The following is a 57,671-nucleotide window of genomic DNA, read 5'->3' on the forward strand; positions in this document are numbered from 1 at the left end:
GTGACGTCGCGCAGCACGGTCGACGAGGCCGGGCCCAGCACCGGCGAGTCGACGTCGACCCCGGCCCGGGAACGGACATCGTCGATGCGGTCGAGCTGACGCTCGAGTTGGCGACGACGGGTGCCGGACAGGTCCGAAAAGCTCCGACTCAGCGTGTCGATGTGCTTTTCGACCTTGTCGATCTGTCCCGAGAACTTCTGCCACTGCTCGCCGAAGCCGGCCAGACACTCGAGGATCTCCTCGGTGGCCTGCTCCACCGCGAAGGTGTCCATCGCCTGGCGGATCACCGCGAGCACGGCGAACAGCGTGGTGGGCGAGCACAACACCACCTTCTGACCGAGCGCGTCGTCGAGCAGGGTCATGTCGTTCTCGTGGATGAAGCCGTAGACGCTCTCGTTGGGGATGAAGAGCAACAGGTAGCCCACCGTGGTGTCGGTGGCCGCATAGCCACGCCCGCTCAGCTCCTTGACCCGGTCGCGTACGTCCTTGAGGAAACGTTCGCGCAGCGCCGTGGCCTCGGCATCGCTCGGTGCCTCGAGGTAGCGCAGGTAGTTGGTGACCGGGAACTTCACGTCCATGTGGAGCTGACGGTCGTCGGGCAACAGGAAGGTGAAGTCGGGCTTGGTGCCACCGTCGATCATGCGCTGCTTGCGATAGTTGAGGCCCTCGCGCATGCCGGCCGCTCGCAACACGTCCTCGGCCATGCGCTCGCCCCACTGTCCACGGGCCTGCGGGCTCGCCAATGCCTCGCGGAGGTGCTGGGTGGTCTCGGTGAGCACCTTCTGCTGGCGGGTGGCCGCCTCGAGGCTCTCGACGAACTGCCCGTGTTGCTGGGCCCGCTCCTTCTGCAACTGCGCCACCAACGTGCGCACCTGCTGGAGTTCGCCACCCATGGCGGTGACCTGATGGCCGAGGTTCTTCGACATCCCACCGACCCGGGCATCCACGGTGTCGGACAGTCCGCCGACACGCTCGGCGACGATCTTGTCGACCTCGTCGACCTTTGCCTGCAACGACGCCACCACGGCGCCCAGCTGCTCGTCGATGCGCTGCGTGGTGCCGTTCAGGCCCAGATCGATGGCCTCTCGGCGATGGTCGAGTTCGGCCGCACCGGTCTGCAGACGACTGTCGAACGTGGCGCCGGCGACGGCGACCACCCGCTCGACGACGTCGGCGACGCTCGAATCCTGTTGCGCACCCAGCTCGGCGGCGAGCCGGGCAAAGGCATCCTGCTGGGCACCCTGACGGGTCTTCACGAGGTGCAGGCCGACGGCGAGGCCGAGGGCGGCGGCGATGAAGAGGGCGGCGACGAGGGAGATCACGAGCAGTGGTTCCATGAACCGAATGCTACGAAGGGGGTGTGACACCGCCGGGGATGCCGAGGGCCAACTGGTAGGCGCGACGACGTCCGACACCGAGCATCGCGGCCACCGAATCCGCAGCATCACGCCGAGATCCGCCGTCGGCCAGCTCCGCGCCGAGGGCGGACAGGATTTCTTCGTCGGTCGCCTCGGCCGGTGCCGCGGCCCCATCGATCACCACCACGATCTCGCCCTTCGGCGTGGTCGCCGCCCACTCCCCCAGCTCGGTCAGCGTGCCCCGAACGAACTCCTCGTGGAGTTTCGTGAGTTCGCGGGCGACGACCGCCCGGCGATCCCCACCACACACCTCGGCCAACGCGGTCAGCGCGGTCGCGACCCGGTTGGGCGACTCGTAGAGCACGACGGTGCGCCGTTCCGCGGCGATCGACGCCAGCCGTTCGCGTCGTTCGCGACCCTTGCGGGGCAGGAAGCCCTCGAACACGAACCGGTCGGTCGGCAGCCCGCTCGCGACCAGGGCGGCCACCGCGGCGACGGGGCCGGGCACGACCGAGACCTCGTGGCCGGCGTCGAGCACGGCATCGACGAGCCGGGCCCCCGGATCGGAGATTCCCGGCGTGCCGGCATCGGAGACGAGGGCGACCCGGGCACCACTCGCCAACAGCGCGATGACCTCGGCCGATGCCTGCATCTCGGTGTGGTCGTCGACGCGCCGGAGCCGAGCACCGCCGATACCGGCGTGGACCAGGAGACGACCGGTGCGCCTCGTGTCCTCACAGCAGACCAGGGCCGCGGCATCCAACTCCTCGACCGCCCGCGGTGAGAGGTCGCCGAGGTTGCCGATCGGGGTGGCCACGAGCACGAGCGTGCCGGTCACGAACGCACCTCGACCGTCACGCCGGGTTCGATTCCCCATCGTCGCAAGGAGCCCGCCTCGGCCTCGATCACATGACGGGCCCGGCAGCGCCAGCGGCCGACCCGGCCCGGCGCCATCGTGACGACGGAGAGCACGGTCATGTCGGCGTCGACGTGGGCGACATCGATCGGGAACCGCATGCCGATGGTGTGCACCGAGCGGGCCGGTGAGAGCCAGAGCGCACCCTCGATGCCGTCACGGCCGAGCAGGCCCCGCCGCCGGGTGGCCCGCGTGTCGGCGAGTTCGAGCGACGCGACCACGTGATCCTCTGCGACAAGCCACGGCATGCCCGGAATCTAAACCGTCGCGACGGCCACGGGACGTCCCCCGGACCTCGACACGACAGCCGAGCTCCGTTTCAGACGCGGGCGGGTTCGCGTTCGGCGGCGCGTTCGTCGCGACGAGCCGCGATGCGCGCACCGACCTTGCCGACCCGGGCGATGTACTTCACCAGTCGCGCCCGGGACTCTTCGGCTTCCGCCGACAGCCCTTCGATCGACTCGAGCGCCCAGTCCCGCATGATGACGGGCTGGAGGATCTGATCGTGGTGGATCGCGAGGTCATAGATACCGGCGTCGGCGATGGCCTTGGCGTGGGCGTTGAACCCGGGGATGCCGAGACCCGGCATGGCGAAGTCGGTCGTCTGTCGCTCCATGGCCATCACGGCCGCCGACGGGTCGACCTCGATGACCGCCGACAGGGCGTCGCGATAGAAGAGGAAGTGGAGGTTCTCGTCGGAGGCCACACGGCGCATCACCTGACGACCGACCGGGTCCTCGAGCATCGTGCCCGTGTTGAAGTGTGAGATGCGGGTGGCCAGCTCCTGGAGGGCGACATAGGCGAGGCCGTCGGCCGCAGAGGGGGGCTCAGGCACCTGGCCGGCCTGGACCTGGACCATACGGGCCCGTTCGAGCTCGACCGGGTCGAGCGCCCGGGTGGCCTGGAGGTAGGTGTTGATCACCATGCCGTGGCGGCCCTCTTCGGCCGTCCAGCGGCGGACCCACTCGCCCCAGGCACCGTCGCGGCCGAACATGCGCTCGATGTCGCGGAAGTAGTAGGGCAGGTTGTCCTCGGTGAGCACGTTGACGAACAGCGCACTCCGTACTGCCGGCGGGATCGTGGCGTCGTCGGGTTCCCACTCGTAGTCGGGCTCGTAGTCCGTGGCCTGGGTCCACGGGACGAGGGCGTGGGGGAACCACTCCTTGGTGGTACCGAGGTGGCGCTCGAGCAGCTTTTCGGCGGTGGACTCGAGGGCCTCGACGAGGGGCAGATCAGCAGGATTCACCATGATGACCTCCAGCCTACCTGCCGGTAGGCAGGCTGGGGGACACGGGCGGGAGTTTCAGAAGAAAGATGACACACGGAGTTCTGACCCGCGCCAGGCCTCTGGGTTACGCCCGGCGAGAACACCGACAACCGTGCGCGGCTCCGGCTACGCCCGGCTCAGACATCGCCTGCCTACACATTGAAGCGGAACTCCATGACGTCGCCGTCCTGGGCGATGTAGTCCTTGCCCTCGGATCGGACCTTGCCGACGTCGCGGGCGGCGGACCACGACCCGGCCGCGATGAGTTCGTCCCACTGGATGGTCTCGGCCCGGATGAACCCGCGCTGGAAGTCGGTGTGGATGACGCCGGCGCATTCGGGGGCGCTGGAACCGGCCCGGAACGTCCAGGCCCGGCTCTCCTTCTCGCCGGTGGTGAGAAAAGTCCGCAGTCCGAGCATGTGGTAGGCGGACGTGAGGAACCGGGGCACGGCGCCTTCGCCGAGACCGAGCGCCTCGAGCATCTCCTGGCGTTCGTCGACGTCCATCAGCGCGGCCTCGGCCTCGAGTTGCACGCTCAACGGCACGACCTCGGCGCCGTCGAGTTCGGCCCGGACGGGCGCAGCGAGCTCGTCTTCCTGGCCGATCTGGTCCTCGCCGATGTTGAGCACCGCCATGACGGGCTTGTTGGTGAGGAAGAAGTGTTCCTTGAGTTCGGCCCGGTCGTCGGCCGAGAGCTTCGCGCGATAGAGCGGCGTGCCGTCGGAGAGATGGTCGACGCAGGTCTGCAACAGCGCGACGGTGGGCCTGAGCGAGCTGTCGCCCTTGAGCATGCGCGAGGTCTTGTCCAGGGCCTTCTCGGCGCTGGCGAGGTCGGCCAGCGCCAGCTCGATCTCGACCACCCGCAGGTGCTCCAGCGGGTCGGAGGGACCGGGGACGTCGGAGTCGGGGAACGCCCGCAGCACGAAGACGATCGCGTCGACCTCACGGATGTGGGAGAGGAAGGCGTTGCCGAGTCCTTCGCCGTGGCTCGCACCCTCGACCAGGCCGCCGATGTCGGTGAACTGCACCGCGGCATGGACGACGTTCTTGCTCGCGCTCATCACCGCGAGTTGATCGAGGCGGTGGTCGGGCACCTTCGCAACACCGATGTTGGGGTCGGTCGTCGCGAACGCGTAGGGGGCGGCGTGGGCGCCGCCGCCCGCGAGTGCGTTGTAGAGGGAGCTCTTTCCCGCGTTGGGGAGCCCGACGAATCCGAAACGTTCCATACCCGGCCGAGGCTATCGACGGGGGGTCGGCTACCGTTGGGCCTCGTGACCGATGTGAGCGCGGCGCCGTCCGTTCCGAGCACCATCTCCAACGACGAGGTCGCCGCCGAGCGAGCCTTCTCGAAGTCGATCGCCGTATCGGCGATTCGCTGCACGCTCACCTACGTCCTGATCCCGTTCGTCTTCCCCGTCATCGGGTTCGGCTCGGGTGTGGGTCCGTGGATCGGGGTGCCCATCGGTCTCGCCGCGATCGTCGCCAACATCGTGAGCATCCGCCGGTTCCATCTCGCCGACCACAAGTGGAAATGGCCGATGACGGCGATCAACACGAGCATCATCGGCCTCCTGGTCGTCCTCGTCGTCAACGATCTCACCAACCTCTGACCGTTGCATTAGGGGTCAGACCCCCGTTGCAATGGGCGGTAGCCTGGTTCCATGGAACCGGTGCTCGCGTTGCAACAGGCGATCCACTATCTCGATCGTGAGCTCGCTCCCGGCCAGAAGATCCGCGCCTTCCAGACGGCCATCGACGTGGTCGTCGAGGCCGGTCCCGACGAGATCGCCGCTCGGGCCGCCGCGGGAACCCTGACGGACCTCGACGGCATCGGGAAGTCCACGGCCGAGGTGATCATCGACGCGATCGACGACACCGCCGACGGCTACCTGGCCCGCCTCGACGAGCGCAGTCGCATTCCCGTCGGCGACGGCGCCGCCGTGCTGGCCGCCATCCGTGGCGACTGCCACGCCCACACGACCTGGTCCGACGGCGGTGCGCCGCTGCGGGCGATGGTCGAGACCGCCGTCGGCCTCGGCCACGAGTGGATGGTGATCACCGACCATTCGGCCCGCCTCACGATCGCCCACGGTCTCAACGAGGAACGCCTGGTCTGGCAGCTCGACGAGATCGAGAAGCTCAACGAGGAACTGGCCCCCTTCCGGGTGTTCACCGGGATGGAAGTCGACATCTTCGAGGACGGCACGCTCGACCTCGCCGACGAGATGCTGTCGCGTCTCGACCTCGTGGTCGCCAGCGTGCACTCCAAGCTGAAGCTCCCCCGCGACGAGATGACCCGGCGCATGGTGATGGCCGTGGCGAACCCCCACGCCGACGTGCTCGGCCACTGCACCAACCGCAAGCTCGTCGGTCGGGGTCGGCCGCCATCGGAGTTCGATCCCGAGATCGTGTTCGCGGCATGTGCCCAGTTCGACACGGCGGTCGAGATCAACTGCCGGCCCGAACGTCAGGATCCACCCGAGGAACTCCTCGAGCTCGCGGTGGAGTGGGGGTGCAAGGTGGCGATCAACACCGACGCCCATGCCACCGGCCAGCTCGAGTGGCAGCCCTATGGTGCCGACAAGGCCGTCCGCTGCGGCGTGCCCGTCGGCGACATCGTCAACACGTGGTCGGCCGACGAGGTCCTCGCCTGGACGGCGTCGCACGACGTCTGACGGCGACGCAGGACGGAAACCGAAACCGCAACCGCTACCCTCACGGGCATGTCGAAGCGCACCAAGAAGAAGAAGGCGAAGGTCCGCCGCAGCAAGGCCAACCACGGGCGCAAGCCCAATCTCGGCCGCAACAGCTGATCTTTCGGTTCCGGGCTGCATCAGGCCTGCAACTGAATCGTGTGCACCGCCGGTCGCGCCGGCGGTGTTCTTCGTTTTCGCTGCGAGACTGTACGCATGCTCGTGTTCGATGGCGATTGTGGGTTCTGCACTTCCTCGGCCCGGTGGATCGAGACGCGTCTGCCCGACCAGATCGCGGTCGTGCCGTGGCAATCGTGTGACCTCGTCGAGCTCGGCCTCACCGAGTCCGACGTCACCACCGCCGCCTACTGGATCGACGAGTCCGGCACCGCCCACCGCGGACACCGGGCGGTCGGGCTCTCGCTGACGACCGCCGGCGGCGTCTGGGCGGTCGTCGGTCGGGCGATCATCACCCCACCGATCTCGTGGCTCGCCGCGCCGGTCTACGCGCTCGTCGCGAGGAACCGGCACCGACTCCCGGGTGCCACCGACGCCTGCCGTCTCCCCGACTGAGTCACGGCGGGCACGAGCTCAGTCCCGGGGCCAGACCGGATCACGCTTCTCGACGAAGGCGGTCATGCCCTCTCGCATCTCGGGGTTCATGATCGAACGCTGGAACACCCGGAAGTCGTGGGGACGGAGCTGTCGGTTGATGTCGTCCTTGATGACACCGCGGCTGGCCGGCGCACCCTTGGTCACGGACTCGACGAGGCGAGCGACTGCGGCCTCGAACTCGTCGTCGGGCACGACCTCCTGCACCAGACCCATCTGCATCGCCCGCTCCGCGCCGAAGGCCTCCATGGCGAACATGATCCACTTCGCGTTGCCGAGGCCGACCCAGTCGGCCAGCCGGGTGGCCATGAAGACATCCGGCGCGCCACGAAGCAGTTCGGGCGCCCGGAAGCGGGCCGACTGGGTGGCGATCGAGAAGTCGCAGTGCAGGGCGAGGTCGAGTCCGCCGGCATAGCAGAGGCCGTTGATCGCCGCGATCACCGCCGCCGAGCAACGCTCGAGATGTCGGAACGGGAAGTGGTCGGTGGGGTCCAACTCGGCGGCGAGCGTCGGGTCGTCGATCGCGTGACCCGCCATGTCGCCCCCGACGCAGAAGACGTCGTCGGTGCCGGTGACCACCAGCACGTCGATGTCGGCCTCGCGATCCGCGATGATCGCGGCGCGCTTCACCCCGCGGTACATGTCCTGGGTCATCGAGTTCCGCCGCGCCACGCGGTCGATCTGCACCCGCATGACATGGTCGGCGTAGCCGGCCTTCACACAGGGAGAACCCAGGTCGATCGTCTCTCCGTTGTCCATCCGGCGACCCTAACGGTCGGCGAAACCGGTGACCGACTCCTCGATGACGGGAATCAACTGCTCGGCGAGTCGTTCGCCGACGGCGGCGTCGGCCTCCAACGCGAGGTAGGCGCCGTACCCATCGTCCAGATCGAGCCACGCGACCGTGCCGTAGGCGCCGGGCGCGGTGAGGCGCCCGCTCTCGCGGTCCACATACCAGCCCAGCCCGTAGCCGGTGTCGGGACCGTCGGCGTCGCCGCTGTACACACTGCCGATGCGGTCGCCGTGGGCCAGGGCGAGCGCCTCGGGTGAGAGCACCTGATCGCCGCCGCACCTCCCGTCGCGCAGATGCATGAGGAGCAGCGTCCCGTAGTCCGCCGAGGTGATGTAGGCGCCGCCTTCGATGTTCGGGTTCGTGACATCGGTGCCGGGAGACGGGCCTCCGTTCGACACGGCCGCATGAGTCGACCCGCCGAGAAAGACCTCCTCGAATGGACTCCCGAACACCAGCGAGTCGGCACCGCACGGCGCCACGTAGATCTCGTCGATCAGCTCCCTCCATGTCCGGCCGGACGCAACCTCGGCGACCGCCCCCGCGACCTGCCATTGCGCCCCGCCGTAGCGGAACTCGGTGTCGGGAGGAATCACGTCCGGGTCGTCGTCGGCCGTGGTGAAGATCGCCTCGGCGCACGACTGGAGTGCCTCGTCCAACCTGAACTGGCAGTAGTAGGGCGAGGGGATGCCGAACGCCAGCCCGATGAGTCCCGAACTGTTGGACACGAGCTGGGCCGGCGTGATGTCCGGGTTGGCCGATCCCCAGCTGACGACGTCGGCCACCGGTGCGTCCATGTCGAGCAGGCCGTCGTCGGCCAGGTGGAGGAGCACACCGGCGCTGATCATCTTCGACGACGACGCCACGAGCGACACGCGATCTCTGTCGAAGCCTCCCCAGTGTTCGTGACGGATCACGCAATCGTCACCCTGCACGACGATCAGGCCGGCGCCGCTCAGCGCGTTCTCGTCGACGAACTCCTGCACCAACGAGGTGACCGCGGCGAAGTCGTACGCGGTCGCCGGCGCCCGGACCGTGGTCTCGTCACCGCAACCGGCACGTACGACCTGGCGCCAGGTGCGAGCGACGAACGCCGCCATCTGCTCCCGCGTGACGAACGCACCCGGCTCGAACGTCGTCGGCGACGTCCCCGTGGTGATCCCCAACCCGCGAAGACACGCAATGTCAGCCACCGCGAACGACGACGCATCCACATCCGCGAAACCCTGCACCTCCGCGAACGCCTGCGTCGAACCACCACAGGTCTCGCCGACGGCCCGCCAGAGCCTGGCCAGAAACGCCGCCATCTGCTCGCGCGTGACGAACGCACCCGGCTCGAACGTCGTCGGCGACGTCCCCGTGGTGATCCCCAACCCACGAAGACACGCAATGTCAGCCACCGCGAACGACGACGCATCCACATCCGCGAAACCCTGCACCTCCGCGAACGCCTGCGTCGGCCCGGTGCCGCGGGCGGTCACGACCCGGCCGCAACCGCCGTCGGCCGCGGCCGCGCGGTCCGTCGCGGCCGCGCCGCTCACCAGCGATGCGGCCACGGTGGCCGCGAGCACGACGCCAATGACCCGACCCACCGACCCTCCTCCCGAGCGAACCTCCGGATCCTATGGAACGAGCTCGGCCGTCGCGGTATCGGATCGGACCGCCACCCGGCCCCGCGCGGGGCCGGGTGGCGGTCGTGGTAGACCGAACGCCGTGACCACCACACTCTCCGAGGCCGAGTCCCGTCGGGTCGTCGCCCGCCACGGCGTCCCGGTGTCCCCGTTCGTGACCGGCGCGACCACCGACGAGGTGTTCGCCGCCATCGAGGCCGATCCGACCATCGAGTTCCCCGTCGTCGCCAAGCTCTGCGGTCGAGCGATCGCCCACAAGACCGAGCGGGGCCTCGTGCGACTCCGGCTGACCGACCACGAGGCCCTGCGGGCGGCCTGCGACGAACTCCTCGCCGCCGCCCGAGCCGACGACGGCCCGGTCGAGCTCCTGGTGTCGAGCATGATCGCCGGCAACCGCGAACTCATCGCCGGGCTCAACGACGACCCCCAGTTCGGCCTCACCGTCATGCTGGGCGTGGGCGGCATCCTCGCCGAGGCGATCCGAGACGTCGTGTTCCGCCTCGTCCCGATCACCGAGATCGATGCAGCCGAGATGATCGACGACCTCGCCACCCAGCGGCTGCTCGGCGAGTTTCGGGCCGAACCCGCCGTCGACCGGGCTGCCCTCGTCGACGCGATCGTGGCGCTGGCCCGGGTGGGCGAACTCGAACCCGGCGTTCGTTCGGCCGACCTGAACCCGCTGATCCTCGTCGACGGCCGCCCCGTCGCCGTCGACGCGCTGCTCGAGATCGACCCGACCGACGATGCCGAGGCCGCACGATGAGCCACGACCTGTCGGCGCTGTTCGATCCCCGGGGCATCATCATCACCGGGGTCTCGAACCATCCCGGCAAGTTCGGCTTCGTCACCCTCCACAATCTGCTCGTGTCGGGTTACGAGGGCGGGATCTTCCCGGTCGGTCGCGAGCCCGGAGAGGTGCTCGGCCGGGAGGTCCACGGCTCGATCGACGACGTCCCCGCCGGCGCCGCCGACATGATCTTCATCTGCACCCCGCAGGCGATCAACGAGGAGCTCCTCCGAGCCGCCGCGGCAAAGGGCGTCACCGCGGCCTTCGTCGCCGCCGCCGGCTATCGCGAAGCCGGTCCGGACGGCGTCGAGGCCGAACGGCGCCTGGTCGCCCTCGCCGACGAACTCGGCATCGCGGTCGCCGGGCCCAACGGCCAGGGCGTCGTCTCGACGCCGTCGAAGATGTGTGCCCAGATCGTGGCGCCCTACGCGCCCGCCGGTCGCATCGCCGTCGCCAGCCAGTCGGGCAACTTCGTCTCGTCGTTCCTCAACCTCGCCCGTCACACCGGCGTCGGCATCAGTCGCGCCGTGGCCGCCGGCAACGCTGCGGTCCTGGGCATCGCCGACTACGTGGAGTGGTTCGCCGACGACCCCGAGACGAGCGTGTGCCTCGTCTACATGGAGTCGGTCGACGACGGTCGCGCCATGTTCGACCGGCTCAGGGCCGTCGCCGCTCGCAAGCCGGTCGTGGTGGTCAAGGGCGGGGCGTCCGACGACGGTGCGCGCGCCGCGGCATCACACACCGGCGCTCTGGCATCCGACGATGCGGTATTCGATGGAATGTGTCGCCAGGCCGGTCTCATCCGGGCCCGCGATGTCGAAGAGGCGTTCGAGGCCGCCGCCACCCTCGCCACCCAGCCGCTGCCCGGCGGCGACCGTGTCGTCGTCGTCACCACGGTGGGCGGCTGGGGCGTCGCCGCCGTCGACGCCATGAGCGACACCCGCCTCACCGCCACCCCCCTGCCCGACGATCTCTACGCAGCGATCGACGAGAAGCTGCCGCCCCGATGGAGCAAGAACAACCCGATCGACATGGCCGGCGGTGAGACGCGCGACACCGTGCCGGAGATCCTCGAGGTCGCGGCGGCCCATCCCGATGTCGATGCGGTGCTGTTCCTCGGTCTCGGCATCCAGTCGAACACCGCGGCCATGATGCGTGAGGGCGAGTTCTACCCGGACCACGGGCTCGAACGCATCGTCGACTTCCACGAACGCCAGGACGCGCGCTATGCCGAGGCCGCAGCCGAGATCTCCGAACGCACCGGCACCCCGGTGCTGCTCGCCACCGAACTCGCCACCGCCCGACCCGACAACGCTGGACCGGCCGCCGCCCGCGCCGCCGGGCGGTTGTGCCACTCGTCGGCCGGGCGGGCGATCCGGTCACTGGCACTGATGGGCCGTTATGCGCAATGGCGTCGAGCACGCGGCCTCTGAGACCTACGGTTCGCCCATGACGATCTTCGACGACATCCGCAACGCGTGCGCGACGGTGGCCGAGGGCGCCGAACACGTCCGGATCGATCCCGAGCGTGTGGCCGCGTTCGCGGCCGCCCTCGATCTCGACCGACCTCGCAACGACCCCGGACAGATCCGCATGGGCTCCGAGGAGACCGCCACGGCCTTCGTCCTCGCCCTCGACTCGATCAACTTCGGCAGCGGCTACTTCCCCTCGTTGCGCAAACGCCCCCGGATGTCCGGCTATCACACCATCGCCAACTCGCTACGCGACCATGTCGCCGACACCGGCGGACTCACGACGGCCCGGCTCGCGGAGTGGACGGTGGACGATGCGGCGGCGACGTTCGGCCAGGTCCTCGACGGCGGACCCGCCCACGAGCTCATGGAACTCTTCACCGAGGCCTGGCACGACCTCGCCGACTTCGTCGAGCGGGTCGGCGGCGGCTCCTTCAAGGCCACGGTCGACGCAGCCGACGGCTCCGCCGCCCGCCTGGTCGAGATGCTGGCCGAGATGCCGTTCTTCCGCGACGTCCACTCCCACCCGGCGGCGCCCGAGGTGCCGCTCTACAAACGGGCCCAGATCGTCGTGCAGGACCTCCACGTCGCGTTCGCCGGCCAGGGACCCGGCCACTTCGAGGACCGGCGGGAACTCACCATGTTCGCCGACAACCTCGTGCCCCACGTGCTGCGCGTCGAAGGCGTGCTCGAGTTCGACACGCAGCTCCTGGCCCGCATCGATGCAGTCGACGACATCGCCGTCGGTTCGCCCGAGGAGGTCGAGATACGCGCCTGTGGGCTGCACGGCGTCGAACTCCTGCGAGCCGCGCTGGCCGAGCGCGGCGACCGGATCAGCTCCGGCGATCTCGACAACGTGCTGTGGAATCTCGGCGCCGAGAAGCGCTACAAGGACATCCCGCGCCATCGGACCCGCTGCGTCTACTACTGACCGCTCTGCTCGTCGATCGATGAGCGGAATCTTGCGTCATGCCCCCTGTGCGCGCGGTCCGGCACCGCAGAGGATACGGTCTTGCCACCACCGGGCCGGAGCACTGCGCGCTTCGCCCGTTCGAACATCACCGCCACGAGCGGTCCTTTGGAGGGAACAATGCGCAAACGACTGCTATTGCTGCTCAGCATCCTGCTGTCTTTCTCGCTTCTCGCTGCCGCGTGCGGCGACGATGACGACGAGGGCACCGATGCCGAGGACACGTCCGACGAGGGCACCGATGCCGAGGACGACGGCGACACGACCGACGACGAGGGCGACATGGCCGAGGGCGACGGCACCGCCGTCAAGGCATGCCTCGTGACCGACCTCGCCGGCATCGACGACAAGAGCTTCAACGCCACCGCGTGGAAGGGCGTCACCGACGCCATCGAGAACGGCGACGCGCTGCCCGAAGGCCCCGACGGTTCGTTCTACCTCGAGTCCGACACCGAAGCCGACTGGCAGCCCAACATCGACCAGATGGTCTCGCAGGGCTGCGAGCACATCGTCACCGTGGGCTTCGCCCTCGACGGTGTCACCCAGGCCAACGCTCCTTCGAACCCCGACATCGACTGGACCATCGTCGACGTCGACTTCGTCGAGTTCGACGAAGAGGGCAACTTCGTGGGCGACATCGCCTACGACAACGTGCGTGAGCTCACATACCAGACCGACGAGGCCGCCTTCCTCGCCGGCTATGTCGCCGCTTCGGTGACGCAGTCCGGCGTCGTGGGCACCTTCGGTGGTGCGAACTTCCCGACCGTGTCGATCTTCATGGACGGCTTCTACTGGGGCGTCGAGCACTACAACGAGACCAAGGGCACCGACGTCCAGGTCCTCGGCTGGGATCCGGCCAACCCCGACACCGGTCTCTTCACCGGTGACTTCGTCGACCTCGACATCGCCCGGAACACCGCGCAGAGCCTCCTCGACGAGGGCGCCGACGTGATCATGCCCGTCGGCGGCCAGATCAACCTCGGCGCGGCCGCCGCAATGGAAGACCTCGGTATGGGTGCCAGCGGCGACACCTTCGGTGCGCTGATCGGCGTCGACACCGATGCGTTCTTCTCCGCCCCCGAGCAGGCCGACCTGTGGTTGACCTCGGTCGAGAAGGCGATGGACCTCACGGTCGCCGAGTCGATCGCGGCCTCCGCGGCCGGTGAATTCGAGAGTGGCGTCGTCCGTGGCTTCCTGAGCAACGGTGGCGTGGGCATCTCGCCGTACCACGAGTTCGAAGACATCGTCACCGACGAGACGAAGGCCGAAGTCGAACAGCTCGAACAGGACATCATCGACGGCACGTTGGTCGTCGGCGGCTGACCCTGCTCCCGTCCTCACGGACAACAGAATTCAAGGGGGCCCCTGCATCAGGCAGGGGCCCTCTGCATTTTGTAGGTTGTGGCATCCCCGGGCGACCCAGAGGCTCTTGCGTTGCGACTCGAACTACGAAACATCACGAAGCGATTCCCTGGTGTGCTCGCGAACGATGCGGTCAACCTGACCGTCGACGAGGGCGAAGTGGTGGCGCTGCTCGGCGAGAACGGGGCCGGCAAGTCGACCCTGATGAACGTGCTGTTCGGCCTGTACCACGCCGACGAGGGCGAGATCCTGATCGACGACGAGCCGCTGCGACTCGCGTCGCCCAACGACTCGATCGCGGCCGGCATCGGCATGGTGCACCAACACTTCATGCTCGTCCCGGTTTTCACCGTTGCCGAGAACGTCATCCTCGGCAACGAGACCACCGGCCCACTCGGCGTCATCAAGTCCCGCGACGCCGAAGCCTCGGTGCGGGAGATCTCCGAGCAGTACGGTCTCCAGGTCGATCCGACGGCGATCGTGGAGACCCTGCCGATCGGGATCCAGCAGCGCGTCGAGATCATCAAGGTGCTCGCTCGCGACGCTCGGTTCCTCGTCCTCGACGAACCCACGGCAGTCCTCACTCCGAACGAGGTCGAGGAGCTCTTCGAGATCGTCGACGCGCTGCGAGCCGATGGCAAGGGCATCGTTTTCATCAGTCACAAGCTGAAGGAAGTGCTCGCCATCGCCGACCGCATCGTCGTGATGCGCCAGGGTCGCACCGTCGCGGAAGCCGATCCGGCCACCACCGACGAGAACGAACTGGCGAGCCTGATGGTCGGCCGCGACGTCGACCTCGTAGTGAAGAAGGAGCCGGCCCGGCCCGGCGATCCCGTGCTGAAGGTCTCCGGCCTCACGGTCCTCGACGACCGCGGCCGCGTCGCGGTCGACTCGGTCGACTTCGAGATCCGATCCGGGGAGATCATCGGCGTCGCAGGCGTGCAGGGCAACGGGCAGACCGAGCTGGTCGAGGCGCTCACCGGTCTTCGTGACCCTCTCGCCGGCCACATCGAGCTCAGGGGCGAGGACATCACGACCGCCACCCCGCGCGAGATCTTCGAAGCCGGGGTGGCGCACGTTCCCGAGGATCGTCAGCGAAGTGGTCTGGTGCTTCCGTTCACCGTCACCGAGAACGTCGTCCTCAACCGCTACTACAAGGCGCCGTTCTCCAACGGCGTGTCGCTCGATTGGTCCAAGGCCGAGGAGGAGGCAACGCGCCTGGTCGACGAGTACGACGTGCGCACCCCGTCGATCGACACCCCGTTGTCGTCCTTGAGTGGCGGCAACCAACAAAAGGTCATCGCCGCCCGGGAGTTCGACCGCGACATCGATCTCGTCATCGCCTCGCAGCCCACTCGCGGCATCGACGTCGGATCGATCGAGTACATCCACAGCCGCATCGTCGCCGAGCGAGACGCGGGCGCTGCGGTACTCATCGTCAGCTCCGAGCTCGACGAGGTCACTGCCCTGGCCGACCGCTTGATGGTGATGTTCGAGGGCCGCATCGTGGCGACGCTCGACCCCACGAAGGTCTCCAACACCGAGATCGGGCTCTACATGACCGGCTCCGGAAACCCCGGTTCCCCAAGCCCCGAGGCAGCGACAGAGGTGGCACCGTGACCGGCAGTGACCCCGTCCACAATGATCCTGGCAACAGCGACTCCGCCAACGGCGATCCCGGCAAGAGTGAGACGTTCTTCGCCGATCTCACCGGCGTCGGCACCCGGGTGCGCACGGCGTTGCTCACGCCGACGCTGGCGCTGGTCACCGCGCTACTCATCGGTGGTGTCGTCATCGCCGTGACCGACGTCGACACACTGCGGCTCTGGGGCGACGACCCCGGCGAGGCCTTCTCCGAGACGATCGGCAACGTGACAGGTGCCTACGAGGCGCTCTTCGTCGGCGCCTTCGGCTCGGGCCAGGCGCTGTCGGAGACCTTGTTCGCGGCCACTCCCCTCATCCTCGCGGGGCTCGCAGTGGCGATGGGCTTCCAGGCCGGTCTCTTCAACATCGGAGTCGAGGGACAGATGCTCATCGGCGGGATGACCGCGCTCTACGTGGGCATCACGGTCGATCTTCCCGGACCGGTGCTCATCCCGCTCGTGCTCATGGGCGCGATCATCGGCGGCGGCGTGTGGGCCGGGTTCGCCGGCTGGCTCCGGGCCAACAGCGGGGCCCATGAGGTCATCACCACCATCATGTTGAACTTCATCGCCGGCTTCCTGGTCCAATGGCTCCTCAAGACGTCGATGTTCCAGGACCCGGGCCGGACCGACCCGATCTCGAAGCCGCTGGACCCGGCCGCGCGGCTCGGAAGGATCTTCGGTGGCGACTATCGCGTCACCATCGGCCTGCTGATCGCCCTCGCCGCCGCCGGCTTCATGGGATGGCTCATGTACCGCACCACCATCGGCTTCCAGTTCCGCACCGTCGGTGCCAACGCCGACGCCGCCAAGTACGCCGGGATGAACGTCACCGTGCTCACGGTCGGGGTCATGGCCACGTCCGGCGCCCTCGCCGGGCTGGCCGGCGCCAACCAGCTCATGGCCCTGCCGCCTCATCAGGCCCAGGTCGGCTTCTCGGGCGGTATCGGGTTCGACGCGATCGCGTTGGCTCTCGTGGGCCGTTCACGACCGGCCGGCGTCATCTGGGCCGGACTGCTCTTCGGTGCCCTCACTGCGGGTGGACGTGAGATGCAGGGAGCCGAGCGCATTCCCGTCGATCTCGTGGAGGTCATCCAGGGCCTGATCATCGTGTTCATCGCGGCGCCCGCGCTCATCAAGGCGATCTGGCGGGTGAAGGCCGACGCCGACGATCAATCCGAGCGCATCACGACCGGGTGGTCGACATGACCGGCGTGAACATGGCTCCCACTCCGGATCCGAGAGAGCTGGGCGAGATGATCCGGGCCACGCCCGAACAGCGCCGGGCCCGCATCCTGGGCCTGGTCGAGCTCGCGATGGCGATGTTCGTGCTGTTCATCTTCGCCCTCGGCGAGGGCAGCGATGCCGATGCCACCTTCAAGCTCGCGCTCCCCTCCGATCGTTTCCAGCCGCTCGACTGGACCGTCAACCCGCAGATCGTCGGCATCGCGGCCGCCACAGTGCTCGCCGTCCTGGCCGGCGTGCAGCTCACGAAGGGGTTCGGTACTCGGGCCAACATGATCCTCGGAGGCGCAATGGTGCTCTTCGTCTTCGCGTTCCTCGCCTGGGCCGCCGCCGGACAGTCGTTCAGCCTCATCGGCATGCTCACCTCCACCGTCGTGCTGTCGGTGCCCGTCACCCTCGGCGGCCTGGCCGGCCTCATGTGCGAGCGGGTCGCCGTGATCAACATCGGGATCGAGGGCCAGCTCCTCACCTCGGCGTTCGTCGGCACCATCGTCGGGTCGACCTGGGGCTCGTGGCCCGCAGTCCTCGCGGCCGCCCTCGCCGGTGCACTTCTCGGCTGGGTGCTCGCGGTCCTGTCCATCAAGTACGTGGTGGATCAGATCGTGGTCGGCGTGGCGATCAACATCTTCGCCCTCGGCCTCACGTCGTTCCTCAGCGGTCGGATCCTCAGCGAGAATCCGCAGTTCAACTCGGTCGACCGATTCCGCACCGTGGGCATCCCCTGGCTCGAGGACATCCCGGTGCTGGGCAACCTGTTCTTCAAGCAGAACCTCTTCCTCTACGGCACGATCCTGCTCGTCGTCGTGATCCACTTCGCGCTGTTCCACACGCGGTGGGGCCTGCGTTCACGAGCCGTGGGCGAGCATCCGAAGGCGGCCGACACCGTCGGCATCGACGTCCTGCGCGTCCGCTACCGCAACGTGATCCTCGGGGGTGCCATCGCCGGTTTCGGCGGCGCCGCCCTCACCCTCGGCTCGACGGGCCGGTTCGAGGAGAACATGACGGCCGGCGTCGGCTTCATCGGCCTGGCCGCCATGATCTTCGGCCGCTGGCGACCGCTGGGGGTGCTCGGCGCCGCGCTGGTGTTCGGGTTCGCGCGGGCCATGCAGCAAAAGCTCGGCATTCTCGGCACCAACATCCCGTCGGAGTTCCTGTCGATGGCGCCCTACATCGTCACGATCGTCGTGGTCGCCGGTCTGATCGGCCACGCCCGGCCGCCGGCGGCCGACGGCCAGCCCTACATCAGGGACTGACCGCCCCGATGACCGCCGGCCCCTCGGTCGACCTCACCCTCGATGCCGTCATCGTCGCGGTCACGGGCGGCGAACCGCGGGTGCTCGTCGTCGACGAGGAGCACCCACCCGGCCTCCCGGCCGGACCGCTCGACGCCGCGTCCGACAAGACGCTCGATCTCGCCATGCGCCGCCGCATCCGTGAACAGACCGGACTCGAGGTCGGCTATGCCGAGCAGCTGTACACGTTCGGCAATCGGGACCGCCGGCGCAGCGCCGGACCGGGCCGCTCCATCAGCGTGGCCTACCTCGCATTGGTCGAGGAGTCTGCGCCCACGCCCGGGGCGAAATGGCTCGGCGCCTACGACCTCCTGCCGTGGGAGGACCATCGCGCCGGCACGCCGCCGATTCTCACCGACGTGCTCCTCCCCGCGCTCGAGAACTGGGCAGAGGCATCTCCCTCCGAGGACGCACGAGAGCGAGTGGAGGTGGCGTTCGGGCCACTGTGGGACGGCATTCGTGTCATCGAGCGCTACGAGCTCCTCTATCAGGCCGGACTCGTCCAGGAACGGGCCACCGACGACGGCGGCGATGCCTCGGGTCGCGATCTGCCCCGTACGGTTCCCCTCACTCCTCCCGTCGCCGCGGGAGAAGCACTCCGGCTCGATCACCGCCGCATCGTCACCGTGGCCCTCAGTCGTCTCCGGGGGAAGCTCACCTACCGGCCGGTCGTGTTCGAGCTTCTCCCCGAGCGCTTCACCCTGCTCGAACTGCAGAGAACGGTCGAGGCGTTGGCCGGGGTCCCGCTCCACAAGCAGAACTTCCGGCGACTGATCGAACGCTCGGGTCTCGTCGAGGGCACCGGCGAACGCACCTCGGCCGGCGCCGGTCGGCCGGCCGAGCTGTTCCGCTACCGGCCCACCGTGATCCGCGAGCGTCCCCGCCCGGGCGTGGGCCAGCCCTACCGCTGAACCGGGCGACCACGCGGTGTGTGCGTTGTCACTCCCCCGTTGTCGCGCCCGTTCCGGCCTGCTATCTTTGGCGTAGTAATACTCAACATGAGCATTAATCGGAGCAGGCCCATGCCGACCACACAGGTGACCAACCAGGTGACCAACCAGGTGACCAACGCCGACCGACATCCTCTCGAAGGGATCGTCCCCGAGATCGAACGGGCCATTCTCGATCCGATCATCGCCGACATCAACCGCCTGAAGGTCGAACGCAATGCGGTCGTGATCGCCCACAACTACATGACCCCCGACATCTTCTTCGGTGTCGCCGATCTGCGAGGCGACTCGCTCCAGTTGGCTCGCATGGCGGCCGAGACCGACGCCGAGGTCATCGTGATGGCCGGCGTGCACTTCATGGCCGAGACCTCGAAGATCCTGAGCCCCGAGAAGACCGTGCTGATCCCCGACCCGCGGGCCGGATGCTCGTTGGCCGAGTCGATCACCCCCGACGACATCGCCCAGCTCCGCCTCGAACATCCCGGGGCACCTGTGTGTGTCTACGTGAACACCTCGGCCGCCGTGAAGGCGGCGGCCGACATCACCTGCACGTCGTCCAACGCGGTCGACGTGGTCAACTCGCTCGGCGCCGAGAAGGTGCTCTTCCTCCCCGACCAGTACCTCGCCGACTGGGTCGCCTCGCAGACCGACGTCGAGATCGTCACCTGGGCCGGCGCCTGCGAGGTGCACGAACGTTTCACCGGGCCCGAGCTCGCGAAGTTCCGTGTGAGCAGCCCGGGAGTGCAGATCATCGCCCATCCCGAGTGCCCGCCGGACGTGTTGGCCGAGGCCGACTTCGTCGGGTCGACGTCGGCCATGACGCAGTGGGTCACCGACCGCCAGCCCGAGCAGGTCGTGATGGTCACCGAATGCTCCATGGCCGACAATGTCGCCGAGTCCGCTCCCAACACCGAATTCCTGCGACCGTGCAACATGTGCCCGCACATGAAGCGGATCACGATCCACAACATCCGTACGGCCCTCGAGGAGATGCAGTACGAGGTCCACGTCGACCCCGACGTCGCGGCCGGCGCCCGCGCCGCCCTCGAGGCCATGCTCGCTGTCGGACCACCCCGATCATGAACGGCGTGTCAATCAACAGTGAGGTTGCGATTCGCCGCGTCGGGTGCATCGTGGTCGGATCCGGCATCGCCGGTCTCAGCGCTGCGCTGGCCCATGGCGACTGTGTCGTGATCTCCAAGACGGCCACCGGCGACGGTTCGAGCCGATGGGCCCAGGGCGGAATCGCCGCAGCCGTCGGCGACGACGACCATCCGGGCCGCCACGCAGCCGACACCCAAGAGGTGAGCGGCGGCCTCGGCCGAGCCGAGATCGCCGAACTCGTCACCATGGCTGCGCCCGACCGCATCGCGTGGCTGATCTCTCTCGGCGCCGAGTTCGACACGGCCGACGATGGCACCCTCACGCTCGGCCGCGAGGCCGGCCACGACCGGCGGCGCATCGTCCACGCCAACGGCGACGCGACCGGTGCCGAAGTCATGCGCACACTGGTCGCCGCCACCGTTGCCCGCAACGACATCGAACGTCTCGACGACACCCTGGTCCTCGACCTGTTGCGTGACGGCGAGCGCATCGTGGGCGTGCTCACCGTCGATGCCGACCGGCGTCTGGTGGCCATCGTTGCGCCCAGCGTCGTCCTGGCCACCGGCGGCATCGGCCGCCTCTACCTGCACACGACGAATCCCGGCGAGGTGACCGGCGACGGAATGGCCATGGCGGCTCGAGCCGGCGCGGCGATCGGCGACCCCGAGTTCGTGCAGTTCCATCCCACGGCCCTCCATACCGCCCTCGATCCCATGCCGCTGCTCACCGAAGCGCTGCGCGGCGAAGGCGCCATCCTCGTCGATGCCCACGGGCACCGGTACATGCGTGACGTTCACCCCGATGCAGAACTCGCCCCACGCGATGTCGTCGCCCGCGAGAACTGGCAGCAACGCCAGCGTGGCCCGATCTACCTGGATGCCCGGTCCATCGGCCCCGACTTTCCCGAGCGGTTCCCCACCGTGTGGGCCATCGCCCGACGGGCCGGACTCGACCCCCGTGTCGATCTCCTGCCGGTCTCACCGGCCGAGCACTACCACATGGGCGGTATCGCCACCGACGACGACGGCCGCAGCTCGCTGCCTGGCCTCTTCGCGTGCGGCGAAGCCGCCTCGACCGGCCTCCACGGTGCCAACCGGCTGGCCAGCAACTCGCTCCTCGAAGGCCTGGTCTTCGGCGCCCGGGTCGCCGAGCAGATGCGCCTGGACGCCACCGATTGGATCGCCCCGACCAGGGTCTCCGTGCCCGACACCGCGCTCCGGGTCGACCTCGATCACCGCGGCGACGCCGACATCGAAGCCCTGCGCCGGACCATGTGGGACGACGTCGGCGTGGTCCGCGACGCCACCGGAATGACCCGGGCCGCTCGCATCATCGCCGAGCTCGAGCCCCGGCTCGCCACCCACCCGATCGGCCGCAACCTCGTCGAGAGCGCCCGATTGCTGACCGATGCCGCCCTCGCCCGCACCGAGTCGCGCGGCAGCCATCATCGGCGGGACTTCCCCGGCGCCGATGACCGCGGCGTCCACACGACCGTCCACCCCGACCCGGCACCGTCGACGACCATCATCGTCGATCGCGAGCCGTCACGAGCAGGCGCATGACCGGCTCGTCGGAGCACAACCTGATGCCGCCGCCGGCCCACGAGGTCGAGAACGTCCTGCGACGCGCGCTCGTCGAGGACCTCGCACAGGGCGGTGATCTCACCAGTGCCGCCCTCGTACCGCCCTCGGCAACGACCCGGGGCCGCGTGGTCGCCCGGGCCGCCGGCACGATCGCCGGCCTCCACATCGGTCTCGCGGTGTTCGACCTCGTCGACGGGGACGTCTCGATCACCGCGCTTGCGAGCGACGGCGATCGTGTCGAAGCAGGCACCACGCTGGCCACGCTCGACGGCTCGAGTCGCGCCATTCTCACCGGCGAACGCACCTGCCTGAACATCCTCGGTCACCTCAGCGGCATCGCCACCAGCACCCGCTCGGTGGTGGACGCGGTGTCCGACACCCGAACCCGCATCGCCGACACCCGCAAGACCACCCCCGGGCTCCGTGCCCTCGAGAAGTACGCGGTGCGATGCGGTGGCGGCATGAACCATCGCTTCGGGCTGCACGACGCAGTGATGATCAAGGACAACCACCTCGTTGTCGCTGCGTCGCCGGCCGACGCCGTGCGCAGAGTCCGCTCGACCGTGGGCCACACCGTGTCGATCACCATCGAGGTCGATCGGCTCGACCAGATCGAGAGTGCAGTCGACGGCGGTGCCGACATCATCCTGCTCGACAACCTCCGTGGCGACGACCTCCGGCGTGCGGTCGAGCTCGTGGGTGGACGCGCCGTCACCGAGGCATCCGGCAACATCACCCTCGAGACCGCGGCGGCCGTTGCGGCATCCGGCGTGGACGTGATCTCGCTGGGATGGATCACCCACTCCGCACCGCGTCTCGACGTCGCCCTCGATCTCTGATCGGACCGGTGGCCTAGAGTCGTCGACATGGCGACCCCGACGAGAGAGCCCACCCCGAACGACGGCAGCCGTCACGCCACACCCGCCGACACGGACCAGCTGATCGACACGTTGGTCGAGGCCTTCCTCACCGACCCGTTCTGGGTCCACTTCATGCCCGACCCCGAACGAGATGGGTTCGCCTCGCCGGTCGGCCTTCGCGACGTCATGATCGCCGAGGTCGGGTCATATCTCATCCACGGCCACACGCACATGATCGACGGGCGGGCAGCCGCATTGTGGACGCCGCCGGGCATTCGCTCCGACGACGACGCGCTGGCCGAGGCGTTCGGCCGACACGTGGCCGCGGCGTTGCTCGAGGCGGCCATGCCCCACTTCATCGAGATGGAGGAGCACCGGCCGACCGAGCCGCACTTCTATCTCCACCTCGTGGGTGCCCGGGATCAGGCCCGGGGCCAGGGCCTCGGCACGGTGCTCCTCGAGCGCGTCACCTCGATCTGCGACGCCGAGGGTCACGCGGCGTACCTCGAGGCATCGACGGCCCGCAGCGCCGGGCTCTACGCCCGCCACGGCTTCGTGGAGATGGCCCAGATCGACTTTGCGCCAGGCGTCACGTTGCGCCCGATGATTCGTCACCCGGCATAGCCTGAGATATGCCCAGTACAACTACGGGAATCATCGATGTCGGACCTCCGACGCTCGACCGCATTCGTCGGGCGCCCAAGGTGGTCCTCCACGATCATCTCGACGGCGGTCTCCGGCCCGAGACGATCATCGAGATCGCCGACCAGATCGGCTACCGCGAGCTGCCGGCCACCGATGCCGACGCGCTCACCACGTGGATGCAACGCGGCGCGAACCGCAAGGACCTCACGCTGTACCTGGAGACGTTCGCCCACACCGTGGCCGTCATGCAGACCAGCGACAGCATCGAGCGAGTGGCCCGGGAGTGCGCCGAAGATCTCGCCGCCGACAACGTCGTCTACGCAGAGATCCGTTTCGCGCCGGAGCTGCACACCGCACAGGGCCTGAGCCTCGACGCGGTGATCGAGGCCGTCGTCGCCGGTTTTGCCGCAGGGTCCGCCGGTACGGAGCTGACCATCAGGACGATCTGCTCGGCGATGCGTCACCAGCAGAACTCCCTCGAGGTCGCCCAGGCCGCGATTCGTTGGCGGGATCAGGGCGTGGTCGGGTTCGACATTGCGGGTCCCGAAGACGGCTTTCCCCCCGACGACCACCTGCTGGCATTCCAGTACTGCCATCGCGAGAACTTCCACATCACGATCCACGCCGGCGAGGCCTACGGTCCGCCGTCGATCTGGAAGGCGTTGCAGTACTGCGGGGCCGAGCGCCTCGGTCACGGCATACGGATCATCGAGGACCTCACCCGGGACGACAACGGCGAGCGTCAGCTCGGCCACCTCGCCCACTACATCCGCGACCGGCGCATCCCGCTCGAGATCTGCCCCACGAGCAACGTCAACACCGGCGTGGTCGACGAGATCGCCGATCACCCCATCGCCGAGCTGATAGAACTCCGCTTCCGGGTCACCCTCAACACCGACAACCGGCTCATGTCGGGCGTCTCGATGTCATCGGAGATGGCGGCACTCGTCGAGGCGTTCGACTACGGCTGGGATCGACTCCGTTGGCTCACGGTCAACGGCATGAAGTCCAGCTTCCTCCCGTTTCGCGAGCGACTCCAGATCATCGAGCAGATCATCAAGCCTCGCTACGCGCCGCTCGAGGCATGGGCCCTCGAACCCCGGTTCTGACAGTCCATGCGGACCCCCAGCCTTCGCTTCGTCTCCGTCGCGCTCGCTGCCACCCTCGTGGCCGCCGCCTGTGCGGACAGCCCCGAGGCTGATGAACTCGTCGACGGGGTGTCCGGCGACACGCCCTCGTCCGTCACCACGACGCTCGACGACGGGGCCGGCCCGGCATCCGACGACCCCACTGGCACCCTGACTCCGCCGGCGACGCCGCCGGAACCCGACCCCACCCCACTGCCGATCGACGAGGACTATCGCATCGGCACGCTCGACAACGGGCTCACCTATCTGCTGCGAAGCAACGACACCCCCGGCGCGAGCCTCGACCTCCGCCTGGTCGTGAACGCCGGATCGCTGCAGCAGGACACCCCCGACGACGGCAGCGCCCATTTCCTCGAGCACATGTTGTTCAACGGCACCGAGGCCTTCCCCGGCAACGAGTTGACCACCCAGCTCCAGCGGTTGGGCATCAGTTTCGGCGCCGACGTCAACGCCTACACGAGCTACGACGAGACGGTCTACCTCCTCGCCGCCACGACGACCGAGCCGACGGCACCCGACATCGCCTTCGACGTCCTGGCGGAATGGGCGAGCAACGCAACGATCGATCCAGCCGACGTCGAGTCCGAGATCGGCATCGTCCGCGACGAGCTCCGCCAGGGCCGCGAGACCGTGGAGGGGTTCACATTCACCCGCTTCGAGGAGATCTACACCGAGGGCACGCCCTACGAGGGGCGCATCGTGGTCGGTGACGCGGCCCTCGTGGAGGCCACCGATGCCGCGACGCTGCGGGCCTTCTACGAGACGTGGTACCGACCCGACAACATGGCTGTCGTGGTCGTGGGCGACCTCCCGCTCGACGAGATGGAGCGCGAGGTCACCAGCCGACTCTCGGGTCTCACCAACCCGCCGACGCCGCTCGAACGCATCGACGTCGACATCCCGCTCGACCCTGAGCCCATCGCCAACATCATCGTTCATCCCGACAACGGTGCGGACAATCTCTCACTCGACATCCCGCTGCCGGTGTGGGACACCGGCACCGTCGGCGGCGAACGGATGACACTGATCGAGTCGGCCGTGGCGATCATGCTGAGCACTCGTCTGCAAGAGGCATTCCAGCGCGGGGACCTCGACCTCGACCGCGAGCCCTCCATCAGCGCGTTCTCGGTCAATCGGGGGCTGCGGTACTACGGCACCAATCTCCAGGCGCCCGAACTCGACGTCGCGCTCGATTCGTATCTGAGCCATCTCCTGCTCGCCGCCCAGACGGGCTTCAGCGACGAGGACGTCGAGCGGGTCAAGCAGCTGCTCCTCTCCGACCTCGACGACGAGCTGGCCTCGCTGAACTCCACCCAGGACTGGCAGTACGCCGGTGAACTCAGCGCCCACTTCCTCGAGGGCGCCGCGGCCGATGACGCCGAGCGACGCATCTCACGCCAGCGTGCCGTCGTCGAGTCATTCGGGAGTGAAGAGCTCACGAACCACTGGCGGTGGATCCTCGAGGAGAGTGGACCCATCGTGATCGCCGTCGGTGACGACGAGACCGATCTCCCCACCCCCGAACGACTCCTCGACGTACTCGACAGTGTCATCCCCGCCGGCGCGACCGAGGCGGCCCAAGTCATCGACCAGCTGATGCTCGCCCCCGAGAGGGCGCCCCTGCAGAGCGAGAGCAGCCGGGACACCTTCAATGGTCCGGTCGCCGAGTGGACGTTCGCCAACGGCGTCGTGGTCTCACACCAGGAGTCGAAGATCTCCGAAGGGAACGTCTTCGTCGCCATGGCGTCCACCGGCGGATGGAGCGCCCTGGCCGAGCCGGATGCGTCACTGGCCACGGCGGCGGTCGATGCGGTGCTCGGTAGCGGCGTCGGCCCCCATGACCCGGCCACCCTCGAGCGCTACCTCGAGAGCCGCTCGACCAGCCTCGTCGCGACGATCGACGAGTGGAGCGAGACGATCGGCGGATCCTCGTCATCGGCCGATGTCGAGGATCTGTTCGCGCTCATCAATCTCACGATCACGGAGCCCAGGGTCGACGAGATCTCCTTGCGGTCCGTGAGTCGTGCGGCGACGACCACGCTCGAGCTCGCGGAGACCAATCCCGACATCCGCGCCGGCGAGGTGCTGAGCAATCTCCTCTACCCCGACGACGACCGCTACCAGTTCCTCCACACGGCCGAGGAGATCGCCGAACTCGACGCCGACGAGCTGCTCGGCGTGTTCGACGATCGATTCGGGGAGGCCGACGACCTCCATGTCGCCATCGTCGGGGACATCGGCGCCGACGAGGCGTTCGAGCTCGCGGCCCGCTATCTCGGCACGCTGCCCGTCGGCGAGGCCGACACGTGGGTGGACCTCGGGGTGCGTCTTCCCACCACGGCGGTCAGCGGCGACGTCGTCCTGACTGCGGGAACCGCCGATGGGGGCCTGCAGCGGGTCGATTGGGTCATCGGTCAACCGAGCGCCCGAGACGAGGTGACCGGCGCGCTGCTCGCGACCATCGCGACCAGCCGCACGCTCGAGACCATCCGGGAAGCGCTCGGCGCCTCCTACGGCGCGTCCGTGTCGGTGACCGCCGACCGGGAAGGCCCCGGTGCCCTCACCTCGTTCGCCACCGTCAGCGGCGATCCCGCCCGACGCGACGAGATCGAGATCGCATTCCAGGAGATCCTCACCGATCTCTCCGAGACCGGGCCGACGGCCGACGAGTTCGACCGAGCCGTCGCCGTGGCCGCCACCGACTACGAGTTCGTCAACAACGGCATCTTCCTCGACGGCAACCTGGCTGCCACCCGTTTCCCTGACGTCGACGTGCTCCAATCGGACCAACGCTTCGCCATCCTCGAGTCGCTCTCGCCCGACGACATCCGGACCATGGCGGCCGCGCTCTACGGTGACGCCGCATCGGTCACCGTATCGAAGGTGCTTCCCTGAGCCGATCGGTGCCGGCACCCATCGGACGTGGCATAGTCGCTCGGTGCATGTCCATGTCGTCGATCACCCCCTCGCCGCCGTCGCCCTGACGCGTCTGCGAGACGAGACCACCACTCGGCCGGCGTTCCGGGCCGAACTGCGAACCCTGAGTCGACACCTCGTCTACGAGGCCTCACGCGACATCACCACGGCTCAGGTCGACATCGTCACCCCGATGGGCCCGACCACCGGCACGAAACTCGGGCCCGACACGATGCTGCCGCTCCTCGTCCCGGTCCTGCGGGCCGGGCTGGGAATGCTCGATGCTGCCCTCGCCGTGCTCCCCGAGGCCCGCACCGGGTTCCTCGGCCTCAAGCGCAACGAGGAGACGCTCCAGCCGGATGTCTATCTCGACACCGTACCCGCCGACCTCGCCGGACAGCCGGTGATGGTCCTCGACCCGATGCTCGCCACCGCCGGTTCGGCCATCCACGCGTGCCAGAGCCTCCGCCGCGCCAACGCGGGTGCGATCACCGTCGTCTGTGTCCTCTCGGCCCCCGAAGGTGTCGCAGCCCTGCGCACGTCGGGCACCGCCGACGCCCACGTGACCGCCTCGATCGACAGCCACCTCAACGAGATCGGCTACATCGTGCCCGGGCTCGGCGACGCCGGCGATCGCCAGTTCGGGGTCGACTGATGGCCGGGGGCGGCCGGATCGCGGTCGAGCCGCGGAGCCGCCCCGAGATGCATGCCGTGCTCGTCGCCGCGGTCGAGCGCGCCGGCGCCACGGTGGTCGATCCGGCCGTTGCCGACGCGATCATCTGGGCCGACCCGGCCGCCGTCGACGAGTTCGCCACCATCATCGAGCGCGCCCCCGATGCTCGATGGATCCAGCTCCCCTACGCCGGTATCGAGACCGTCGTCCATCTGCTCGACGACGACCACCTCTGGACCTGCGGCAAGGGTGTCTACGCCGACGATTGCGCCGAGTGGATCATGGCGGCGCTGCTCACCGCGTTCCGCGCCATGCCCACCTTCGTCCGGGCATCGTCGTGGAGCCGCCAGGAGGGCCGCAACCTGCTCGGGGCGAAACTCACCGTGCTCGGCGGCGGCGGTCTCGCCGAGAGCTTCCTGCGGCTGATCGAGCCCTGGGGGTGTGACGTCACCTGTGTCCGCCGCTCCCCTACGCCGGTCCCCGGCGCCGCTCGTACGGTCGCCACCGCCGACCGCCTCGACGCCGTCAGCAACGCCGACGCGGTCATCGTCTGTCTGGCGCTCACACCCGAGACGACCGGCATCGTCGACGAGCACCTCCTCGCCGCGATGCCCGACGATGCGTGGCTCGTCAATGTCGGACGAGGCAAGCACGTGGTCAATGACGACCTTCTCGCCGCCCTGGCGGCCGGGACCATCGCCGGCGCGGTGCTCGACGTGACCGACCCCGAGCCGTTGCCCGACGGCCACGCTCTCTGGGGCTACGACAACGTGCTCATCACGCCCCACGTGGGCAACACCGCCGAGATGGGACTACCCCGCCTCGCCGAGCGGGTCGAGGAGAACGTCGGGCGATGGCTCCGGGGCGACGAGCTCCTCGGGCCCGTCGATGTGGCTGCCGGGTACTAGCCTCGTCGGTTCATGCTCGACCACGTATTCACCGACGCCATCGGCGCACTGCGGGACGCGTTCGAGAATTCCCGGCTCGAACGTCAGGCGTTCGAGGAGCGCTTCCAGGTCGACGTCATGCTCGGCGACATGTCGTGGCAGACCAGCTACGGCCTTCCCGGTGAGGGCCGTCCACCCCGGGTGCAGGCCGATGTCAGCTGCGTGTGGCCCACCTGGTCGCAGACCGCGTACCGGAGCTGGTACGTCGACGAGGAATTCACCGAACCCCCACGGATCGAGATCGAGATCACGCTTCGGGTGCAGCGGTTGATCGAGCCACCCGAGCCACATGCCGTGCTCCAGGTGCTTCCGGTGAGCAGCGCCGCGCTCGGTCGCGAACGGCTGACCCGCAGCGGTCCCACCGTCGAGTCGGTCTACGGCGCCGACGGCGATCAGGCCGAGTTCGCGATCGAGGTGAGCTACGAGGGGGTCTACGAGCTCGACGAGTCGGCCCTGGTCGACGGATCCACGCTCGACAGCCACTTCAACGCCCTCGGCGGCTGGGTCGCGTCGACCCTCGTGCAGCTCGGCGATCTCTCGCTGGCCTTCGGACCTCCGCTCGAGAGCTAGAGGCCGCGCCGGATGGCGCCGAGATCCTCGAACACCGGATCACGGCCCTCGGCCTTCGCCGCGAATGTCTCGAGCATGTCGCCCGGCTGGAACATGCCGGTCTGCCAGGCGGCGATGTACTTCAGCGCGTCGTCGACCGCGTGGTCGCGGCTGTAGAGGATGGTCTCCTTGGTGCCGTGGACCGCCAGGGGCGACTTCGACGCGATCTCGGCTGCGATGTCGTGGACACCGTTGAGCATCGCGGCCTGATCGGCGTAGACCTGGTTGACCAGCCCGTAGTCGAGCGCCTGCGCGGCCGGCATCCGCCGACCGGTGTAGGCGAGCTCGCGCACGACGCCCTCGGGAATGAGCTTGGGAAGGCGCTGGAGCGTGCCCACGTCAGCGGTCATGCCGATGTTGATCTCCTGGATGCAGAAGAAGGCGTCGGCGGTGGCGTAGCGACAGTCGGCCGCCGTCACCATGTCGACCGCGCCTCCGATGCACCCGCCCTGGATCGCCGCGAGCACCGGCATGCGGGCTCGCTCGAGAATCGAGAACGAGTCCTGCAGGTGCAGCACGTTGTAGCGCAACGCGGCCCGTTGACGACCCCGCTCCTCGATACGCCCGGCGCCGTCCGCGAGCGCGTCGTCGGTACCGCCACCGAAGACGGCGAGGTCCATGCCCGCACTGAAGTGCTTGCCGGTCGACGAGAGGACCACCGCACGAACGCGTCCCGAGTCGGACAGTTCGCCGATGATCTCCGGGAGCTCCGACCAGAAGGCCGGAATCATCGAGTTCAGCGCGTCGGGCCTCGACAGGCGGACATGGGCCACGCCCTCGGTCTCTTCGACCTCGAAGCAGGTGTACCCCATCAGACGGCGGCGGCCGTGGCCTCGCCGCCGATGTTGCCGTCCTCGAGGTCGTAGTTCGTGAACTCCGAGCCGGTGTCCTCGAAGTGCTCGAACTCGATCACGCCGATCTCGGTGAACCGGTCACGCAACCAGCCGTCGCCGGCATCGAGCAGGCCCAGCTTGCGACAGTTCGGGACGATCTTCGAGAAGAGCATCCGCTGGAAGACCTTGGACTCCTCGGGCGCGTTGAGCAGCAGCTCCACCATCTTGCGGGTGTCGACGCCCATGTGCTCCCAGACCTCCTGCTGGAGGAAGCGATCACGCATGCGCATCGCGGCCTCGAAGGCGAACTCCTGGCGTTCGCGGATGTCGGCGGCGTCCATCTCCGCGTAGACCTCCTGCAGTGAGAGCACGCCGAACGCCACGTGGCGCGCTTCGTCGCTCATGACGTAGCGGAGCAGCTTCTTGAGCAACGGCTCGGTGGTGACATCGTGCATGAAGCCGAAGGCGGCGAGGGCGAGCCCCTCGACCATGATCTGCATGCCGAGATAGGTCATGTCCCAGCGGCTGTCGTTGATGATGTCGTCGAGCAGCAGGCCGAGATGCGGGTTGACGGGATAGCCGCCGTCGAGCTTCTCGTCGAGATAGCGGGCGAACACCTCGACGTGGCGGGCCTCGTCGACGACCTGCGTCGCGGCGTAGTACTTCGCGTCGATCCACGGCACCGTCTCGACGATCTTGGCCGTGCAGAGAAGCGCACCCTGCTCGCCGTGCATGAACTGGCTCAGCCGCCACTTGATCGACTGGAGGCCGAATTCCTCCCACTCCTTGTCGCCCCATTTGGCGACCGGGCTGTCGGGGTCCTGCTCGAAGCCGCCCATGAGCGCCCGCTCGAGGTTGAGGTCGAGCGCGGTGTAGGGATCGACCTCGGTCGACCAGTCGAGATCGGTGGACGCGTTCCACTGCGACGTCTTCGCCTTCTCGTACAACTTGTCGAGCTTGGCCCGCTCGCCCTTGTCGTAACCCCAGGTGAAGATCGCCTCGGCGTTGTCCTTCACGGCATGAATCAGCTCGTCGGGGTTGGTGTTCGCCTGGGCGATGTCCATGATCCGGTCGACGTCATTCGCGTCAGTGCTGTTTGCATCGGTGACAGCCATCTATGGCTCCTCGTTCTCGTCGGGATGGTTCTCTACGGGATGGGCTTCGGGTGGTACTGCGGAGATCGGTCGTGCGGCGATGATCAGCCGTTGGATCACGGCATTCCAGCCGTCGGCGACCGGGAGCTCGCGATCGATGGATCCGAGCATCGCGAATCCGAGGCTGATCGCGTGACACAGCGCGACGATCGCCTCGGTCGGCAGGGTCGGGTCGAGCAGGCCGTCGGTCTTGCCGTCGTCGATCAGCCGAGCGAGCTTGGTTTCCTGCTCGGCCATTCGGCGGGTGAGCATCGTCTGGAACTCGGCATCTCGTCGGGCGATGACCAGCGCTTCGGCGATGAGCGCGTCGGCCGACGGTGATCGGACGAGCAGCTCCGCACCCAGCGCCCCGAGGATGTCGGTGACGTCGCCGCCGTCGGCCGAGAGGAGACGCTCCAGCTGGTCGGTCATGACCAGATCGAGGGCGTCGAGCATCATCTCCTGCTTGCCGCTCCAGCGTGCGTAGATCGCCCCCGTGGTCACCCCGGCGGCGCGGGCGATGGCCGCGACACCCGCCTTCTCGAACCCGTTCTCGGTGAACACGTCGACCGCAGCGGCCAGCAGCCGATCCGTCAACGGATCATGGGCATCGACAGTCGACGAGACGAGTGGGGCGGTGGGCACGACCCCGATGATAACGGTTATTATCCACCTGTCAAGGGCAACGCTTCGCGTTGCTGCAGTTCGGCTGCGCCGAACTCCCCGGCAACGCACCCATCCGCGGTTCAGATGAGGGTGGTGAGGGGCACCTGGGAGCGGGCACCGATGTGGGAGATGACCTCTCCCGCAGCGATGCCGCCGAGCTCGGCACAGCGGGCGAGGTCGGCTCCGTTGGCCAGTCCGTGCAGGAATCCGGACGCGTAGAGATCGCCGGCCCCGGTGGCGTCGACCACCTTCGCCACCGGGGCGGCGGGCACGACGATGCGTTCGCCGTTGGCGACGATCACCGACCCCGCGGCCGAGCGGGTGAGCGCGGAGACCTCGACCATGCCCTCGATCTGCGAGGCCGCACGGTCGAAGTCGTCGGTTTCGAACAGTGCACAGATCTCCGACTCGTTGGCGAAGACGAGATCGACCTTGTCACTGATCAGCTCGAGCCATTCGGCCCGGTGACGGTCCACGCAGAACGCGTCGGAGAGGGTCAGCGAGACGGTGCGGCCGGCATCGGAAGCCACGGCCATCGCACCCCGGATCGCCTCCTTGGCGATGTCCATGTCCCAGAGGTAGCCCTCGCAGTACGTGATCGCGGCCGACGCCACGATCGCCTCGTCGATGTCCTCGGGGCTCAGGAACGCCGAGATGCCGAGAAAGGTGTTCATCGTGCGCTCGGCATCCGGGGTGACCTGGATCAGGCAACGTGCCGTCGGCGGGCCCTCCGGCGCTCCGGGCACGTCGAAACCCACGCCCGCGGCACGAAGGTCGTGAATGAAGACCTCGCCCAGCTGATCCTCGCGCACCTTGCCCAGATAGGCCGACCGGCTACCGAGGCTCGCCAGGCCGGCCATGGTGTTGGCCGCCGATCCGCCCGACGCCTCGATCCCGGGTGGCATCGCGGCGTAGAGCGACGTGGCCCGATCGGCGTCGATCAATGTCATCGCGCCCTTGTTGAGGTCGTGGGCGGCGATGAAATCGTCGTCGACGGTCGAGATGACGTCGACGATGGCGTTACCGACGCCGACGACGTCGAGTGAGGCTTCCACGGTGGACTCCAGGGGCAGCGATCCGGAACCAGTGGAGGGTACCCCCTCTCACCGGGGGCGCCGCCTGAGGAATCAGGCCCAAATCGCGCTACGCCGCGAGTTCCTCGTCCCGGCCGTTGGCGATCGCTTCCGCGAACGCCTGGTCGTCGACACCCAGCTCGGCATCGGGCCATTCGATGGAATCGAACGACTCGTCGTGCTCCTCTTGATGATTTCGGTTCCGCACACCGATACCTCCTGTTGGATGACCCGTACATCCATCAAAGCGGAGAAAGGTATTACAAGGGTGTGTTTCCGTTTACGGTCCCGTGAAGCTTCTAGATTCAGGGGATGACCGACGTCGACCCCCGTCTTCCCTCGCATGTCGTGCCGCACCGCTACGAACTCGTGCTCGAGCCCGACATCCCCACGTCCACGTTTCGGGGTGCCGCGACCATCGACGTGGAGATCCTCGAGAAGACCGACGAGATCGTGTGCAACGCCATCGAACTCGAGATCGAGAGCGCGCTGATCATCGTCGGCGAGGGCGCGGCGGCGATCGAGCACGCACCCGACATCCGGCTCGACGAGGCGTCGGAACGGCTGCACCTCACCTTGCCGGCCGACCTGTCACCCGGCCCCGCCCGAGTCCAACTCTCGTTCCGCGGCATTCTCAACGATCAGCTCCGAGGCTTCTACCGCTCGACCTACGAGGACGACGCCGGCGAGGTCCACACGATCGCCACGACCCAATGCCAGTCCACCGACGCGCGGCGGGTGTTCCCATGTTGGGACGAACCCGCCTACAAGGCCACCTTCGCCACCACGCTGGTGGTGGACCCCAACCACCTCGCCGTGGCGAACAGCGCCGAGGTGGCCGACACGATCGACCCCGATGGGCGCCGCCGGGTCACCTTCGCGGAGACCATGCGGATGTCCACCTACCTCGTCGCCTTCGTCGTCGGACCCCTGGAGATCACCGACCCCGTCGACGCCGATGGCGTGCCGGTGCGGGTCGTCCACCGTCCCGGCAAGGGCGACCTCACCCCGTTCGCACTCGATGTCGCCGTCCACGCGCTGCGATGGTTCACCGAGTACTACGACATCCCCTACCCCGGCGACAAGGTCGACCTGTTGGCCATCCCCGACTTCGCGTTCGGCGCCATGGAGAACCTGGGCTGCGTCACGTTCCGCGAGGTACTCCTGCTCGTCGACCCCGACCGGGCCAGTCAGCCCGAACTGCAGGTGGTCGCCGACGTCATCAACCACGAGCTCGCCCACATGTGGTTCGGCGACCTCGTCACCATGAAGTGGTGGGAAGGCATCTGGCTCAACGAGGCCTTCGCCACCTTCATGGAGACGTCGTGCAGCCACGCCTACCGACCCGACTGGATGGTGTGGACCACATTCGGTCGCTCGCGGGCCGTCGCGTTCGACACCGATGCGCTGGCCACCACGCGCCCCATCGAGTTCCCGGTCGTCACACCGCAGGAAGCGGAGGGCATGTTCGACGTCCTCACGTACGAGAAGGGTGCCTCGGTGGTCCGCATGCTCGAACAGCACCTCGGCGCAGAGCGATTCCGCGACGGCGTTCGCCACTACCTCGAGACACACGCCTACGCGAACACCGAGACCAGCGACCTCTGGGATGCCCTCGAGCAGGTGAGCGGCGAGCCGGTTCGGGCGATGATGGACGGCTGGATCCACCAGGGCGGCCACCCCGTGATCGAGGTGGAGCAGATGCCCGACGGCCTACGACTCACACAACGCCACTTCACCCTCGACCCCGCAGCCGCCGAAGCGAAGCGCTGGGCGGTGCCGCTCGGCATCCGGCTCGATGACGACGGCGAGATCACCGACCATCGGGTGACGCTCGACATCGAGTCGACCACCCTCGAGACCTCCGGCACGCTCGTGACCGCCAACGCCGACGCAGCCGGCTTCTACCGCGTCGCCCACGGACCGGTGCTCGGTGCATCCATCGAAGCGTCGGGTCCGGGCGCCCGCACCGCGTCCGAACGTCACGGCCTGATCGACGACGCATGGGCGCTCGCCATCGCCGGTGAACTGACCGGCGATGCGTGGCTGAGACTCGCCCGCACCATGATCGACGAGACCGACCTGACCGTGTGGCAGGCACTCGCCGCCGGGTTCGCCGGGCTCGAGCGCGTGGCGAACGACGAAGCCAAGGCCCGCCTCGTCGAACATGTCGTCGAGCTGGCCGCACCCGCACTCGAACGCCTCGGTCTCGAAACGGCCACCGACGACGACGACCGCACCCGGGAGTTGCGCGCCACACTCGTGCGTCTCCTCGGCATCGTCGCCGGCGATGCCGGGGTGATCGACGCGTGCCGAGCGATGCTCGGCCACGCCGATCCCACCCTCGCGGCAGCCGCCCTGGCCGTGATCGCCCACACCGACCCCAGCGCAGGACCGGCCATCCGTTCGACCTGGCAATCCGCCGATGACCCCCAGACCGAACAGCGACACCTGCGAGCGCTGGCCGATCTCCCGATCCCCGAACTGCCGGTCCTCGACGACATCCTCGCCGGAGAGGTTCGCACCCAGGACGCGCCGTATGTGATCCGCCGGGCGCTCACGAACCCGATCGCCGGTCCACGGGTGTGGGAGTTCACCAAGTCGAACTGGGAACTGATCGGCGAACGCTTCCCGAGCAACTCCGTGGCCCGCCTCCTCGAAGGCATCAGCCAGCTCGACACCGACGCACTGGTCGCCGACGTTTCCGCCTTCCTCGGCGACCATCCCGTCCCACAGGGCGCCAAACAGGTCGCCCAGCATCTCGAACGACAACGGGTCAACGCAGCCTTCAGGCGCCGGGAAACGACCGGTTTCACCGGCGGGAGCTGAGCGAGGAGCCGTGCCCGCTCAGATTCCCGGCTCCGACTGCCGATAGTCGAACGTGGCCCCGACATTCCCCTTCACGCGGCTCGAGCCGGTCGAGGTCTTCGCTGTCGAGGACTGCGTCGCGCAGCTCACCTGGCGAGACCTCCCCTCCGGCGAGGTCGCCGTCGTCGTCGACGGGACGACGCAGGCGCTCGGATCGAGCGGCCGCCGGGGTGCTGCCGACATCTCCGGCCTGCGCCCGGCGACGACCCACTCGATTGCCGTGCAGGTCGACGGGCGAACGGTCGCCGAGTTCGCCGTACCGACCACCGAGTCACTAGGCGGGCCCGCCCGGACGAAGATCGCCACGATCAGCGACCTCCACCTCGGCGAGACCGGCTTCGGTCTCCTGAAGGAGATGACCGAGCCCGACCACCGCGAGCGCGACTACCCGCTGCGCTGTGCGCAGGCGGCGGTGGCCGAAGCCACTGCCTGGGGCGCCGACCTGCTCGTCATCAAGGGCGACATCACCGATTACGGCATGCCGGAGCACTGGGAATTGTTCGACGAGTTGCTCGACACCATCCGGATCCCGGTCGTGGCGATCCCGGGCAACCACGACACCTTTGCGAAGCCGGGGTCGCTCGACGCCCATGAGCAACTGCGGCAACGGGCACTGTGCCCGACCGATGTGCAGACCGTGGACATCCCAGGCATTCGCGTCATCGCCGCCGACACGACCACTCCCGGGCACTCGTGGGGACGCATCCACCATCTCGAGAACCGTCTCATCGAGGCGGTCGACACCCACGGCCCGGCGCTGGTCTTCTTCCACCATCACCTCGAACCTCACCGCACCCCCCGGATCTGGCCGATCGGCACCCCACGTCGCCAGGCCGCGCCGTTGCTGGCTCGTCTGCTCGAGGCGAACCCGGACCTCGTCATCTCGTCGGGCCACACCCATCGCAACCGGGCGCGCACACACGGGAGTGCCACCATCACCGAGGTGGGGGCAACCAAGGACTTTCCCGGCGTCTGGGCCGGCTATGTCGTGCACGACAACGGCATCCGCCAGGTGGTTCGCCGGGTGGCCGAGCCCAGTTGCATCGAGTGGAACGACCGCACCCACGCGGCCGTGGGCGGTGTGTGGGGCCGCTGGTCGCCAGGGCGGATGGCCGACCGGTCGTTCGTCCGAAACTGGCGCCGGGCGGCGGCGCCTGCCGCTCAGCCGTCGGAGGCGTCGTCGGCGAGCGTATGACCCATGCGGTCGCGCTTGGTCCGGAGGTAGCGCACGTTCTCCGGATTGGTCTCGATCTCGATCGGGACCCGCTCCGTGATCTCGAGGTCGTAGCCCTCCAGCCCGCCGAGCTTGGTGGGGTTGTTGGTCATCAGGCGCATGGCGGTGACGCCCAGGTCGGCGAGGATGTTCGCCCCGACGCCGTACTCCCGTGAGTCGATCGGCAGCCCTTGCGCCTCGTTGGCCTCGATGGTGTCCATGCCGCCGTCCTGCAGCGCATAGGCCCGTAGCTTGTGACCGATGCCGATGCCGCGGCCCTCGTGGCCTCGCAGGTACACCAGCACACCTCGACCCTCGTCGGCGATGTTCTGCAGTGCGGTGTGCAGCTGCGGCCCGCAGTCGCAACGGATCGACGCGAGGATGTCGCCGGTGAGGCACTCGCTGTGCACCCGCACGAGCGGAGGCTTGCCACCCTCGACATCACCCATCACGTAGGCCACGTGTTCCTCGCCGTCGAGCAAGGAGCGGTAGGCGTGGGCCATGAAGTCGCCGTAGGTGGTGGGCACGCGGGCTGCGGCGAAGTGCTCGACCAGTTTCTCGCGCCGGCGGCGATGACGAATGAGGTCGGCGATGGAGATGAGGCGCAGGCCCCAGCGGTCGGCGAATTCGCGACAGTCGTCGAGCCGCAGCATCGTGCCGTCGTCGTTGGTCATCTCGCAGATGGCGGCGACCTCGACGCGACCGGACATGCGGCAGAGATCGACGGCGGCCTCGGTGTGACCGGCCCGCTTCAACACGCCACCGTTGCGGGCCCGCAAGGGGAAGATGTGCCCCGGCCGGCTGAACTCTCGGGGCGAGCGGTGGGGGTCGGCGAGGGCCGCCACCGTGCGGGCCCGATCGCCGGCGGAGATGCCGGTGGTGTTGCCGACCACCAGATCGATCGTGACGGTGAAGGCCGTGCGGTGGGCCTCGGTGTTCTCGGTGACCATCAGGGGCAGCTGGAGTCGGTCGGCGTGCTGCTCCGTCATCGGCGCGCAGATCACACCGCTGGTGTGGCGCACCATCCACGCCATCTTCTCCTCGGTGATCGCGTCGGCCGCGATGATGAGGTCACCCTCGTTCTCACGATCCTCGTCGTCGACGACGACCAGGAACTCGCCTCGCCGGAAGGCCTCGATGGCCTCGTCGATGCTGTCGAGCTGAGTCATTCATGTCTCCGGATCAGAGCGAGGGACGAACGAGTCGTTCCACGTACTTGGCCAACACGTCGGCTTCGATGTTGACCCTGTCGCCCACGGTACGGCCTCCGAGCGTGGTGACCTCATGCGTGTGGGGGATGACGGCGATGGCGAAGGTGCTGGTGTCGACCGCGGCAACGGTGAGGCTGATGCCGTCGACCGCGATACTCCCCTTCTCGACGACATAGGAGGCCACCGCGGAGGGCAACGAGAACGCATAGCGGAAGGATCCGTCGTCGAGCTCGTCGATGGTGAGGACCTCGGCCGTGGCGTCGACGTGACCTTGCACGACATGTCCGCCATAGCGGCCGTTGGCCGCGAGCGGACGCTCGAGGTTGACGGCGTCGCCGGGCCGGAGTGCGCCGATGTTCGTGCGCTCGAGGGTCTCCGGCACGGCGTCGGCGGCCCAGGAGACCGCATCGAACTCGACCACGGTCAGGCAACACCCGTTGACCGCGATCGAAGCGCCGAGACCGGCGTCGTCGAGGACGAGAGCGGCCTCGATCACGACGCGGGCCCCACCGCCAACCGGGGTGACGGAGCGAACCGTCCCCACTTCTTCCACAAGTCCGGTGAACATTTCTAGAACATGTTCTAGTAATCGCCCAATGCTGTCAAGGCATCGGCGACATCGGTGGTGAGTTGGGCGACGAGCTGGTCGATGCCGTCGAACTTGCGCTCGCTGCGCAGGAATTCGACGAACGAGACGTCGATCTGTTCGCCGTACAGCTCGCCGTCGAAGCCGATGAGGTGCGCCTCCAGCAACGACTGTTCGGTGTGCTCGTAGAATGTGGGGCGACGGCCGATGTTGATCGCGCACGGATGGCGGTCGCCGTTGGCTCGGTGACACCAGCCCGCGTAGACGGCGTCGGCCGGCCAGGCCATCACGTTGGGAACCGGCAGGTTGGCCGTGGGGAAGCCGATCCCGCTCCCCCGCTGATCGCCCTGTTCGACGACGCCGCGCACGGTGTAGGGCCGCCCCAGCATCGCCGCCGCCCGATCGACATCGCCACCGGCCAACGCCCGTCGGATCTTCGTGGACGAGACCGGCTCACGAGCATCTGCCTCGTGGCGGATGAGTTCGAGGGTGTGCACCTCGAAATTCCAGTGCGCGCCGATGTCTCGAAGGCCCTCGACGTTGCCGCTGCGGCCCTTGCCGAAGTGGAAATCCTCGCCGACCACGATGGCTCGGGCGTGTAAGGCATCGATGAAGACCTGCTCGACGAAGACCTCGGGATGCGTGGCCGCCCGTTCCTCGTCGAAGTGGATCACGTAGGTGAAGTCGATGCCCTGCGCCGCGATGAGTTCGAGCTTCTGGTCCAACGTCGTGAGCAGCCGCGGCGCACTCTCGGGACGGACCACATAAGCCGGATGGTTGTCGAATGTGACCACCGCAGAGGCGACGCCCAGCCGGTCGGCAACGTCTCTGACCTGGCGGAACACCGCCTGGTGGCCGACGTGAACTCCGTCGAACACGCCCATGGTGGACGCCACCGCCATGGCATCGGGCAGGGTGTCACGCCGGTCGTGGAGGATGTCCATCACGACGACGTTACCGGGGGATCACCAGGGCCGGCTTCGTCGCACCCTTGTGCGCTTCGTAGACCGCGAGGAGTGCACCGGCCGCGTCGCTGACGGCCCAGGGTCCGGCCGAGTCTCCGACCCCGAGGCGGTCGCGGTCGAGGCGTTTGCCGTGACCGACATCGACGGCCATCTCCTCGTCGGCGACGACCTGGTCGAGGTGCCGCACGGCATCGGCGACGGGCCGCAGCACGGGCTTCTCGATGGTGCCCGCATCGGCGAGCGTGAAGCCGCCGACCGCAGTGCGTCGCAATGCCCGTAGGTGGGCGCCGCCACCCAGTGCCGCGCCCAGGTCAGCCGCCAGGGTCCGCACATAGGTGCCCGACGAACAATCGACCTCACAACGCCAGACCCCGGGCTCGCCGGGGACCGGTTCGACGTCGTAGCGAAAAACCGTCACGGGCCGCGCCGGACGGTCCACCTCCTTGCCTTCGCGAGCCAGCTCGTGGAGGCGCTTGCCGTCGATCTTCACGGCAGAGACCATCGGCGGAATCTGCTCGATCGCGCCGGTCAGCGGCACCGTCGCCGCCCGGACCTGCGCGTCGGTGACCGCCGCCATGTCGTGGACCGCCGTGACGTCGCCGGCGGCGTCGAGCGTTGATGTCTCGGTGCCCAGCACGATCTCGCCCACATACGACTTGGGCAGCTCGGTGAGGAACCGCAGCAGCCGTGTCGCCTTGCCGACGCCCAGCACCAGCACGCCGGTCGCATCGGGATCGAGCGTGCCGCTGTGTCCGACCTTGCGGGTTCCGAGCACGCCGCGACTCTTTGCCACCACGTCATGACTGGTCCACCCGGCCGGCTTGTCGATGACGACGACGCCGTGCGGCCCCTCGTCGTTCCCCTTTCCCGACCGAGCCATCTCAGGCCGGGTCGGTGTCGGGCGTCTCGGGATCGGGCACCGGTGGACGTTGGTCGCTGCGCAGCAGGGTTTCGATCCGTTCGGCCGCCCGCAGGGTCGAATCGGCACGGAACTCGAGCATCGGGGTCGAGCGCAGCCGAGCCTGGTCGCTCACGGCCTTGCGCAGCCGCCCTCGGTACTCCTGGAAGGCCTCCTCGACGGCAGGCTCGTCGTTGCCATCGAGGGTGGTGAACCAGCAGACGGCCTTGTGGAGTTCGCGGTCGACGTCGACGCTCGTGATCGACACCAGCGACATGCGGTCGTCGTCGAAATGCTCCAGTTCCTCGGCGATGATGCGCTTGATCAGCTCGCCCACGCGCGCGGTGCGATTCGTGGTGGCCGGGTTGCCCCGGCGGCTCCGTTGGTTTCCCTTGCCAGCCATCAACCAGTCTCCATCAATCATCTTCCAGCCAGCGAGACACCGACCGCAACACCTCGAGCTCGGGGAACGACCAGACGAAACGCTCGGCCTCGTCCATCATCGCCTCCGCTCTTGCGGTACTCGCCGACACCACCGCCACACCGATGGCCGCCCGTTGCCAGAGATCCTGATGATCGACCTCGGCCACCGCCACCGGGTGACGATTCTTCAAGCCGTCGAGCACCGGCCGCAGGACCGAGCGCTTCTCCTTCAGCGACTGACAGTGGGGCAACCGAAGGTCGAACTCGACAGCCAGAACGTGCACGCTAGGAATCGAGCGTGCGCTCGATCTCGCGTTCCTCGAAGGTCTCGATGATGTCGCCTTCCTTGAGGTCCTGGAAGTCGGAGAGGCCGATACCGCACTCGTAGCCCGCAGCCACCTCGGTGGCATCGTCCTTGAAGCGGCGGAGCGACTGCACCGTGCCCTTCCAGATGATCGTCCCCTCGCGCAGGAAGCGAACCTTCGAGTTGCGGGTGATGACGCCGTTGGTGACGTAGCAACCGGCGATCTTGCCGATGCGGGGAACGCTGAAGATCTCGCGCACCTCGGCGTCGCCCGTGACGACCTCTTCGAAGGCAGGGGCAAGCATGCCGACCATTGCCGCCTCGATGTCCTCGAGCAGCTTGTAGATGATCTCGTAGGTGCGGATCTCCACACCCTCGATTTCCGCCAGATCACGGGCCTTGCGTTCGGGACGGACGTTGAACCCGATGATGGTGGCGTTCGACGCGGCCGCCAACTGGATGTCGTTCTCGGTGATACCGCCCACGCCACGATGCACGAAGCCGATCTTGACCTCGTCGCGTTCGAGCTTGCGCAGCGACTCGGTGACCGCCTCGAGCGAACCGTTGACGTCGGCCTTGACGACCATGTTGAGCGTGGCTGCCTCGCCCCGCTTGATCTGCTCGAAGATGTCCTCGAGCTTGGCGCCACCGGAGAGCGCATGGGCCTCACGGCCCAGGCTCGACTGGCGCTGCCAGTGTTCACGGGTGTCGGCGACACGATTGGCCACCTTCTCCGACGGAGCGACGACGAACTCGTCGCCCGCACCGGCCACTTCGCTGAGGCCGAGAACCTGCACGGGCATCGAGGGCCCGGCTTCCTTCACGTTCTCACCGCGATCGTTGATCAGCGCGCGCACACGGCCCCAGGCGGCACCGGCGACCATCGGGTCGCCGACCTTGAGGGTGCCTCGCTGCACCAGCACCGTGGCCACGGGGCCACGACCGATGTCGAGGTTGGCTTCGAGAACCACGCCGGAGGCGCGGCCGTCGGGTTCGGCCCGGAGGTCCTCGACCTCGGCCACCAGCAGAAGCTGGTCGAGCAGTTCCTCGACACCGATGTTCTTCAGTGCCGAGATCTCCTGGAAGATGGTCTCGCCACCCCAGGCCTCGGGCACGAGACCGTGCTCGGCGACGCCGGCGATGGCCTTCTGCGGATCGGCGTTGTCGCGATCGATCTTGTTGACCGCCACCACGATCGGCACCTCGGCCGCCTTGGCGTGGTTGATCGCCTCGATGGTCTGCGGCATCACGCCGTCGTCGGCCGCCACCATCAAGATGACGATGTCGGTCGCACCGGCGCCGCGGGCGCGCATGGCGGTGAACGCCTCGTGACCAGGAGTGTCGATGAAGGTGATCTTCTGGCCGTCGCGTTCGACCTGGTAGGCACCGATGTGCTGGGTGATGCCACCAGCCTCGCCCTCGACCACGCTCGCATCACGGATGCGGTCGAGCAGCAGCGTCTTGCCGTGATCGACATGGCCCATGACCGTGATGACCGGCGGGCGCAGCGGCGCGTCGTCGTCGTCGTCGTCGACCTCGAGCAGCTTCTGCAGCTCGACCTCTTGCTCCTCACCCGGATCCACCAGGCGGATTTCGGCACCGACGTCGTCGGCGAAGAGCTCGATCATCTCATCGGAGAGCGACTGGGTGGCCGTGACCATCTCGCCGGCTTCCATCATGAAACGAACGACGTCGGCCGCGGTGCGGTTGAGCTTCGGACCGAGGTCCAGTGCGGTGGAGGCGCGCTCGACGACGATCTCGCCCTCGGGAACCGGCGCGTCGTCCGGGGTGTAGGACGGCGCGTCCATCGGCTGGAGCTCTTCGCGGCTCCGACGACGACGGCCCTTGCGGCGCGGCGGACGGCGACCCTGGTTGGGACCACCGGGACCACCACGGCCACCACCGGGGCCGCCACGACCGGGCGCACCAGCGCCCGGGACCTGCTCGCGCGGACCGCCCGACGGACGACGTCCTCCCGGCATGCCGCCACCCGACGGCGGACCACTGCGCGACGGCGCGCCCGCAGGCGTGCGCGGGCCGCGACCACCCGGCGGAGGCGGAATCGCTCGACCGGTCGCCGACCTCGGCGGCGGCGGGATCGGCTTGCCCGACGTGGAGGTCGGGGCGTCGCCCGGCTTCACGTTGGGATTGATCGCCACCTTCTTGACAAGCTTCTTGACGACCTTCTTGACGACCTTCTTGACGACCGGCGCAGCCGCGGGAGGCGGCTCCTCGGTCGTGCGCTTCGGCGGTGCCCCGCTGCCACTCGACGAGATCACGCGCGCCGGCGCAGCCGGCGCCTCGGGCGCAGGCGCGGCGGGTTCGGGCTCGGCCGGAGCCTCGGGCGCCGGGGTCTCGGCAACGGGTTCGGACACCTCGGGTTCGGCCGCTTCAGCGGCCGGTGCGATCTCGGTCGGCGCCTCGACTTCCGCCGGCGTCGCGGCCTCGGCCGGCGCCTCGACCTCGACGGGGTCGGTGACCTCGGGGGTCTCGACGGCATCCTCGGCAGGCTCCGGATCCGGCGCCTTGGCCGACTTCTTCGCCGCCTTCTTCGTGCTCTTGCTCGCCGTCTTCTTGGCGCTCTTCTTGGCTGCCTTCTTGGCGGGCTTCTTGCCCGGCTCCGGCGGCTGCTCGTCTCGGATCAGGCCCTCGCGCTCGGCCTTGCGGCGAACCCGGTCAGCCTGCGCGTCGACGATGCTCGATGAATGGCTCTTCACCCCGATGCCGAGGCCCTCGGCGAGGTCGAGTGTCTCGGCATTGGTGAGACCGAGCTCTCGGGCGAGTTCGTACACGCGAATATTGGATGGCACGTTCCGGCGAAAGTCCTTGTGATAAACGAGCGGTGAGCACATGACCCACCGGCCGCGGTCTCAGACGCTCTCGTGGGGGCACGCGAGCGGTTCTGTCGACCACGACTTCAGAAGCCTAGCGATCGCGACGGCGTTCGCCTCGGGTCCCAGAGCTCGGCGCAGGCCCTGCCGATCAGCGGCCAACTCCAGACACGCGTCCGCAGGCCCGACCCACGCGCCTCGTCTCGGGCCTGCTCCGGTCACGAGGTCCTGACCCTCCAGCCGCACCCGCACCAGCGTGTCGGCGGGAAAGACCCGCCGACACCCGACACACGTCCGCCGAGGGTCAGACCGTTTCTTCGCCGGCATCCGCGGTGCTTGCGCCGGCATCCGCCGGACCCGCGTCCGTCGGTGCGGGCTCGGTGTCGTCGCCGGCATCCGCGGTGTCGTCGCCGGCATCCGCCGGGACCGCGTCCGTCGGTGCGGACTCGCCAGTGTCCGCGTCCGTCGCTGCGGGCTCACTGTCATCGCCGGCATCCGCGGTGTCGTCGCCGGCATCGGCGGTTTTCTCGTCGACGGCTTCGGCCCAGTCGGCGGCGGACACGGCATCGCCGCCATCGGCGGGCTGCCAGACCTGTTCGCCCGACTCGGGGTCGGTGACCCATTCGCCTTCGGCCCACTCGACATCGCCGTAGGCCTCTTCCTCGGCCAGCTGGGTCTCGCTCTTGATGTTGATGCCCCAGCCGGTCAGACGGGAGGCGAGGCGGGCGTTCTGCCCCTCCTTGCCGATCGCCAGCGACAGCTGGAAGTCGGGCACGATGACGTCACAATCGCCGGTCTCGGGGTCGGGGCGAACCTGAGTGACCTTGGCCGGGGACAGCGCCTTCATGATGAACTCGTCGAGATCCTCCGAGAACGGCACGATGTCGATCTTCTCGCCCCGCAACTCGTTGACGACCTGACGCACACGGGCCCCGCGAGCGCCCACACAGGCACCCACCGGGTCGACGTTGGAGTCGTTCGAGTACACGGCGATCTTGGTGCGGTGCCCTGGTTCGCGGGCGCAGGCCTTGATTTCGACGACGCCGTCGGCGATCTCGGGCACCTCGAGCTCGAACAGGCGCTTCACCAGACCCGGGTGGGTACGGCTGACCACGATCTGCGGGCCCTTCGCCGTCTTGCGGACCTCGACGATGTAGGCCTTGATGCGCACGTTGGAGTCGGGACGCTCGTAGGGCACCTGCTCGGCCTGCGGCAACAGCGCCTCGACCCGACCGAGGTCGAGCAGCGTGTAGCGGGCATCGGTCTGCTGGATCATGCCGGTGACGATGTCGCCCTCGCGCCCTGCGTACTCCTCGTACTTGAGCTCCCGCTCGGCCTCGCGAATGCGCTGGGTCATCACCTGACGAGCCGTCTGCGCGGCGATCCGACCGAAGTCGTCGGGGGTGACCTCGAACTCCTCGCCGATCGGCTCGCCGTCGTCGTCGAGCTCCTGCGCGAAGACCTGGAACTCCATGGTCTCGGGATTGATCGTCACCCACGCGTACTCGTACGCGCCGGGCATCCGCTTGTAGGCGGACTCGAGCGCGTCGGCCAATGCCGCGAACAGCGCATCGACGGAGATGCCTCGCTCGGAGGCGAGCGCCTGGAGTGCTTCCATCATGTCTTGGTTCATGACGACGGGGCCTTCTTCTCGGGGATCTGGGGCTTCTCGGGGATCTGGGGCTTCTCGGAGGACTGGGACTGCTCGGAGGACTCGGTCTTCTTGGGGCCGCCGGGCTTCGGGGTGGGACCCCATTCGAACACGGTACGGGCCTTGGAGATGTCGGCGAACGCCACCGCGCGCACATCGCCGTCGACGGACACCTCGATGCCGCCGTCGTCGACGCCGGTCAGCTCGCCTTCCACACGGCGATCTCCGTCGGCGTCGGGGCGGGTCTTCAGCTTCACGACCGAGCCGAGGGCCTTGCGAAAGTGTTCGGGCGTGCGCAGCGAGCGCTCGAGGCCGGGGCTCGACACCTCGAGCGTGTAGCGCCCGGGAATCGGGTCGGCTTCGTCGAGCAGATGGCTGATGCTGCGGCTGATGCGCTTGATCACGTCGATGCTGACGCCATCGGGGTGCTCGACGAAGATGCGCAGCGCACCACCCTGGTGTTCGATGTCGTAGATCTCGACCGACTCGGCGTCGATGATCGGAGCGACGAGATCGCGAACACGGTCGACGATGGCCATGGCGAAATTGCTCCCTTCAATCGAGAAAGGCGTGGCCTGGGGCCACGCCTCATCCAAACGGACTATCGAAACGTTGCCACTTACTCTAGCAATACCGCCGCCGCGAACGCCTTGTGAACGCCGCGAAGCGTGAATTCGTCGGCCTTCGGCCCCGGCTCGACCTTCGGCAGCAGCCGGCGAAGCACCAGCGCGCAGGCGAGCCACAACACGGCCGACAGGGCGCCGATCACCAGGCCGAGCGGCAGCATCACCGGAAACCGGGCCATCGCCACGCCGAACACCGCACACGCCGCACCGCCGTAGATCGCCGATTTCTGGCGCGTCCGGAGCATCTGCACCTTGTCGAACTCGTCCTGCGTGAGCGGCACCCGGACCACATAGGGCACCCGTCCCGCCGGCGCGTAGCCGTCGGCCGGACGGCCGCTGCGCACCGAGATCGGCGGGAGCGCCCGGTCGCGGGCTGCCGCGCGACCGACCTGCACCGTCACCACTACGTGGACTCGGGCTTGCGCCGGATCTCGCGGATGATCGTCTCGGTGTCGTTGGCGTCGTCGCCCTTCTCTCCGAGGTTGCGCTCCCGATCCTCTTCTGCGGCCCGGCGAGCCGCATCCTTGGTGGCCGACGCCCGTTCGAGCGCGGCATCGGCGCCGTGCTCGTGGATGTACTCGGCCCACTCGACGAGGGTGTCGACCATCTCGTCCTCCGGCACGACCATCACGTTCTGGCCCTTGACGAACAGGTGCCCACGCTTGTTGCCGGCCGCGATGCCGAGATCCGCGTCGCGGGCTTCGCCGGGACCGTTCACGACGCAGCCCATCACCGCGACCTGCAACGGGATCTCACGTTCACCGAAGGCGGCCATGGCGTCCTGGGCGATCGTGAACACGTCGACCTCGGCTCGCCCGCAGCTCGGGCAGGCGATCAGGTCGATGTTCTTGCGCTCGCGCAGGCCCAGCGTCTCGAGCAACTGGCGGCCGGCCTTGGCTTCCTCGACCGGGTCGGCGGTGAGCGAGTAGCGGATCGTGTCGCCGATGCCCTCGGCCAGCAGGGTGGCCATGCCCGCCGTCGCCTTGAGCGTGCCGATCGGCGGTGGGCCCGCCTCGGTGACGCCGAGATGCAGGGGATGATCGGTGACCTCGGCGAGTTGGCGATACGCCTCGATCATCAACGGCACGCTCGAGGCCTTGACCGAGATCTTGATCAGATCGAAGTCGACCTCGTCGAAGTAGGCGATCTCCTGGAGCGCCGACTCGACCATTGCCTCGGGGGTCACCCGGTCGCCGTACTTCTTGTAGAGATCGGGGTGAAGCGAACCGCCGTTGACCCCGATGCGAATGGGCACGTTGCGGTCCTTGGCCTCGCGGGCCACGGTCTTGATGTGCTCGGGGTTCTTGATGTTGCCCGGGTTGAGCCGCAGGCAATGGACACCTGCTTCGAGCGCTTCGAGCGCCCGCCGGTACTGGTGGTGGATGTCGGCGACGATCGGGACCGGGGATCGCGGCACGATCCGGGCCAGTCCCTCGGCCGCCTCGGGCTCGTTGCACGTGCAGCGCACGATGTCGGCACCGGCCGCCGCCAGTGCGTAGATCTGCTGGAGCGTCGCCTCGTGATCGGCCGTCTTGGTGACCGTCATCGACTGGACCGTGATGGGCGCTCCCCCACCGACGGGAACATCGCCCACCATGATCTGCTTGGTGGGCCGACGCGGAAAGCTCTGTGTGAACTCCATTGATGCCGAGGCTACCGGCCCCGCCTCGCTCGCTAGCCGATGTTGATCGGGTCGATGATGTCGCGGAACACCGCGAGCAGCCCGAACCCGGTGAGCAGCACGAACACCGCGTAGGTGACGGGCATGACCTTGTTGTAGTCGACCTCGTGACGGCGGCCGCCGAAGGACCGCAGTCGCTCGTAGGTGGCAATCAACACATGCCCACCGTCGAGCGGCGGCAGGGGAATCAGGTTGAGGATGCCGATCGAGATGTTCAGGAACGCCAACAACTGCAGGGCGTTGTCGAGTCCGTCCTCGGTCACCTGCGAGCCGATGCGGGCCGCACCATAGATCGAGATGATGCGCTCCTCGTCGGGATTGCCCTCGTCGAGGGCCCGGCTGGCCGCCTCGCGCTCGCCCGCGTCGGTGGAGGTGATGTCGTCGTGGACGCTGTCGATGTCGCCGCTCAGCGTGTCGCCCACGAAGGTCGGGAGGGCGCCACCGGTGACGGTGTCGTACAAGCCGCCCAGAATCTGACCGAACGCATCGACGAACGTCGTCACGCTGTTCGTGGCGCTGCCCACGATGCCGAGTGATTCCCGCATCGCTTCCGGTCCCACTCCGAAGAACCCGATCGTGGCGACCTCGGCCGGCGGCAGCTCACGGAAGACGGCGTTGTCGAGGGTCTGCAGACCCTCGCCACCGGCCGGATCGAAGACGACACTGAGCGGTTCACCCAGACGATCGCCCACCGCGGCGCCCACGTCGTCCCAGCTGAACACCCGGGTGCCGTCGATCTCGAGGATGCGGTCGAACTCGTCGAGTCCGTCGATGGCCTCGTCGCCGGCCTGGCTCAGTCGGGCCCCGAGGATGACCGAGCCGGTGGACGTCTCGCCATCACGCAGGTAGGTGACCTCGACCTCCTGACCGCCGCGCTGGCCCACCAGGTCGCCGAACTGCGCGAAGTCGGAGACATCGACACCGTCGACGGTCAGGATCTGGTCGCCGGGCTGCAGGCCGAGTTCGGCCGCCGCGCTCTGATCGCTGACCCCGGCGATCTGCCAGTTGCCGTCAGTGGTGACGTTGCCCTGCCACAGCAGAAACCCGAAGATCAGCACGATTGCCATGGCGAAGTGCATCAGCGAACCGGCCGAGACCACCAGGAGCTTCCGGGGGAAGGACTTCACCCGGTACGCACGATCCTCGTCGCCGGGTTCGACCGGGTCGAGATTGTTCATGCCGATGATGCGCACATACGCGCCGGCGGGAATGAGCTTCACGCCGTATTCGGTCTCTCCCTTGTGGAACGACCAGATGCGCGGACCGAACCCGATGAAGAACTCGGTGACCTTCATGCCGGTGAGCTTGGCCGTGACGAAGTGCCCCATCTCGTGCATGAAGATCATGAAGATGATCGCCACGACGATGAACGCCCAGCTCCAGCTGGCGAAGACCCCGAGCGCGACCACGGCGAACCCGAGCAGGATCAGACCGGTGAAATCGTTCGGTCGTTCTTCGGCTTCGGCCGCAGGCGGACCCACGTTGAGCGTCATGCGTGCACCCTCTGCTCGATCAATTCGGCGGCGACGACCCGTGCGTGGCGGTCGATGTCGAGAACAACGTCGACATCGGTCGCGTTTGTTCCCGGCCAGACCTGAAGACTCGCATCGAGCACCTCGGGAATGTCGACCCAGCGGATGCGACCCTTGAGAAACTCGTCGACCGCGACCTCGTTGGCCGCGCTGATCCACGCCGGCGCCGTCTCGCCGGCCCGGCCCGCTTCGAAGCAGAGCCGCAGGCAGGGAAACGCCTCGAGATCGGGGGGCTGGAAGTCGAGTCGGGACAAGTCGGACCAGTCGATCGCGCCGTAGGGAAGTTCCAATCGGTCGGGAAAGGCCAATGCGTAGCCGATGCACAAACGCATGTCGGGCATGGAGAGCTGGGCGATGGTCGCACCGTCGGTGTAGCTCACCATCGAGTGGACGACCGACTGGGGATGAACCACCACGTTGATCCGGTCGTAGTCGACACCGAACAGCTCGTGGGCCTCGATCACCTCGAGGCCCTTGTTCATCAGCGTGCTCGAATCGATGGTGATCTTCGGACCCATCAACCAGGTCGGGTGGGCCAACGCATCGTCGATGGTCACCTCGGCGAGATCGGCCCGGCTGCGACCTCGGAACGGTCCGCCGCTCGCGGTGAGGACGATCTCGTGGACACGATCGCCCGACGTGACCTTGCCGTCGACGTCGTTGGCCCGAAGACACTGATGCACCGCGCAGTGTTCGCTGTCGACGGGGATCAGATCACCGCTCGACGCAGCCCAGACCCTCTGGACGACTGGACCCGCCGCGATCAACGACTCCTTGTTGGCGAGGCCGAGGCGCTTGCCGGCGACGAGCGCCGCCAGCGTGACCGGGAGCCCGGCGAACCCGACGACCCCGTTGATCACGACATCGCCGTGTCGGGCCGCGGCGGCCATGGCATCGTCGCCGACCAACAGTTCGGTGCCGGCGGGCAACCGTGACGCGAGCTCGACGGCCTGGCTCTCGTCGGCCACCGCCACGACCTCGGGCCGGAACTCCTCGGCCTGCGCGACCACGGCATCGACCGACGTGGCAACACCCAGGGCCGCCACGCGATAGCGCGCCGGGTCGGCCCGCACGATGTCGAGGGTCTGGGTGCCGATGGATCCGGACGAGCCGAGAACGGCAACCGACGTGGTCATGACGGTGACGCTACCCGCCCGACCCCGCTGGTCGGGGTCGCGGGTGGGGACTCAGCCGGGGACCGTGACCTCGAGAAGCAGGGCGGCGTAGTAGGTGGCCGGCAGTACGAACAGCAAGCCGTCGAATCGGTCGAGCAGCCCGCCGTGGCCCGGCAGGATCGATCCCATGTCCTTGATGCCAAGGTCGCGCTTGATCTGTGACACGGCGAGATCACCGATCGGCGCGGCCAGCGCCGCGACGATGCCGAGCAGCAGGGACGCACCGAAGCCGCCACCCCACACCTCGCCGGCGAACGGGGCGGGCTTGCCGAGGATCCCCATGACGACACCGATGGCGACGGCGACGCCCATGCCGCCGACGAGGCCCTCCATGGTCTTGTTGGGGCTCGCCGGCGACAGCGGCGTGCGACCCATCATCTTGCCGATCGCCAGCGCGCCGACGTCGTAGCCGACCGTCACCAGGACAGCCGCCGTGAGCAGGCCGGTGCCGATGTCGACACCCCCGACGGTGGTCGTGAGCATCAACGCCGCGAAGGAGCCGAGCAGACCGATGTGGACGATGCCGAGCAGCGTGGTGCCGAGACCGCGCACGGCCGACTCGTTGCCGACACCGGTGAGATACCACAGCGAGCCGAAGATGACGGACAGGACGAGGACGAGGATCATCGCCTGCTCACCACGCCAGTAGACGGCGAGCGGCATGGTGACCGACGCGGCCAGTCCGAGCAGCACGGCCGGCTGATGTCCGGCGATGCGCACCGCATTGAAGAACTCGACCGCCGCGAGCCCGAGCGCCAGCGTGACCACGGCGAGCGCGGCTGCGGGGCCGACGGTCATCGCGGCCAGGATCAGCGCCGCGAGTCCGACACCGACGATGACCGCCACCGGCAGGTCTCGGTCGGTGTCGCCGCCACCACGGGTGGCATTCAGCGCCGCACCCAGCGACGGCTCTGCCGTCTTCGAGCGCGACGGCTTGCTGTCGTCGAAATCGAAGAAGTCGTCGGCGGTGTCGCCGACGTCTTCGGTGAGCGGTCGTGCCGGCGCCATGGGTTCGGGCTCATCGGCCCACCGCGGCGTGGACGCCACGTCGGCCCAGGCGGCCATGTCGTCCTCGTTGGCTTCCGCCAGCCGCGGCTCCTCGTCGGCGGGTTCGTCGAAGAAGGGCTCCTCCGGCGGAGCAAAGGTCACCGACTCGGCTGCGCCGCCGACCTGTGGGACCGCACCCGTGGGCGGCTCGCTCCAGTGGGGCACCGCCGCATCGTCGTCGGCGAAGGAGTCGTCGTCATCGCCGAACACCGACCGACCGGGGGTCACATCGTCGTCGATCGCATCGCCACCGTCGACCACGCGAAAGTCCTCGCTGTCGAAACCGCTGTGTTGGTCACTCATTGTCTCGCCCTTCCCTGAACCGACGGAGGTCAGACCTCCATCAGCTCCTGTTCCTTGTGGGCCTGCGCCTCATCGATCGCCGCGATTCGAGCATCCTTGAGCGCATCGAGCTGCGCTTCTGCTCGCTGGATCTCATCGGAGGAGACTCCCCCGTCATTCTCCAGATCGTCGAGATCCTTGCGCGCGGCACGTCGTACTGCGTTGACTCGCTGCTTTGCTTCCTCGGCCATGCCGCCCACCACGCGGGCGAGGTCCCGGCGGCGTTCCTCGTTGAGCGGCGGAAACGCCAGCCGGATGATCCGCCCGTCGTTGGACGGGGTAAGACCCATGTTGGCATTGACGATCGCCCGCTCGATCACGTCGAGGTTGGCCACGTCGTGCGGGGTGACGACCAGCATGCGCGCCTCGGGCACCGCGAAACTCGCGAGCTCCTGGAGCCGCATCTCGACACCGTAGGCCTCGGCGGTCAGCCGCTCGAACAGGGCGGAACTGGCGCGACCGGTGCGGATCGTGGAGAACTCGGAGCGGGCATGGCTCACCGCACCGTCCATCTTCTCGGCTGCGTCTTCGAGCACCAGCTCGATCATCTCGCTCACGACGACCCCTTCTCGTCATCGACGAGCGTACCGATCGCCTCTCCCGCGAGCAGGGACCGGAAGTTTCCCTCGCCCATCAGGTCGAACACGACGATGGGCAGGGCGTTGTCCATGCAGAGAGTGATGGCGGTCGCGTCCATCACCTTCAGGCCTCGGTTCAGCACGTCCAGGTAGCTCACGTGGTCGAGTTTGGTCGCGTTCGGGTCGAGGCGTGGGTCGGCGGTGTAAATTCCGTTGGTTCCGCCGTGGGTGCCCTTCAGGACGGCGTCGGCCTCGATCTCGACCGCACGCAACGACGCAGCCGTGTCGGTGGTGAAGAACGGGTTGCCGGTACCGCCTGCGAAGATCACGATGCGGCCCTTTTCGAGGTGGCGGGTGGCCTTGCGGCGGATGTAGGGCTCGGCCACCTGGGCCATGTGGATCGCCGACTGCACCCGGGTGGGCTGACCCATCTGTTCGAGGGTGTCCTGGAGCGCGAGTCCGTTCATGACAGTGGCCAGCATGCCCATGTAGTCGGCCTGGGCACGGTCCATGCCCGCACCGGAACCCTGGATACCGCGCCAGATGTTGCCGCCACCGACGACCACCGCGATGTCGACGTCGAACTGGCTCCGCGCCGCAACGATGTCCTCGGCGATCGCCCGAACGGTCGGCCCGTCGATGCCGTACTCCTGGGGGCCGGCGAAGGCCTCCCCGGAGAGCTTCAGCAGCACTCGACCCCACTTTGCCGGTTGGGTGCCCCGCGAAGTGTCGTCGACGTCGCTCACGATCAGGAGCCGATCACGACCTGCACGTAGCGGGTGATCGACCCTCCGCCGAGACTGTCCTTCACGGCGGTCTTGTCCCCGTGGAGACCCTGCTCGAGCAGAACACGCTCACCGAGCCACCCGCGCATGCGGCCGTCGACGATCTTGTCCCATGCCTGTTCGGGCTTGCCCTCGGCCTTGGTGATCTCGAGCAGTGACTCCCGCTCCTTCGCCGCCTCTTCGGCAGGCACCTCGTCGGCGCTGAGATACGACGGCTTCGCGAACGCGATGTGAAGGGCGACCTGGTGGAGGTCTTCCTGGCTCACACCGTTGCCCTCGACGACCACGGCGTTGACACCGCGACCGTCCTGCACGTGGAGATACGTGTCGACGACGTTGCCCTCGGCAGCCTCGATGCGTTCGACCGCACCGACCGCGATGTTCTCCTTGATCGTGACCTGGAGGTCCTCGATCTCGGTCGCATTGGCATCGACCGCACCGGGACCGTCGGCCAGCACCGCGTCGGCCAGGCGCTGCGCCAGACCGGTGACCGCCTCGTTCTTGGCCGAGAAATCGGTCTCGGTCTTGATCTGGACGAGGGCGGCGGTGTTGCCGTCGACGGCGAGGGCGATGGTGCCCTCGTTGTTCTCACGGTCGCCACGATCGGCGGCCTTGGCCAGACCCTTCTCCCGCAGGAGCTGGGTGGCGGCTTCCATGTCGCCGTCGGTCTCGGTGAGCGCCTTCTTGGCGTCCATCATTCCGGCGCCCGTTGCGTCGCGGAGGGCTTTGACGTCCTTGGCGGAAATCGACATCTCGGTGTTCCTCGGTTGTTGCTCTGTGAGTGTGAAAGCGTTGCGGCGGGGTGCTCGGGCCGATCAGGCCTCGGGCGTACCCTCGTCGCCGGCCTGCGGGAGGGATTCTTCCACAGGAGCCTCGGGGGCCTTTGCGACGGGCGCGGTTTCCTCGGCGGCGGCGTCGGCGACGGGGGCCGTCTCCTCGACCGGGGCTTCCGGTTCGGCGCTCGCAGCCGCAGCCACGCGTGCCTCACGCTCGGCGGCCTGGGCGGCCGCCTCGTTGCGGGCGGCCTCCTGCTGGGCAGCGACCTCGGCTTCCTCGAGGGCGTTGCGCTGGGCACCGGCCTCGCCCGACTTCTCCTGGCGCTTGGAGCGGATGAAGCGGCCTTCCTGCACCGCGTCGGAGATGACACGGCACATCAGCTGACCGGCGCGGATCGCGTCGTCGTTGCCGGGAATGGCGTAGTCGACCAGGTCGGGATCGCAGTTGGTGTCGACGACGGCGACGATCGGCACACCGATCTTGCGGGCCTCGGTGACGGCGATGTGCTCCTTCTTCGTGTCGAGCACGAAGATCGCGTCGGGCAGCTTCTCCATGTCGCGGATGCCGCCGAGGTTGCGCTCGAGCTTGATGAGTTCGCGATTGATGAGCAGGGCTTCCTTCTTGGGCATCGCCTCGAACTCGCCCGAGTCCCGCATGCGCATGTAGTCCTTCATCTTCCCCACGCGCTTGGAGATGGTCTGGAAGTTGGTGAGCATGCCGCCGAGCCAACGCTCGTTGATGTAGGGCATGTTGCAGCGCTCGGCATAGGACTGGATGGAATCCTGGGCCTGCTTCTTGGTGCCGATGAAGAGCACGGTGCCGCCGTTGGCGACGAGATCACGGACGAACACGTAGGACGTCTCGAGGTGGTTGAGCGTCTGGTGAAGATCGACGATGTGGATGCCGGACCGCTCGCCGTGGATGAACCGCTTCATCTTCGGGTTCCAACGACGGGTCTGGTGGCCGAAGTGAACGCCGGCCTCCAACAACTGCTTCATGGAGATGACTGCCATGGACTTCTTCTTTCCCGGTTGCGTGTTCGTGCTGGACGCCGAGGCGACCGGGTGTGGCACGAACCCAGTGATTCCGTCGATCCCGAGATGGCATCGTCCGGGGTCCCTTTGGACCGTCGAGAAGTGTAGCGGCTGGATCGGAAAGGCCGTCCACGGCCACAGGAATCGACCTGAATCCGCCGGCGGGGGCCCGTCCGGGGTTCGTTCGGTGCGGGACGAGCCGCACCCTGACCTGCGCCACACCGAAGAAGCGGGCGGGGTCGACGTGGACCCCATGGAGTCGCACCGTGAAATGGAACGGCCCGGCCGCCACGGCGACGGGCGTGCCGCGGCGAATGCCCACCCCGCGCCGAACCAGCGGGGTTCCCACGAAGCCGTAGGTGGTCCGCAGGCCGCCGGGGTGATCGACGCTGACGAATCTCGAGCCCCCCACCCGACCGACGAACGCGACTGTGCCGTCGGCGGCAGCGACGATCACGTCACCTTCTGCGGTGTCGTACTCGATCCCGCGGTTGCCGGCGCCGTAGGGCCCGTTGGGCAGTCGGAACGGATCCAGAACCGGCGCCGACGTCGGCGGCGACATGATCAACTCGGCGGCCACCGCCAGATCGGTCGTCACCATGACGACACCGAACCAGAGCATCACCAGTGCGGCTGGGACCCTCGTGCGTGACATGGACATTCCGCTCTCCTTCGATGATCACGGGGAAGTGAGGATCGGAGGAAGTGGCGAAGCGACCCGTTCGCCGGGTCGGGGCGGGTCGTCTCAGACCGGTTCGCGTTCGGCCGCAGTGATCCGCGAGCGAAGCTGGAGCACGGCCTTGGTGTGGATCTGACACACACGACTCTCGGTGACCCCGAGGACTCGACCGATCTCGGCGAGGGTGAGGCCCTCGTAGTAGTAGAGGGTGAGCACGATCTTCTCGCGCTCGGGCATGCGGTTGATCGACTCGGCGAGGATCTGACGCATCTCCTCGACCTCGTAGACGCCCATGGGCCCCGCGCCCTGATCGGCGACGGTGTCGCCCAGCGTCACGGACTCGCCGCGTTCACCGCCCGACAGCATCTCGTCGAGCGCGGCGACCCCGACGAACGAGATCTGGCTCAGCGTGTTCTGGAGTTGCTGCTGGGTCACACCCATCTCGGCGGCGACCTCGCCGTCGGTGGGCGATCGATGATGCTCGGCTTCGAGTTTGCCCATGGCCCGCTCGAGGGTGCGAGCCTTCGATCGCACCGACCGGGGGACCCAGTCGATCGAGCGGAGTTCGTCGAGGATGGCTCCCTTGATGCGGGCGATCGCGTACGTCTCGAACTTGTAGCCGCGCTCCGGGTCGAACTTCTCGATGGCGTCGATCAGTCCGAAAACGCCGAAGCTGACCAGATCGGACTGTTCGACGTTGCGGGGCAAGCCGACGCCCACTCGTCCGGCCACGTACTTGACGAGCGGCGAGTACTGGATGATCAGCTTGTCGCGGAGATCCTGGGCGCGAGTCTGCTTGTAGTCGGTCCAGAGGCGTTCGGTCTCGGAGGCGTCGTCGCTCACGGCAAGGTCCTAGGCGCGGGGATGGGTTGATCGGTGGACCTCACGCATGCGCTCGCGGCTCACCCGAGTGTAGATCTGAGTGGTGGCGAGATCCGCGTGGCCCAACAATTCCTGCACAGCACGCAAGTCGGCACCTCCGTCCAAAAGATGAGTGGCAAAGGTGTGACGAAGGGCGTGCGGATGGGTCGGTGTGGGCGACCGTCGGTCGAGAAGGCGCCGGACATCCCTCGGCGACAGCGGCTTTCCCCGCCGATTCAGGAAAACCCGGTCGTCGGGCGAGGACTCGTTGCAGAGTGCCGGCCTGCCGTCGGCGATCCACTCGGCCAGCGCAGCCGCGGCCGGCTCGGAGATCGGTACTCGGCGCTGCTTGTCGCCCTTTCCCCACACGGAGATCGTGCCGACCGGTCCCGAGAGATCGCCGCGGCACAGACCGCAGAGCTCGCT

At 67.9% G+C, this 57,671-nt stretch carries 54 protein-coding genes (2 of these 54 only partly in view); 22 read left to right on the forward strand and 32 right to left on the reverse strand.

What is annotated here, in order from left to right; genetic code table 11:
* The 5 genes from RIB98_07800 to ychF form a co-directional block, all read right to left on the reverse strand.
* Nucleotides 1-1,337, reverse strand: partial view of a DNA recombination protein RmuC gene (locus tag RIB98_07800; protein MEQ8840868.1) — the 5' portion only. Its footprint begins 10 nt before the window's first position; only the first 1,337 of its 1,347 coding nucleotides appear in the window; it begins with the start codon at nucleotides 1,335-1,337; its stop codon lies beyond the left edge, outside the window.
* A 10-nt stretch (nucleotides 1,338-1,347) separates the two neighbouring features.
* Nucleotides 1,348-2,196: a 16S rRNA (cytidine(1402)-2'-O)-methyltransferase gene (gene rsmI, locus RIB98_07805; GenBank protein MEQ8840869.1), complete on the reverse strand. Its 849-nt coding sequence runs from the start codon at nucleotides 2,194-2,196 to the stop codon at nucleotides 1,348-1,350.
* Nucleotides 2,193-2,522: a DUF192 domain-containing protein gene (locus tag RIB98_07810; protein ID MEQ8840870.1), complete on the reverse strand. Its 330-nt coding sequence runs from the start codon at nucleotides 2,520-2,522 to the stop codon at nucleotides 2,193-2,195. Before RIB98_07810 ends, rsmI begins: the two co-directional genes overlap by 4 nt.
* 71 nt (nucleotides 2,523-2,593) lie before the next feature.
* The gene (locus tag RIB98_07815) at nucleotides 2,594-3,523 is read right to left on the reverse strand and encodes an acyl-ACP desaturase (GenBank protein ID MEQ8840871.1); all 930 of its coding nucleotides are present in this window, start codon (nucleotides 3,521-3,523) and stop codon (nucleotides 2,594-2,596) included.
* Nucleotides 3,524-3,693: 170 nt separating this feature from the next.
* Nucleotides 3,694-4,767: a redox-regulated ATPase YchF gene (ychF, locus tag RIB98_07820; GenBank protein MEQ8840872.1), complete on the reverse strand. Its 1,074-nt coding sequence runs from the start codon at nucleotides 4,765-4,767 to the stop codon at nucleotides 3,694-3,696.
* Nucleotides 4,768-4,812: 45 nt separating this feature from the next.
* Here ychF and RIB98_07825 point away from each other — a divergent pair, with 45 nt between their 5' ends.
* The 3 genes from RIB98_07825 to RIB98_07835 all read left to right on the forward strand — a co-directional run bounded on the left by RIB98_07825 (nucleotide 4,813) and on the right by RIB98_07835 (nucleotide 6,807).
* On the forward strand, nucleotides 4,813-5,151 hold the full coding sequence (locus tag RIB98_07825; protein MEQ8840873.1) for a hypothetical protein: 339 nt from the start codon (nucleotides 4,813-4,815) through the stop codon (nucleotides 5,149-5,151).
* Between the two features lie 51 nt (nucleotides 5,152-5,202).
* Nucleotides 5,203-6,216: a PHP domain-containing protein gene (locus RIB98_07830; GenBank protein ID MEQ8840874.1), complete on the forward strand. Its 1,014-nt coding sequence runs from the start codon at nucleotides 5,203-5,205 to the stop codon at nucleotides 6,214-6,216.
* A gap of 234 nt (nucleotides 6,217-6,450) precedes the next feature.
* Nucleotides 6,451-6,807: a DUF393 domain-containing protein gene (locus tag RIB98_07835; GenBank protein MEQ8840875.1), complete on the forward strand. Its 357-nt coding sequence runs from the start codon at nucleotides 6,451-6,453 to the stop codon at nucleotides 6,805-6,807.
* Nucleotides 6,808-6,825: 18 nt separating this feature from the next.
* Here RIB98_07835 and RIB98_07840 read toward each other — a convergent pair whose 3' ends face one another.
* Together RIB98_07840 and RIB98_07845 are read right to left on the reverse strand one after the other, a co-directional pair.
* Nucleotides 6,826-7,605, reverse strand: a complete 780-nt coding sequence (locus RIB98_07840) for an enoyl-CoA hydratase/isomerase family protein (protein MEQ8840876.1) — start codon at nucleotides 7,603-7,605, stop codon at nucleotides 6,826-6,828.
* A 9-nt stretch (nucleotides 7,606-7,614) separates the two neighbouring features.
* On the reverse strand, nucleotides 7,615-9,228 hold the full coding sequence (locus RIB98_07845; GenBank protein ID MEQ8840877.1) for a serine hydrolase: 1,614 nt from the start codon (nucleotides 9,226-9,228) through the stop codon (nucleotides 7,615-7,617).
* A 121-nt stretch (nucleotides 9,229-9,349) separates the two neighbouring features.
* Here RIB98_07845 and RIB98_07850 point away from each other — a divergent pair, with 121 nt between their 5' ends.
* From RIB98_07850 to RIB98_07930, 17 genes are all read left to right on the forward strand, one after another.
* Entirely contained in the window at nucleotides 9,350-10,030 is a 681-nt protein-coding gene (locus RIB98_07850; protein ID MEQ8840878.1) for an acetate--CoA ligase family protein, read from the forward strand.
* Nucleotides 10,027-11,487 (forward strand): CoA-binding protein, encoded by a 1,461-nt coding sequence (locus RIB98_07855; protein MEQ8840879.1) that lies wholly within the window; start codon nucleotides 10,027-10,029, stop codon nucleotides 11,485-11,487. The genes RIB98_07850 and RIB98_07855 overlap by 4 nt, the downstream gene beginning before the upstream one ends.
* A 16-nt stretch (nucleotides 11,488-11,503) precedes the next feature.
* Nucleotides 11,504-12,457 carry a queuosine salvage family protein gene (locus tag RIB98_07860; GenBank protein MEQ8840880.1) on the forward strand — a complete coding sequence of 318 codons (954 nt, stop codon included), beginning with the start codon at nucleotides 11,504-11,506 and terminating at the stop codon, nucleotides 12,455-12,457.
* A gap of 159 nt (nucleotides 12,458-12,616) precedes the next feature.
* Complete coding sequence (locus tag RIB98_07865; GenBank protein MEQ8840881.1) at nucleotides 12,617-13,819, forward strand: BMP family ABC transporter substrate-binding protein; 1,203 nt, start codon at nucleotides 12,617-12,619, stop codon at nucleotides 13,817-13,819.
* A 153-nt stretch (nucleotides 13,820-13,972) separates the two neighbouring features.
* Nucleotides 13,973-15,478: an ABC transporter ATP-binding protein gene (locus RIB98_07870; GenBank protein MEQ8840882.1), complete on the forward strand. Its 1,506-nt coding sequence runs from the start codon at nucleotides 13,973-13,975 to the stop codon at nucleotides 15,476-15,478.
* Nucleotides 15,475-16,710: an ABC transporter permease gene (locus tag RIB98_07875; GenBank protein ID MEQ8840883.1), complete on the forward strand. Its 1,236-nt coding sequence runs from the start codon at nucleotides 15,475-15,477 to the stop codon at nucleotides 16,708-16,710. Before RIB98_07870 ends, RIB98_07875 begins: the two co-directional genes overlap by 4 nt.
* Before the next feature lie 11 nt (nucleotides 16,711-16,721).
* Entirely contained in the window at nucleotides 16,722-17,999 is a 1,278-nt protein-coding gene (locus RIB98_07880; protein MEQ8840884.1) for an ABC transporter permease, read from the forward strand.
* A gap of 8 nt (nucleotides 18,000-18,007) precedes the next feature.
* Nucleotides 18,008-18,949 carry an NUDIX domain-containing protein gene (locus RIB98_07885; GenBank protein ID MEQ8840885.1) on the forward strand — a complete coding sequence of 314 codons (942 nt, stop codon included), beginning with the start codon at nucleotides 18,008-18,010 and terminating at the stop codon, nucleotides 18,947-18,949.
* 111 nt (nucleotides 18,950-19,060) lie between these two features.
* Nucleotides 19,061-20,071, forward strand: coding sequence for a quinolinate synthase NadA (nadA, locus tag RIB98_07890; GenBank protein ID MEQ8840886.1), 1,011 nt, complete (start codon nucleotides 19,061-19,063; stop codon nucleotides 20,069-20,071).
* A gap of 5 nt (nucleotides 20,072-20,076) precedes the next feature.
* Nucleotides 20,077-21,654 (forward strand): L-aspartate oxidase, encoded by a 1,578-nt coding sequence (locus RIB98_07895; protein ID MEQ8840887.1) that lies wholly within the window; start codon nucleotides 20,077-20,079, stop codon nucleotides 21,652-21,654.
* Nucleotides 21,651-22,514 carry a carboxylating nicotinate-nucleotide diphosphorylase gene (gene nadC, locus RIB98_07900; GenBank protein MEQ8840888.1) on the forward strand — a complete coding sequence of 288 codons (864 nt, stop codon included), beginning with the start codon at nucleotides 21,651-21,653 and terminating at the stop codon, nucleotides 22,512-22,514. The genes RIB98_07895 and nadC overlap by 4 nt, the downstream gene beginning before the upstream one ends.
* A gap of 27 nt (nucleotides 22,515-22,541) precedes the next feature.
* Nucleotides 22,542-23,159, forward strand: coding sequence for a GNAT family N-acetyltransferase (locus RIB98_07905; GenBank protein ID MEQ8840889.1), 618 nt, complete (start codon nucleotides 22,542-22,544; stop codon nucleotides 23,157-23,159).
* 8 nt (nucleotides 23,160-23,167) lie between these two features.
* The gene (locus RIB98_07910) at nucleotides 23,168-24,289 is read left to right on the forward strand and encodes an adenosine deaminase (GenBank protein ID MEQ8840890.1); all 1,122 of its coding nucleotides are present in this window, start codon (nucleotides 23,168-23,170) and stop codon (nucleotides 24,287-24,289) included.
* Nucleotides 24,290-24,295: 6 nt separating this feature from the next.
* Nucleotides 24,296-27,223 carry an insulinase family protein gene (locus tag RIB98_07915; protein MEQ8840891.1) on the forward strand — a complete coding sequence of 976 codons (2,928 nt, stop codon included), beginning with the start codon at nucleotides 24,296-24,298 and terminating at the stop codon, nucleotides 27,221-27,223.
* 43 nt (nucleotides 27,224-27,266) lie between these two features.
* Entirely contained in the window at nucleotides 27,267-27,899 is a 633-nt protein-coding gene (upp, locus tag RIB98_07920) for a uracil phosphoribosyltransferase (GenBank protein ID MEQ8840892.1), read from the forward strand.
* Complete coding sequence (locus tag RIB98_07925; GenBank protein ID MEQ8840893.1) at nucleotides 27,899-28,825, forward strand: NAD(P)-dependent oxidoreductase; 927 nt, start codon at nucleotides 27,899-27,901, stop codon at nucleotides 28,823-28,825. The genes upp and RIB98_07925 overlap by 1 nt, the downstream gene beginning before the upstream one ends.
* A 12-nt stretch (nucleotides 28,826-28,837) precedes the next feature.
* Entirely contained in the window at nucleotides 28,838-29,434 is a 597-nt protein-coding gene (locus RIB98_07930) for a hypothetical protein (protein MEQ8840894.1), read from the forward strand.
* On the opposite strand, the gene RIB98_07935 is transcribed toward RIB98_07930, so the two are convergent.
* The 5 genes from RIB98_07935 to RIB98_07955 form a co-directional block, all read right to left on the reverse strand.
* Entirely contained in the window at nucleotides 29,431-30,285 is an 855-nt protein-coding gene (locus RIB98_07935; GenBank protein MEQ8840895.1) for a crotonase/enoyl-CoA hydratase family protein, read from the reverse strand. The two genes, RIB98_07930 and RIB98_07935, sit on opposite strands and share 4 nt — an antisense overlap.
* The gene (locus tag RIB98_07940; protein ID MEQ8840896.1) at nucleotides 30,285-31,421 is read right to left on the reverse strand and encodes a ferritin-like domain-containing protein; all 1,137 of its coding nucleotides are present in this window, start codon (nucleotides 31,419-31,421) and stop codon (nucleotides 30,285-30,287) included. The genes RIB98_07935 and RIB98_07940 overlap by 1 nt, the downstream gene beginning before the upstream one ends.
* A complete protein-coding gene (locus RIB98_07945; protein MEQ8840897.1) occupies nucleotides 31,422-32,084 on the reverse strand; it encodes a TetR/AcrR family transcriptional regulator in 663 nt (220 codons plus the stop codon).
* A 101-nt stretch (nucleotides 32,085-32,185) separates the two neighbouring features.
* Entirely contained in the window at nucleotides 32,186-33,160 is a 975-nt protein-coding gene (locus RIB98_07950; protein ID MEQ8840898.1) for an adenosine kinase, read from the reverse strand.
* A gap of 88 nt (nucleotides 33,161-33,248) precedes the next feature.
* Nucleotides 33,249-33,386, reverse strand: a complete 138-nt coding sequence (locus tag RIB98_07955; GenBank protein MEQ8840899.1) for a hypothetical protein — start codon at nucleotides 33,384-33,386, stop codon at nucleotides 33,249-33,251.
* A 104-nt stretch (nucleotides 33,387-33,490) separates the two neighbouring features.
* On the opposite strand from RIB98_07955, the gene RIB98_07960 reads away from it, so the two are divergent.
* Together RIB98_07960 and RIB98_07965 are read left to right on the forward strand one after the other, a co-directional pair.
* Nucleotides 33,491-36,007: a M1 family aminopeptidase gene (locus RIB98_07960; protein ID MEQ8840900.1), complete on the forward strand. Its 2,517-nt coding sequence runs from the start codon at nucleotides 33,491-33,493 to the stop codon at nucleotides 36,005-36,007.
* Nucleotides 36,008-36,059: 52 nt separating this feature from the next.
* Entirely contained in the window at nucleotides 36,060-37,241 is a 1,182-nt protein-coding gene (locus RIB98_07965) for a metallophosphoesterase (GenBank protein MEQ8840901.1), read from the forward strand.
* On the opposite strand, the gene RIB98_07970 is transcribed toward RIB98_07965, so the two are convergent.
* The 20 genes from RIB98_07970 to RIB98_08065 form a co-directional block, all read right to left on the reverse strand.
* Complete coding sequence (locus tag RIB98_07970) at nucleotides 37,208-38,428, reverse strand: bifunctional 3,4-dihydroxy-2-butanone-4-phosphate synthase/GTP cyclohydrolase II (protein ID MEQ8840902.1); 1,221 nt, start codon at nucleotides 38,426-38,428, stop codon at nucleotides 37,208-37,210. The genes RIB98_07965 and RIB98_07970 overlap by 34 nt on opposite strands.
* Nucleotides 38,429-38,441: 13 nt before the next feature.
* Complete coding sequence (locus RIB98_07975) at nucleotides 38,442-39,038, reverse strand: riboflavin synthase (protein MEQ8840903.1); 597 nt, start codon at nucleotides 39,036-39,038, stop codon at nucleotides 38,442-38,444.
* A 14-nt stretch (nucleotides 39,039-39,052) separates the two neighbouring features.
* Nucleotides 39,053-40,000 (reverse strand): bifunctional riboflavin kinase/FAD synthetase, encoded by a 948-nt coding sequence (locus RIB98_07980; protein ID MEQ8840904.1) that lies wholly within the window; start codon nucleotides 39,998-40,000, stop codon nucleotides 39,053-39,055.
* A 10-nt stretch (nucleotides 40,001-40,010) separates the two neighbouring features.
* Complete coding sequence (gene truB / locus RIB98_07985) at nucleotides 40,011-40,901, reverse strand: tRNA pseudouridine(55) synthase TruB (GenBank protein ID MEQ8840905.1); 891 nt, start codon at nucleotides 40,899-40,901, stop codon at nucleotides 40,011-40,013.
* 1 nt (nucleotide 40,902) lies between these two features.
* A complete protein-coding gene (rbfA, locus tag RIB98_07990) occupies nucleotides 40,903-41,322 on the reverse strand; it encodes a 30S ribosome-binding factor RbfA (protein ID MEQ8840906.1) in 420 nt (139 codons plus the stop codon).
* 13 nt (nucleotides 41,323-41,335) lie between these two features.
* The gene (locus RIB98_07995; protein MEQ8840907.1) at nucleotides 41,336-41,626 is read right to left on the reverse strand and encodes a DUF503 domain-containing protein; all 291 of its coding nucleotides are present in this window, start codon (nucleotides 41,624-41,626) and stop codon (nucleotides 41,336-41,338) included.
* Nucleotide 41,627: 1 nt separating this feature from the next.
* Nucleotides 41,628-44,498, reverse strand: coding sequence for a translation initiation factor IF-2 (gene infB / locus RIB98_08000; GenBank protein MEQ8840908.1), 2,871 nt, complete (start codon nucleotides 44,496-44,498; stop codon nucleotides 41,628-41,630).
* A 283-nt stretch (nucleotides 44,499-44,781) separates the two neighbouring features.
* Complete coding sequence (nusA, locus tag RIB98_08005; GenBank protein ID MEQ8840909.1) at nucleotides 44,782-46,110, reverse strand: transcription termination factor NusA; 1,329 nt, start codon at nucleotides 46,108-46,110, stop codon at nucleotides 44,782-44,784.
* Nucleotides 46,107-46,667 (reverse strand): ribosome maturation factor RimP, encoded by a 561-nt coding sequence (gene rimP, locus RIB98_08010; GenBank protein ID MEQ8840910.1) that lies wholly within the window; start codon nucleotides 46,665-46,667, stop codon nucleotides 46,107-46,109. Before rimP ends, nusA begins: the two co-directional genes overlap by 4 nt.
* 80 nt (nucleotides 46,668-46,747) lie before the next feature.
* Entirely contained in the window at nucleotides 46,748-47,155 is a 408-nt protein-coding gene (locus RIB98_08015; GenBank protein ID MEQ8840911.1) for a hypothetical protein, read from the reverse strand.
* 2 nt (nucleotides 47,156-47,157) lie between these two features.
* Nucleotides 47,158-48,396 (reverse strand): flavodoxin-dependent (E)-4-hydroxy-3-methylbut-2-enyl-diphosphate synthase, encoded by a 1,239-nt coding sequence (gene ispG / locus RIB98_08020; protein MEQ8840912.1) that lies wholly within the window; start codon nucleotides 48,394-48,396, stop codon nucleotides 47,158-47,160.
* A 32-nt stretch (nucleotides 48,397-48,428) separates the two neighbouring features.
* Nucleotides 48,429-49,928, reverse strand: a complete 1,500-nt coding sequence (locus tag RIB98_08025) for a site-2 protease family protein (protein ID MEQ8840913.1) — start codon at nucleotides 49,926-49,928, stop codon at nucleotides 48,429-48,431.
* Nucleotides 49,925-51,103 (reverse strand): 1-deoxy-D-xylulose-5-phosphate reductoisomerase, encoded by a 1,179-nt coding sequence (gene dxr / locus RIB98_08030; protein MEQ8840914.1) that lies wholly within the window; start codon nucleotides 51,101-51,103, stop codon nucleotides 49,925-49,927. Before dxr ends, RIB98_08025 begins: the two co-directional genes overlap by 4 nt.
* 51 nt (nucleotides 51,104-51,154) lie before the next feature.
* Entirely contained in the window at nucleotides 51,155-52,492 is a 1,338-nt protein-coding gene (locus tag RIB98_08035) for a phosphatidate cytidylyltransferase (protein MEQ8840915.1), read from the reverse strand.
* A gap of 29 nt (nucleotides 52,493-52,521) precedes the next feature.
* Nucleotides 52,522-53,079 (reverse strand): ribosome recycling factor, encoded by a 558-nt coding sequence (gene frr / locus RIB98_08040; protein ID MEQ8840916.1) that lies wholly within the window; start codon nucleotides 53,077-53,079, stop codon nucleotides 52,522-52,524.
* Nucleotides 53,080-53,084: 5 nt separating this feature from the next.
* Entirely contained in the window at nucleotides 53,085-53,855 is a 771-nt protein-coding gene (gene pyrH, locus RIB98_08045; GenBank protein MEQ8840917.1) for a UMP kinase, read from the reverse strand.
* Between the two features lie 2 nt (nucleotides 53,856-53,857).
* Complete coding sequence (gene tsf / locus RIB98_08050; GenBank protein MEQ8840918.1) at nucleotides 53,858-54,646, reverse strand: translation elongation factor Ts; 789 nt, start codon at nucleotides 54,644-54,646, stop codon at nucleotides 53,858-53,860.
* Between the two features lie 63 nt (nucleotides 54,647-54,709).
* Entirely contained in the window at nucleotides 54,710-55,684 is a 975-nt protein-coding gene (rpsB, locus tag RIB98_08055; protein MEQ8840919.1) for a 30S ribosomal protein S2, read from the reverse strand.
* 766 nt (nucleotides 55,685-56,450) lie between these two features.
* The gene (whiG, locus tag RIB98_08060) at nucleotides 56,451-57,227 is read right to left on the reverse strand and encodes an RNA polymerase sigma factor WhiG (GenBank protein ID MEQ8840920.1); all 777 of its coding nucleotides are present in this window, start codon (nucleotides 57,225-57,227) and stop codon (nucleotides 56,451-56,453) included.
* Between the two features lie 9 nt (nucleotides 57,228-57,236).
* Nucleotides 57,237-57,671, reverse strand: partial view of a tyrosine-type recombinase/integrase gene (locus tag RIB98_08065; GenBank protein MEQ8840921.1) — the end only. The gene runs 444 nt beyond the window's last position; the window shows 435 of its 879 coding nt (coding positions 445-879); its start codon lies off the right edge, out of view; the stop codon is at nucleotides 57,237-57,239.

The sequence above is a fragment of the Acidimicrobiales bacterium genome, assembly GCA_040219515.1.
GTDB lineage: Bacteria > Actinomycetota > Acidimicrobiia > Acidimicrobiales > Aldehydirespiratoraceae > JAJRXC01.

Excerpts from the sequence above, each read along its gene's own strand:
- RIB98_07810 (MEQ8840870.1), bottom strand. The coding sequence starts at position 2,522 with ATGCCGTGGCTTGTCGCAGAGGATCACGTGGTCGCGTCGCTCGAACTC.
- RIB98_07815 (MEQ8840871.1), bottom strand. The coding sequence starts at position 3,523 with ATGGTGAATCCTGCTGATCTGCCCCTCGTCGAGGCCCTCGAGTCCACC.
- ychF (MEQ8840872.1), bottom strand. The coding sequence starts at position 4,767 with ATGGAACGTTTCGGATTCGTCGGGCTCCCCAACGCGGGAAAGAGCTCC.
- RIB98_07830 (MEQ8840874.1), top strand. The coding sequence starts at position 5,203 with ATGGAACCGGTGCTCGCGTTGCAACAGGCGATCCACTATCTCGATCGT.
- RIB98_07835 (MEQ8840875.1), top strand. The coding sequence starts at position 6,451 with ATGCTCGTGTTCGATGGCGATTGTGGGTTCTGCACTTCCTCGGCCCGG.
- RIB98_07840 (MEQ8840876.1), bottom strand. The coding sequence starts at position 7,605 with ATGGACAACGGAGAGACGATCGACCTGGGTTCTCCCTGTGTGAAGGCC.
- RIB98_07855 (MEQ8840879.1), top strand. The coding sequence starts at position 10,027 with ATGAGCCACGACCTGTCGGCGCTGTTCGATCCCCGGGGCATCATCATC.
- RIB98_07860 (MEQ8840880.1), top strand. The coding sequence starts at position 11,504 with ATGACGATCTTCGACGACATCCGCAACGCGTGCGCGACGGTGGCCGAG.
- RIB98_07865 (MEQ8840881.1), top strand. The coding sequence starts at position 12,617 with ATGCGCAAACGACTGCTATTGCTGCTCAGCATCCTGCTGTCTTTCTCG.
- RIB98_07880 (MEQ8840884.1), top strand. The coding sequence starts at position 16,722 with ATGGCTCCCACTCCGGATCCGAGAGAGCTGGGCGAGATGATCCGGGCC.
- RIB98_07885 (MEQ8840885.1), top strand. The coding sequence starts at position 18,008 with ATGACCGCCGGCCCCTCGGTCGACCTCACCCTCGATGCCGTCATCGTC.
- nadA (MEQ8840886.1), top strand. The coding sequence starts at position 19,061 with ATGCCGACCACACAGGTGACCAACCAGGTGACCAACCAGGTGACCAAC.
- nadC (MEQ8840888.1), top strand. The coding sequence starts at position 21,651 with ATGACCGGCTCGTCGGAGCACAACCTGATGCCGCCGCCGGCCCACGAG.
- RIB98_07905 (MEQ8840889.1), top strand. The coding sequence starts at position 22,542 with ATGGCGACCCCGACGAGAGAGCCCACCCCGAACGACGGCAGCCGTCAC.
- RIB98_07910 (MEQ8840890.1), top strand. The coding sequence starts at position 23,168 with ATGCCCAGTACAACTACGGGAATCATCGATGTCGGACCTCCGACGCTC.
- RIB98_07915 (MEQ8840891.1), top strand. The coding sequence starts at position 24,296 with ATGCGGACCCCCAGCCTTCGCTTCGTCTCCGTCGCGCTCGCTGCCACC.
- RIB98_07925 (MEQ8840893.1), top strand. The coding sequence starts at position 27,899 with ATGGCCGGGGGCGGCCGGATCGCGGTCGAGCCGCGGAGCCGCCCCGAG.
- RIB98_07930 (MEQ8840894.1), top strand. The coding sequence starts at position 28,838 with ATGCTCGACCACGTATTCACCGACGCCATCGGCGCACTGCGGGACGCG.
- RIB98_07935 (MEQ8840895.1), bottom strand. The coding sequence starts at position 30,285 with ATGGGGTACACCTGCTTCGAGGTCGAAGAGACCGAGGGCGTGGCCCAT.
- RIB98_07940 (MEQ8840896.1), bottom strand. The coding sequence starts at position 31,421 with ATGGCTGTCACCGATGCAAACAGCACTGACGCGAATGACGTCGACCGG.
- RIB98_07960 (MEQ8840900.1), top strand. The coding sequence starts at position 33,491 with ATGACCGACGTCGACCCCCGTCTTCCCTCGCATGTCGTGCCGCACCGC.
- RIB98_07970 (MEQ8840902.1), bottom strand. The coding sequence starts at position 38,428 with ATGACTCAGCTCGACAGCATCGACGAGGCCATCGAGGCCTTCCGGCGA.
- RIB98_07975 (MEQ8840903.1), bottom strand. The coding sequence starts at position 39,038 with ATGTTCACCGGACTTGTGGAAGAAGTGGGGACGGTTCGCTCCGTCACC.
- RIB98_07980 (MEQ8840904.1), bottom strand. The coding sequence starts at position 40,000 with ATGGACATCCTCCACGACCGGCGTGACACCCTGCCCGATGCCATGGCG.
- truB (MEQ8840905.1), bottom strand. The coding sequence starts at position 40,901 with ATGGCTCGGTCGGGAAAGGGGAACGACGAGGGGCCGCACGGCGTCGTC.
- rbfA (MEQ8840906.1), bottom strand. The coding sequence starts at position 41,322 with ATGGCTGGCAAGGGAAACCAACGGAGCCGCCGGGGCAACCCGGCCACC.
- infB (MEQ8840908.1), bottom strand. The coding sequence starts at position 44,498 with ATGTGCTCACCGCTCGTTTATCACAAGGACTTTCGCCGGAACGTGCCA.
- nusA (MEQ8840909.1), bottom strand. The coding sequence starts at position 46,110 with ATGAACCAAGACATGATGGAAGCACTCCAGGCGCTCGCCTCCGAGCGA.
- rimP (MEQ8840910.1), bottom strand. The coding sequence starts at position 46,667 with ATGGCCATCGTCGACCGTGTTCGCGATCTCGTCGCTCCGATCATCGAC.
- ispG (MEQ8840912.1), bottom strand. The coding sequence starts at position 48,396 with ATGGAGTTCACACAGAGCTTTCCGCGTCGGCCCACCAAGCAGATCATG.
- RIB98_08025 (MEQ8840913.1), bottom strand. The coding sequence starts at position 49,928 with ATGACGCTCAACGTGGGTCCGCCTGCGGCCGAAGCCGAAGAACGACCG.
- dxr (MEQ8840914.1), bottom strand. The coding sequence starts at position 51,103 with ATGACCACGTCGGTTGCCGTTCTCGGCTCGTCCGGATCCATCGGCACC.
- RIB98_08035 (MEQ8840915.1), bottom strand. The coding sequence starts at position 52,492 with ATGAGTGACCAACACAGCGGTTTCGACAGCGAGGACTTTCGCGTGGTC.
- frr (MEQ8840916.1), bottom strand. The coding sequence starts at position 53,079 with ATGATCGAGCTGGTGCTCGAAGACGCAGCCGAGAAGATGGACGGTGCG.
- tsf (MEQ8840918.1), bottom strand. The coding sequence starts at position 54,646 with ATGTCGATTTCCGCCAAGGACGTCAAAGCCCTCCGCGACGCAACGGGC.
- rpsB (MEQ8840919.1), bottom strand. The coding sequence starts at position 55,684 with ATGGCAGTCATCTCCATGAAGCAGTTGTTGGAGGCCGGCGTTCACTTC.